Annotated in this window: 54 protein-coding genes, 4 tRNA genes and 1 other annotated feature; of the genes, 17 read left to right on the top strand and 41 right to left on the bottom strand. The window is 41.5% G+C overall.

Annotation, left to right across the window (positions count from 1 at the left end; all coding sequences use genetic code 11):
• Nucleotides 1-109: 109 nt before the first annotated feature.
• The 8 genes from ACFSY7_RS05395 to ACFSY7_RS05360 form a co-directional block, all read right to left on the bottom strand.
• Entirely contained in the window at nucleotides 110-1150 is a 1041-nt protein-coding gene (locus ACFSY7_RS05395) for a phosphotransferase family protein (protein ID WP_380147127.1), read from the bottom strand.
• Complete coding sequence (locus ACFSY7_RS05390; RefSeq protein WP_380147126.1) at nucleotides 1147-1713, bottom strand: TetR/AcrR family transcriptional regulator; 567 nt, start codon at nucleotides 1711-1713, stop codon at nucleotides 1147-1149. The genes ACFSY7_RS05395 and ACFSY7_RS05390 overlap by 4 nt, the downstream gene beginning before the upstream one ends.
• 12 nt (nucleotides 1714-1725) lie before the next feature.
• Nucleotides 1726-2493, bottom strand: coding sequence for a glucose 1-dehydrogenase (locus tag ACFSY7_RS05385; RefSeq protein WP_020189817.1), 768 nt, complete (start codon nucleotides 2491-2493; stop codon nucleotides 1726-1728).
• The gene (locus ACFSY7_RS05380) at nucleotides 2494-3723 is read right to left on the bottom strand and encodes an acyl-CoA dehydrogenase family protein (protein ID WP_380147125.1); all 1230 of its coding nucleotides are present in this window, start codon (nucleotides 3721-3723) and stop codon (nucleotides 2494-2496) included.
• A gap of 289 nt (nucleotides 3724-4012) precedes the next feature.
• A complete protein-coding gene (locus ACFSY7_RS05375) occupies nucleotides 4013-4372 on the bottom strand; it encodes an ion channel (protein WP_380147124.1) in 360 nt (119 codons plus the stop codon).
• Nucleotides 4373-4477: 105 nt separating this feature from the next.
• Nucleotides 4478-4678, bottom strand: a complete 201-nt coding sequence (locus ACFSY7_RS05370; RefSeq protein WP_020189813.1) for a cold-shock protein — start codon at nucleotides 4676-4678, stop codon at nucleotides 4478-4480.
• Between the two features lie 142 nt (nucleotides 4679-4820).
• Nucleotides 4821-5021 (bottom strand): cold-shock protein, encoded by a 201-nt coding sequence (locus tag ACFSY7_RS05365; RefSeq protein WP_126990528.1) that lies wholly within the window; start codon nucleotides 5019-5021, stop codon nucleotides 4821-4823.
• Between the two features lie 228 nt (nucleotides 5022-5249).
• Nucleotides 5250-5525, bottom strand: coding sequence for a DUF1033 family protein (locus ACFSY7_RS05360; protein ID WP_020189812.1), 276 nt, complete (start codon nucleotides 5523-5525; stop codon nucleotides 5250-5252).
• Nucleotides 5526-5627: 102 nt separating this feature from the next.
• Here ACFSY7_RS05360 and ACFSY7_RS05355 point away from each other — a divergent pair, with 102 nt between their 5' ends.
• From ACFSY7_RS05355 to ACFSY7_RS05345, 3 genes are all read left to right on the top strand, one after another.
• Complete coding sequence (locus ACFSY7_RS05355; protein ID WP_380147123.1) at nucleotides 5628-7358, top strand: methyl-accepting chemotaxis protein; 1731 nt, start codon at nucleotides 5628-5630, stop codon at nucleotides 7356-7358.
• 98 nt (nucleotides 7359-7456) lie between these two features.
• Nucleotides 7457-8308: a 5-bromo-4-chloroindolyl phosphate hydrolysis family protein gene (locus tag ACFSY7_RS05350; protein WP_020189809.1), complete on the top strand. Its 852-nt coding sequence runs from the start codon at nucleotides 7457-7459 to the stop codon at nucleotides 8306-8308.
• 14 nt (nucleotides 8309-8322) lie between these two features.
• The gene (locus tag ACFSY7_RS05345; protein WP_380147122.1) at nucleotides 8323-9498 is read left to right on the top strand and encodes a toxic anion resistance protein; all 1176 of its coding nucleotides are present in this window, start codon (nucleotides 8323-8325) and stop codon (nucleotides 9496-9498) included.
• Between the two features lie 711 nt (nucleotides 9499-10209).
• Here ACFSY7_RS05345 and ACFSY7_RS05340 read toward each other — a convergent pair.
• The 4 genes from ACFSY7_RS05340 to ACFSY7_RS05325 all read right to left on the bottom strand — a co-directional run bounded on the left by ACFSY7_RS05340 (nucleotide 10210) and on the right by ACFSY7_RS05325 (nucleotide 14952).
• On the bottom strand, nucleotides 10210-11679 hold the full coding sequence (locus tag ACFSY7_RS05340) for a TcaA NTF2-like domain-containing protein (protein WP_380147121.1): 1470 nt from the start codon (nucleotides 11677-11679) through the stop codon (nucleotides 10210-10212).
• Nucleotides 11680-11913: 234 nt separating this feature from the next.
• Complete coding sequence (locus ACFSY7_RS05335; RefSeq protein ID WP_380147120.1) at nucleotides 11914-13806, bottom strand: vWA domain-containing protein; 1893 nt, start codon at nucleotides 13804-13806, stop codon at nucleotides 11914-11916.
• 10 nt (nucleotides 13807-13816) lie between these two features.
• Nucleotides 13817-14677: an AAA family ATPase gene (locus ACFSY7_RS05330; RefSeq protein ID WP_020189805.1), complete on the bottom strand. Its 861-nt coding sequence runs from the start codon at nucleotides 14675-14677 to the stop codon at nucleotides 13817-13819.
• Nucleotides 14678-14751: 74 nt separating this feature from the next.
• Nucleotides 14752-14952, bottom strand: a complete 201-nt coding sequence (locus tag ACFSY7_RS05325; RefSeq protein WP_020189804.1) for a DUF6501 family protein — start codon at nucleotides 14950-14952, stop codon at nucleotides 14752-14754.
• A 273-nt stretch (nucleotides 14953-15225) separates the two neighbouring features.
• Here ACFSY7_RS05325 and ACFSY7_RS05320 point away from each other — a divergent pair, with 273 nt between their 5' ends.
• The 3 genes from ACFSY7_RS05320 (at nucleotide 15226) to ACFSY7_RS05310 (ending at nucleotide 17884) form a co-directional block, all read left to right on the top strand.
• A complete protein-coding gene (locus ACFSY7_RS05320) occupies nucleotides 15226-15711 on the top strand; it encodes a nucleoside 2-deoxyribosyltransferase (RefSeq protein WP_126990533.1) in 486 nt (161 codons plus the stop codon).
• Nucleotides 15712-15769: 58 nt separating this feature from the next.
• Nucleotides 15770-16672, top strand: coding sequence for an EamA family transporter (locus ACFSY7_RS05315; protein WP_380147119.1), 903 nt, complete (start codon nucleotides 15770-15772; stop codon nucleotides 16670-16672).
• 177 nt (nucleotides 16673-16849) lie between these two features.
• Nucleotides 16850-17884: a PTS transporter subunit IIC gene (locus tag ACFSY7_RS05310; RefSeq protein WP_380147118.1), complete on the top strand. Its 1035-nt coding sequence runs from the start codon at nucleotides 16850-16852 to the stop codon at nucleotides 17882-17884.
• Nucleotides 17885-18011: 127 nt separating this feature from the next.
• On the opposite strand, the gene ACFSY7_RS05305 is transcribed toward ACFSY7_RS05310, so the two are convergent.
• Nucleotides 18012-18788: an SMI1/KNR4 family protein gene (locus tag ACFSY7_RS05305; RefSeq protein ID WP_380147117.1), complete on the bottom strand. Its 777-nt coding sequence runs from the start codon at nucleotides 18786-18788 to the stop codon at nucleotides 18012-18014.
• 93 nt (nucleotides 18789-18881) lie between these two features.
• Between ACFSY7_RS05305 and ACFSY7_RS05300 the strand changes: the two genes are divergently transcribed.
• The 3 genes from ACFSY7_RS05300 to ACFSY7_RS05290 all read left to right on the top strand — a co-directional run bounded on the left by ACFSY7_RS05300 (nucleotide 18882) and on the right by ACFSY7_RS05290 (nucleotide 20772).
• Nucleotides 18882-19757 (top strand): ComEC/Rec2 family competence protein, encoded by an 876-nt coding sequence (locus ACFSY7_RS05300; protein ID WP_380147116.1) that lies wholly within the window; start codon nucleotides 18882-18884, stop codon nucleotides 19755-19757.
• On the top strand, nucleotides 19757-19975 hold the full coding sequence (locus ACFSY7_RS05295; RefSeq protein ID WP_020189797.1) for a DUF3006 domain-containing protein: 219 nt from the start codon (nucleotides 19757-19759) through the stop codon (nucleotides 19973-19975). Before ACFSY7_RS05300 ends, ACFSY7_RS05295 begins: the two co-directional genes overlap by 1 nt.
• Before the next feature lie 443 nt (nucleotides 19976-20418).
• Nucleotides 20419-20772, top strand: coding sequence for a hypothetical protein (locus ACFSY7_RS05290; protein WP_020189796.1), 354 nt, complete (start codon nucleotides 20419-20421; stop codon nucleotides 20770-20772).
• A 77-nt stretch (nucleotides 20773-20849) separates the two neighbouring features.
• Here ACFSY7_RS05290 and ACFSY7_RS05285 read toward each other — a convergent pair.
• From ACFSY7_RS05285 to ACFSY7_RS05255, 7 genes are all read right to left on the bottom strand, one after another.
• Nucleotides 20850-20922 (bottom strand) — tRNA-Phe (locus ACFSY7_RS05285).
• Between the two features lie 10 nt (nucleotides 20923-20932).
• Nucleotides 20933-21025, bottom strand: a tRNA-Ser gene (locus tag ACFSY7_RS05280).
• Nucleotides 21026-21047: 22 nt separating this feature from the next.
• Nucleotides 21048-21123, bottom strand: a tRNA-Ala gene (locus tag ACFSY7_RS05275).
• Between the two features lie 5 nt (nucleotides 21124-21128).
• Nucleotides 21129-21203: transfer RNA gene (locus ACFSY7_RS05270), tRNA-Gly, on the bottom strand.
• Nucleotides 21204-21420: 217 nt separating this feature from the next.
• A complete protein-coding gene (locus tag ACFSY7_RS05265; protein ID WP_126990538.1) occupies nucleotides 21421-22575 on the bottom strand; it encodes a M20 metallopeptidase family protein in 1155 nt (384 codons plus the stop codon).
• A gap of 15 nt (nucleotides 22576-22590) precedes the next feature.
• Nucleotides 22591-23973 (bottom strand): YfcC family protein, encoded by a 1383-nt coding sequence (locus ACFSY7_RS05260; RefSeq protein WP_020189794.1) that lies wholly within the window; start codon nucleotides 23971-23973, stop codon nucleotides 22591-22593.
• 107 nt (nucleotides 23974-24080) lie between these two features.
• Complete coding sequence (locus ACFSY7_RS05255; RefSeq protein ID WP_020189793.1) at nucleotides 24081-24590, bottom strand: ferritin; 510 nt, start codon at nucleotides 24588-24590, stop codon at nucleotides 24081-24083.
• Nucleotides 24591-24729: 139 nt separating this feature from the next.
• Between ACFSY7_RS05255 and ACFSY7_RS05250 the strand changes: the two genes are divergently transcribed.
• Nucleotides 24730-25506: an exonuclease domain-containing protein gene (locus ACFSY7_RS05250; RefSeq protein ID WP_380147115.1), complete on the top strand. Its 777-nt coding sequence runs from the start codon at nucleotides 24730-24732 to the stop codon at nucleotides 25504-25506.
• A 154-nt stretch (nucleotides 25507-25660) separates the two neighbouring features.
• On the opposite strand, the gene ACFSY7_RS05245 is transcribed toward ACFSY7_RS05250, so the two are convergent.
• Both ACFSY7_RS05245 and ACFSY7_RS05240 read right to left on the bottom strand, forming a co-directional pair.
• Nucleotides 25661-26182: a hypothetical protein gene (locus ACFSY7_RS05245; protein ID WP_380147114.1), complete on the bottom strand. Its 522-nt coding sequence runs from the start codon at nucleotides 26180-26182 to the stop codon at nucleotides 25661-25663.
• Nucleotides 26183-26298: 116 nt separating this feature from the next.
• Nucleotides 26299-27060, bottom strand: a complete 762-nt coding sequence (locus ACFSY7_RS05240) for an SDR family oxidoreductase (protein ID WP_380147113.1) — start codon at nucleotides 27058-27060, stop codon at nucleotides 26299-26301.
• A gap of 135 nt (nucleotides 27061-27195) precedes the next feature.
• On the opposite strand from ACFSY7_RS05240, the gene ACFSY7_RS05235 reads away from it, so the two are divergent.
• On the top strand, nucleotides 27196-27756 hold the full coding sequence (locus tag ACFSY7_RS05235) for a TetR/AcrR family transcriptional regulator (protein WP_380147112.1): 561 nt from the start codon (nucleotides 27196-27198) through the stop codon (nucleotides 27754-27756).
• Nucleotides 27757-27802: 46 nt separating this feature from the next.
• Here ACFSY7_RS05235 and ACFSY7_RS05230 read toward each other — a convergent pair whose 3' ends face one another.
• The 5 genes from ACFSY7_RS05230 to ACFSY7_RS05210 all read right to left on the bottom strand — a co-directional run bounded on the left by ACFSY7_RS05230 (nucleotide 27803) and on the right by ACFSY7_RS05210 (nucleotide 31748).
• Complete coding sequence (locus ACFSY7_RS05230; RefSeq protein ID WP_380147111.1) at nucleotides 27803-28384, bottom strand: TetR/AcrR family transcriptional regulator; 582 nt, start codon at nucleotides 28382-28384, stop codon at nucleotides 27803-27805.
• Nucleotides 28385-28708: 324 nt separating this feature from the next.
• On the bottom strand, nucleotides 28709-29152 hold the full coding sequence (locus tag ACFSY7_RS05225) for a MarR family winged helix-turn-helix transcriptional regulator (protein ID WP_380147110.1): 444 nt from the start codon (nucleotides 29150-29152) through the stop codon (nucleotides 28709-28711).
• A gap of 128 nt (nucleotides 29153-29280) precedes the next feature.
• A complete protein-coding gene (gene cysC, locus ACFSY7_RS05220; protein ID WP_126990544.1) occupies nucleotides 29281-29865 on the bottom strand; it encodes an adenylyl-sulfate kinase in 585 nt (194 codons plus the stop codon).
• Nucleotides 29865-31007 (bottom strand): sulfate adenylyltransferase, encoded by a 1143-nt coding sequence (sat, locus tag ACFSY7_RS05215; RefSeq protein WP_380147109.1) that lies wholly within the window; start codon nucleotides 31005-31007, stop codon nucleotides 29865-29867. The genes cysC and sat overlap by 1 nt, the downstream gene beginning before the upstream one ends.
• Before the next feature lie 36 nt (nucleotides 31008-31043).
• Nucleotides 31044-31748: a phosphoadenylyl-sulfate reductase gene (locus tag ACFSY7_RS05210; protein ID WP_020189784.1), complete on the bottom strand. Its 705-nt coding sequence runs from the start codon at nucleotides 31746-31748 to the stop codon at nucleotides 31044-31046.
• Nucleotides 31749-32095: 347 nt separating this feature from the next.
• On the opposite strand from ACFSY7_RS05210, the gene ACFSY7_RS05205 reads away from it, so the two are divergent.
• From ACFSY7_RS05205 to ACFSY7_RS05190, 4 genes are read left to right on the top strand one after another with little or no spacing between them, the layout of a single operon-like run.
• Nucleotides 32096-33118, top strand: coding sequence for a sulfate ABC transporter substrate-binding protein (locus ACFSY7_RS05205; protein ID WP_380147108.1), 1023 nt, complete (start codon nucleotides 32096-32098; stop codon nucleotides 33116-33118).
• Nucleotides 33119-33131: 13 nt separating this feature from the next.
• Entirely contained in the window at nucleotides 33132-33980 is an 849-nt protein-coding gene (cysT, locus tag ACFSY7_RS05200) for a sulfate ABC transporter permease subunit CysT (RefSeq protein ID WP_380147107.1), read from the top strand.
• A 15-nt stretch (nucleotides 33981-33995) separates the two neighbouring features.
• Entirely contained in the window at nucleotides 33996-34856 is an 861-nt protein-coding gene (cysW, locus tag ACFSY7_RS05195; RefSeq protein WP_380147106.1) for a sulfate ABC transporter permease subunit CysW, read from the top strand.
• Between the two features lie 12 nt (nucleotides 34857-34868).
• A complete protein-coding gene (locus ACFSY7_RS05190; protein WP_020189780.1) occupies nucleotides 34869-35942 on the top strand; it encodes a sulfate/molybdate ABC transporter ATP-binding protein in 1074 nt (357 codons plus the stop codon).
• A gap of 106 nt (nucleotides 35943-36048) precedes the next feature.
• Here the strand turns inward: ACFSY7_RS05190 and ACFSY7_RS05185 are convergent, their stop codons facing one another.
• The 14 genes from ACFSY7_RS05185 to ACFSY7_RS05120 form a co-directional block, all read right to left on the bottom strand.
• The gene (locus ACFSY7_RS05185; RefSeq protein ID WP_380147105.1) at nucleotides 36049-36702 is read right to left on the bottom strand and encodes an isochorismatase family protein; all 654 of its coding nucleotides are present in this window, start codon (nucleotides 36700-36702) and stop codon (nucleotides 36049-36051) included.
• Nucleotides 36703-36704: 2 nt separating this feature from the next.
• Nucleotides 36705-37865, bottom strand: coding sequence for an isochorismate synthase (locus ACFSY7_RS05180; RefSeq protein ID WP_380147104.1), 1161 nt, complete (start codon nucleotides 37863-37865; stop codon nucleotides 36705-36707).
• Nucleotides 37866-37876: 11 nt separating this feature from the next.
• A complete protein-coding gene (locus ACFSY7_RS05175; protein WP_126990548.1) occupies nucleotides 37877-38623 on the bottom strand; it encodes a 2,3-dihydro-2,3-dihydroxybenzoate dehydrogenase in 747 nt (248 codons plus the stop codon).
• On the bottom strand, nucleotides 38623-39924 hold the full coding sequence (locus ACFSY7_RS05170) for an MFS transporter (RefSeq protein WP_380147103.1): 1302 nt from the start codon (nucleotides 39922-39924) through the stop codon (nucleotides 38623-38625). Before ACFSY7_RS05170 ends, ACFSY7_RS05175 begins: the two co-directional genes overlap by 1 nt.
• On the bottom strand, nucleotides 39905-40531 hold the full coding sequence (locus ACFSY7_RS05165; protein ID WP_380147102.1) for a 4'-phosphopantetheinyl transferase family protein: 627 nt from the start codon (nucleotides 40529-40531) through the stop codon (nucleotides 39905-39907). Before ACFSY7_RS05165 ends, ACFSY7_RS05170 begins: the two co-directional genes overlap by 20 nt.
• Before the next feature lie 11 nt (nucleotides 40532-40542).
• Entirely contained in the window at nucleotides 40543-40731 is a 189-nt protein-coding gene (locus ACFSY7_RS05160) for an MbtH family protein (protein ID WP_380147101.1), read from the bottom strand.
• Nucleotides 40724-47551, bottom strand: a complete 6828-nt coding sequence (locus ACFSY7_RS05155) for an amino acid adenylation domain-containing protein (RefSeq protein ID WP_380147100.1) — start codon at nucleotides 47549-47551, stop codon at nucleotides 40724-40726. The genes ACFSY7_RS05160 and ACFSY7_RS05155 overlap by 8 nt, the downstream gene beginning before the upstream one ends.
• A 12-nt stretch (nucleotides 47552-47563) precedes the next feature.
• Nucleotides 47564-47779, bottom strand: coding sequence for a phosphopantetheine-binding protein (locus tag ACFSY7_RS05150; RefSeq protein WP_126990553.1), 216 nt, complete (start codon nucleotides 47777-47779; stop codon nucleotides 47564-47566).
• A 3-nt stretch (nucleotides 47780-47782) separates the two neighbouring features.
• Nucleotides 47783-49390, bottom strand: coding sequence for a (2,3-dihydroxybenzoyl)adenylate synthase (locus ACFSY7_RS05145; RefSeq protein ID WP_380147099.1), 1608 nt, complete (start codon nucleotides 49388-49390; stop codon nucleotides 47783-47785).
• A 505-nt stretch (nucleotides 49391-49895) separates the two neighbouring features.
• A complete protein-coding gene (locus ACFSY7_RS05140) occupies nucleotides 49896-50696 on the bottom strand; it encodes an HNH endonuclease (protein ID WP_380147098.1) in 801 nt (266 codons plus the stop codon).
• 125 nt (nucleotides 50697-50821) lie between these two features.
• Nucleotides 50822-52387, bottom strand: coding sequence for a 2-isopropylmalate synthase (locus ACFSY7_RS05135; RefSeq protein WP_380147097.1), 1566 nt, complete (start codon nucleotides 52385-52387; stop codon nucleotides 50822-50824).
• Between the two features lie 50 nt (nucleotides 52388-52437).
• Nucleotides 52438-52669: a binding site (T-box leader), on the bottom strand.
• Between the two features lie 71 nt (nucleotides 52670-52740).
• Nucleotides 52741-53517 (bottom strand): ABC transporter ATP-binding protein, encoded by a 777-nt coding sequence (locus tag ACFSY7_RS05130; RefSeq protein WP_380147128.1) that lies wholly within the window; start codon nucleotides 53515-53517, stop codon nucleotides 52741-52743.
• Nucleotides 53518-53633: 116 nt separating this feature from the next.
• Nucleotides 53634-53813 carry a hypothetical protein gene (locus ACFSY7_RS05125; protein WP_020189766.1) on the bottom strand — a complete coding sequence of 60 codons (180 nt, stop codon included), beginning with the start codon at nucleotides 53811-53813 and terminating at the stop codon, nucleotides 53634-53636.
• A gap of 463 nt (nucleotides 53814-54276) precedes the next feature.
• Nucleotides 54277-54714 (bottom strand): Dps family protein, encoded by a 438-nt coding sequence (locus tag ACFSY7_RS05120; RefSeq protein ID WP_126990557.1) that lies wholly within the window; start codon nucleotides 54712-54714, stop codon nucleotides 54277-54279.
• A 764-nt stretch (nucleotides 54715-55478) separates the two neighbouring features.
• Between ACFSY7_RS05120 and ACFSY7_RS05115 the strand changes: the two genes are divergently transcribed.
• Both ACFSY7_RS05115 and ACFSY7_RS05110 read left to right on the top strand, forming a co-directional pair.
• Nucleotides 55479-56345, top strand: a complete 867-nt coding sequence (locus ACFSY7_RS05115; RefSeq protein WP_380147096.1) for an ADP-ribosyltransferase — start codon at nucleotides 55479-55481, stop codon at nucleotides 56343-56345.
• A gap of 233 nt (nucleotides 56346-56578) precedes the next feature.
• A complete protein-coding gene (locus ACFSY7_RS05110; protein WP_020189763.1) occupies nucleotides 56579-56779 on the top strand; it encodes a cold-shock protein in 201 nt (66 codons plus the stop codon).
• Nucleotides 56780-56931 lie beyond the last annotated feature (152 nt).

The following is a 56931-nucleotide window of genomic DNA, read 5'->3' as shown; positions in this document are numbered from 1 at the left end:
TTTATTCTATACAAAAACAAAAAAATTACAGATAAAAAGGACTTCGGCATCTTCATTTGCCGAAGTCCTTTCTTTAGCTAGGGTTTTGTCCCAGCCTCTTCTTTTCTTGTTATTTCGTCTGTGCTAAGGCATGCTGCATAAGATTTTTCACGAGTTGTCCAAACTGTTCAAAGCGTGCATCTTGCGTCTGCCCATGACAATAGCGCGCGTAAATTTGTTGCCCAATGACCGCCAATTTAAAATAGGCAAAGGTTATATAGTAAGGCATCGCCGATACATCGCGCCCACTTTTTTCAGCATAGCGCGCAATCATTTCTTCGCGCGTATAAAATCCTGGGAGTACGGTAACGGGTGGTTTGCCGAGCATATATTTTAGCGTATCCTCATCCTGCTCGGTAACCCAGTAGCTCATCATAACACCTAAGTCCGCAAGCGGGTCCCCAACTGTCGTCATTTCCCAATCAAACAACCCAATAATGTCTGAGAAATCGTCATTGAACATGACATTATTCAATTTAAAGTCATAATGAATAATCGTCGCATCCGATGAATCGGGTATATGATTTTTAAGCCAAAGCGTTAATTCATCCACTACTTTAATATCATCGGTTTTTGCCTTATCATAGCGCGCAATCCAGCCATGCACTTGGCGCTCTAAAAACCCTTCTGCCTTCGTCATATCATAAAGCGCTGTTTCCTTATAATCAATGGCATGCAGTGATACGAGCAAATCAAGCATTAATTCTGAAATGCGCTGACCAAGTAGTTCGTCATACGTGCCATCCATTTTTGTATCGAGCACGATGCCACGCTTTCTTTCCATTAAAAAGAATGGTGCACCGAGGACAGCTGTATCTTCACAATAAAGAAGCGGTGTCGGCACTTGTTTCAAATGTGGCTGTAGCATCGATAAAATCGTATATTCACGCGCCATATCATGTGCTTTGGGTGCAACAGGGCCAAGTGGTGGACGACGTAGTACATACTCTCCCCCTTCAAATGTGAGCGCATACGTTAAATTCGATGCACCGGCGCCGAATTGTTCATATGTTCGTAGCCGCCCAAGCGCTGGCTTATGCTGTTGAATAAATGCTTCTAATTTTACTATGTCGAGCTCTTCTCCTGTGCGTACATCAATCGTATCTTTCATGGCCTTTCCTCCATTCCATCTAACAATAATGTGACATAATAATCAGCTAAATCTTGCGGTGCCATCTCGCCATCTGGCTGATACCATTGATAGCTATAATTGGTCATACCTAAAATCGCAAACGCTGTCATATCCGGGCGCAATGTGTGACGAAATGTGCGATTCTCTACACCATTGGCAATGACTTGCTCGAGTACGATGCGAAACTGACGTCGCTTATCACGAATACGTGCCCCGTTCGTCTCATCAAGATGCCGAATTTCGCGAAAAAAGACGCGCCCTTGTTGCCCATGTGTTTGAATATCTTCTATTAATAGCTGCACAATATGGCGTAATTGTGTACGCACATCTTTTGTCTGCGCTAAAACCCGCTGCTGCCTATCGAGTAGCGAATCAATATAGCTTTCATGAATTGTCATTAAAAGCGCTTCTTTTGTCGGAAAGTAATAATAGAAGGTTCCCTTTGTCACACCGAGTGCTTCGACGATGTCTTGCAAGGATGTATTCGTAAAACCACGTTGTTCAAATAAGCGCACACTTTCTGCCACAAGTTGTTCCTTCATCTAAAGCCCTCCCTAATACGTGCTCATACCGCCATCAACTGGCAATATTGCGCCGGTAATATAGCTCGCTGCAGGTGATGCTAAGAAAATAGCCGCACCTTTTAAATCTTCCGCACCGCCTAAACGGCCAAGTGGTGTATGCCCTTCAATATACGATTGCCCGTGCTCAATAAGCGCCGTCGACATTTTTGTAGGAAAAAAACCTGGTGCAAGTGCATTGACGCGAATATTGTAGCGCCCAAGCTTCACTGCTAAATCCTTTGTCATCGCAATAATGCCCGCCTTGCTCGCATTGTAGCCGACTGTTTCCATAAAAGGTGGTGTGCCGCCAAAACCTGCAATCGATGCAATATTTAAAATGACACCTTGCGCTTGCTTTTGCATAACCGTTGCTGCTGCCTGGCTCATTAAAAAGCTTCCCGTCATATTCGTGTCAACAACCTTATTCCAGGCTTCAAGTGGCATCTCCAAAAAAGAGGCTCCCCATGAGACACCGCTATTATTCACTAAAATATCGAGCTGACCAAACGCTTCAATTGTTTGCTCGACTGCCTCGCGCACGCTCGTAGCATCCGTCACGTCGCAGGCAAGTGCTAACACATTGACATCATATGTGCTACGCAACTGTGCCGCCGTTTCCTCGCATGCCTCCTGCTTACGTGAGCATAAGACAAGATTTTGAATGCCCGCTTCCGCATAGCCCTGTGCAATTTGTGCGCCAAGTCCGCGGCCGCCACCTGTAATCATCGCTGTTTGCCCATCTAAACGAAACATCTCCATTTAGTTCACACTCGCTTTCTGTGTCGCATATTTTCGTAGCTCTAATTTTGCAATTTGCGCCTTATGTACCTCATCCGGACCATCTGCAAAGCGCAGTGTACGTGCCTGCACCCATAAAAAGGCAAGCGGTGTATCGTCACTAACGCCTTTCGCACCAAATGCTTGAATTGCTCGGTCAATAACATTCAATGCCATTTGTGGCGCTACTGCCTTAATCATCGCTATTTCTTGTTTAGCCGCTTTATTGCCGACCGTATCCATCATATACGCCGCTTTTAATGTTAAAAGACGTGCCTGCTCAATCTCCATACGTGATTCCGCAATCCACGTTTGCACAATTCCCTGTGCTGCTAGCGGCTTGCCAAACGCCACACGCGCCTCGACACGCTTACACATTTCCTCAAGCGCTCGTTCTGCTGCCCCAATAAGACGCATACAATGATGAATTCGCCCAGGTCCAAGTCGTCCCTGCGCAATCGCAAAGCCCTTGCCTTCTTCCCAAATGACATTGCTAACGGGCACACGTACATTTGTATACGTGATTTCCGCATGCCCATGTGGTGCATCATCATAGCCAAATACTGATAGCATACGCTCTATTTTCAATCCTGGTGTATCCATCGGCACTAAAATCATCGACTGCTGCTCATGACGCGGTGCATCCGGGTTGGTTTTTCCCATAACAATCGAAATCGTACAGCGCGGGTCCCCAGCACCAGAGCTCCACCATTTGCGCCCATTTATAACGTATTCATCGCCATCTCGTACGATGGACGCCTCGACGTTTGTCGCATCACTTGACGCAACATCTGGCTCTGTCATTGAAAAACAAGAGCGAATTGTGCCTTCTAATAACGGCTCAAGCCACTGCTTTTTTTGTTGCTCGGTGCCATAACGCTCAAGCAGCTCCATATTACCGGTATCTGGCGCATTGCAGTTAAACACTTCAGGCGCTAAAGCAGAACGTCCCATAATTTCACAAAGTGGTGCATATTCTAAATTTGTTAACCCGGCTCCGTATGTACTATCCGGCAAAAATAAATTCCATAATCCAGCTTCTTTTGCACGTTGCATCAATTCTAATTTAATTGGTGGAATTGCACCAAAACGGTCTTTTTGTGCGGTAAGCTGTTCCTCATACAGTGTTTCATTCGGATAAATAAACTCCTCCATAAACTGTGTTACACGTGCCTGTAATGCTTGTACTTTCTCTGAATACATAAACTCCATTAAAAGCCCTCCTCTTACATACTAACCGGTAGGTATGTTTACAATGAGTATACTTCCATTAATTAGAAAATTCAATCATTTTCTATTTCAGACACGTTTTTTCGCAATTAAAAAAGGAATTGCTTTCGCAACCCCTTACGTTAAATCAATATCCATCTTATCGGATAGCCACGCAATGCCGATTAATACAACACCTGTTACAACAATTGCTTGTAGGCGTGGATCTGATTTTAATGTTTCAAGCATAGTTATCACCTCTTACTCAAACTGTTCCCGTTTTACGGAGCGCTCAATCACTTTTTTTAGACTCCTGCTTCATTTCTTTTTTTTCAAATGTTAATACAGCAGAGCCTATTAATAAAAGCATCGATAACATCGCTCCTGTTCCGACTACCAAATAAATCATCGTAAACACTTTGGAAAAACCTGTAGATGGCGAGAGTCCAGTATTAAGACCTGTTGGCATTAATGTCGTAAAAGCAAAGTAAAATGAATCGAGAAAATGCCAGTTCTCTACTTGATGATAAAATAATGTACCCGATAGCAAAATAAACCCTAAGGTCGTCAGTACAGACCAAAATAACTTGCGGCGCATCATATGTAAAATCGCTTTAAATAAGCGAAGCGAGGTCAATAGAAATGATACCATAGCACACTGGGCCTCCTTTCCTTTCAATCATTAGTTTACCTTAATTCTCTATTTTTCTCGACAAAAAAAGAGATGAAGCCATTGCTTCATCTCTTATACATAAAATTAGAATTTTACAACGTTTTCAGCTTGTGGGCCACGAGCGCCGTCAGTTACTTCAAATTCTACTTTTTGACCTTCGTCTAAAGATTTGAATCCTTCGCCTTGGATTGCTGAGAAGTGTACGAATACGTCGTTTTCGCCTTCTACTTCGATGAAGCCAAAACCTTTTTCTGCGTTAAACCATTTAACTGTACCTTGTTTCATGTGAAAAAACCTCCAAAAATATAAAAAAAATTAATACGCAAATCTTGATTTACATATTATAAAAGGTAGCATACATGCTGCCCTTTATAATAAATAAATAAGGGAGTAAAGCGGAAACTTCCTCCCTTAAAATAGTTAAGAATTAAAGTTTTACAACGTTTTCAGCTTGTGGGCCACGAGCGCCATCAGTTACTTCAAATTCTACTTTTTGACCTTCGTCTAAAGATTTGAATCCTTCGCCTTGGATTGCTGAGAAGTGTACGAATACGTCGTTTTCGCCTTCTACTTCGATGAAGCCAAAACCTTTTTCTGCGTTAAACCATTTAACTGTACCTTGTTTCATGTGAAAAAACCTCCAAAAATAAAATGAACAAACAAAAAATGAAATTTACGCAAAACAAAAATTCACATATTACATAAAGTACCGTTGAAGACAAGCCGATCACTTTTTGTAATATGTGAATGGAAGTTCGCGGTCAATCAGAATTTCATTTGTTGAAATAAGTATATCACGCTGATAGACGTTGTCAAATAAAATTCAAAATTTTCCTAAAAATATCAAAAATTATTGTTACGATTTTTGCCAAATAATGCCATGATACGTTTGGATGTCATCATCACATGATTCACAAAAGGCAATTTCTTCTTCTGTCCAAAATGCCCAAAAACGTTCCTTACGATGCTCTTGATGCGGGTATTGTTCACTCATCGTTGCAAGTGCCTGCTTTAAAAAGCGCTCCGCCTCAAATTTATTAGCAAATTCTCGCTCGCGGACAATATGCTCTTCCCAGCCATCAAATTGCCACCATGGCTCGTAATCTGCTTTCATATAAATCACTTTATACATATTTCTCGTTCCTTTCATTCTTCAAAAAACAATACTATAGTACCAATAAAAGAGACGTTTTATGGTAAAATAAATCTATAAATTATTTATTGGAGGGATTTTATGTTTTCTGCACTGCGACCAAAACTTGAATTACACCAGCTACTTGAACGTGGCACCGATATTCAAACACTTGAACGTTTTCAACAAACACTCGCCTTCAACCATTTTTCACACCATGATGAGGAAAACTTACAGGTTTTATACGCTCAATTACGTGACACAAAGCCATCCATGGACGAAATCTTCCGTTTATATTTAACAGAAATCGCACCAAATGACAAGGATATCATTTCGGATGAGGCCATTCATCACTATTTAACAAATTTTTTCTTACAACCACGCGATGAATTATATGTAGAAAATGTCTTACAGTTCTTTTATCAATTCCGTCACTATAAATACGAGCCTGGGCGAACAATTGTGGTCTTTAATCAATTTACTTTTTATATTACTACACATATATTGTATAACTTTGGCTTTAAACCTGCCAAAGCATTCGACTTGATGCGCTCGTTTCAGGCTGCCATGAACATCGACCAGGAAATGCTATTTGAGTCGATTACAGAGCGTATGCTCGAACATTCCATCACCGAAGTTGGGCATTTAATGGATACCGCCTCACAAATTGTTTATATGAAAGATTTAGCGCTTCATTTAGACCGACAGGCAGCGGAAATACAGTCCTCAACTGCTAGCACAGAGCAGGTCAGTGCATCGATTACAGAAGTTGCCTTCACGACTTCAACGATTGCCGAGAAAACCGAAAGCTCACGCCAAAAAGCACAGCATTCAAAAGATACTATTGGCGATGCCTTAACGAAAATTTTCGATACCGAAAAAACCTTTACCGCCATCGTGCAGTCATTCGAACAGTTGCAACAGCGTGTTGATAAAATCGAAAATGTCGTAACGCTTGTACATGATATTGCCGACCAGACCAACTTACTCGCACTCAATGCCTCAATTGAAGCGGCAAGAGCCGGAGAACACGGCAAAGGTTTTGCCGTCGTCGCACAAGAAGTTCGTAAGCTCGCGGAAAATACAGTCAATGCCTTAACTGGTGTTTCGGATAATGTCGATCATCTTAAACGTTATGCGACCTCTGTTGCCGATTCCATTGCTGAAACGACCTGCATTATTACAAACGCTACTGCAGAGGCAAAAGGTTCCCTGCCACTACTCACCGATATTGTTAATACGATTGAAACAATCAATGAGGATGTGCGTACGACAGCCGCTATTTGTGCAGAGCAGTCGATGGCTGTCGATGACATGTCACAGCGTATGATGGAAATCAATCAATTGCAACAAGACATTCGCCATCTTGGTCAACTGACGTCAAAAGGGGTTTACAAACTGAATCAAGACATCAATGCATTCCGTCTACATATTGTTTCCGACAACAACATTCCATTATCAAGCTATGCCCTTTTACAATTATCAAAAGCAGACCATATTTTATGGAAATGGCGTGTATACAATCTGTTTATCGGGCTTGAAACTATTCATCCAGATGAGGTATCTTCGCATGCGGATTGTCGACTTGGCAAATGGTACCGAGACCCTAAAACCATCGCGCGCTTCGGCGATGAAGCAAGCTATATCGCACTTGATGCCTATCATGCACAAGTTCATGAATCCGCTCGCCAGGCGGTTATCGAATTTAATAATCATCATATTTCGCGTGCTGAGCAACATTTACAAGCATTAGAACAGGCGTCTAGCCACGTACTGACGCATATTAATACGTTAATTGCGGGTATTGAAGCCAAGCGATTTACGATGGAATAAAAGGTGCGCCAATCATTTTTTTTTGAAAAAATGAAACTTTCTTATATCCTATTCGTATATGTTATTACAATGTATTTCAACGAAAGAGGAGGATTCACATGCTCAATATAGGCCACCACTTTTTGCGTTACGCACTCGCCTTCGTAATCGGGCCAATTGTTACGGGCATTACATGGATGGGCTTCGGTCTACCATTTTTCATTAGTGTTTTTGCTGGGATTGTCGGCTTTGGCGTTACAGCCCTAGCAACAAAATTCTTTCAAAAACGTGCTATTCGCAAACAATTCAATTTAACAAAATCAGAATATAAATTAATCGATGAACAACTACAAGAAGCAACCGATACAACAGCTATGCTCGCTAGCTTATTTACAAAAGTCCGTTCGATTAAAGGCTTCCGCCAATTGTATGATATGAACAAAACCGCTAAGCGTATTGTCAATATCGTCAAAAAAAATCCGCTGAAATTTTATCAAGCGGAAACATTTTTCTACGCACACTTACCTTCTGTTGGAGAGCTTGCTGAAAAATACGTCACGTTATCACGTGAAAAAATCAAAGACCATGATGTGCAAATCGCGCTACGTCAAACGCAGCATGCACTAGATGAATATAATCGCATGTTAGACGAGGATTTACGCGAAGTATTAGCAGACGATATTCAGTCGCTGAAAATGGAGCTTGATTTTGCGAGTATTACTGCAAAACGCTTCCACGAACGTGCCGATTCAGAGCCTGTTATGCCAACAAAAAAGCCGCAACAACTCGATGAAATGGACGAATTCGAAGCAGCACTACAAAAGCCTGCCAAAGAACCTGTTTCACTTGAGAAAAAAGAGGAATTAGATAAGCAACAAGATATCCCGTTCCGCGAGCCAGAGCTTGTACCGTTAAAGCGTGTACAGGAGCAGCCGCGAACACGTATGGAACGTCGCCACTTTAATAATTAGGGAGAGATGATTTTATGACACAAAATGATAAATCGCTGGATGACTTATTAAAAGACCCCTTTACGATGGATCAATTACCACAGCAGCAACCGGTCGAAGCTGTACAGCCCGCAAAGCCCGTACGCGAAATGGACCGCTTAACACCTGAAGAACAGCAAAAAGCACACGAACTAGCGAAGCAAATTCCTATCGGACAAACGGAGGCCATTTTATCATATGGAGCAAATGCACAAGCTGCTCTATCATCTTTCTCTAATAAAATGCTCGACCATGTCCAAGCAAAAGACGTTGGTGAAGTCGGTTCGATTTTAACGGATTTAATGAATAAATTAAATCAATTAGACCCTGAAGATTTACGCGAAGAAAAACCAAAGGGCCTGAAAAAATTATTCCATAAAGTACAAAAATCAGTAAATGAAATGATGACAAAATATCAAAAACTAAGCACACAAATTGATCGCATTGGCGTACAGCTAGAACATTCAAAACGTGGCTTAGTAGATGACGTGCGCATGCTTGACCAATTGTATGACCAAAATAAAACCTATTTTGAGGCTTTAAATGTCTATATTGCAGCGGCAGAAATTAAGCGTGATGAAATCGTCAACGAGATTATCCCGGCAGCACATGCTGAAGCAGCAGCATCGAATGACCAAATGAAGGTGCAAGAAGTAAATGATTTAAACCAGTTTGTGGACCGGTTAGAAAAACGAATTTACGACTTGCAGTTATCACGTCAAATCACCTTGCAATCGGCTCCTCAAATTCGTATGATCCAATCAACGAACCAAGCGCTTGCTGAGAAAATCCAATCATCGATTATGACATCGATTCCATTATGGCGTAATCAAATTGCAATTGCCCTTACGTTAAATAATCAACGTAAAGCGGTAGAGGCACAAAAACAAGTGACGCAAACGACAAATGATTTATTATTACGCAACTCTGAAATGCTGCGTATGAATACGATTGAAACCGCACGCGAAAACGAACGCGGCATTGTCGAAATCGAAACATTAAAGAAAACACAGGACAATCTTGTGCAAACGATTGAAGAAACATTACAAATCCAAGCAGAGGGTCATGAAAAACGTCGCGCCGCTGAAATTGAGCTTAGTCAAATGGAACAGGATTTAAAACAACGTTTGCTACAACTACAGTACACAAAAAACGAACAGCAATATCGTTAATTCGTTAAGAAGCGAGTGAATTACTCGCTTCTTTTTTTATTGCTAATTTGCGCATCATCTACACAAAATAGTTGTTCAGAAATTACTCATTAGCTCAGAAAGCGTCTTTTGGATACGACTTATTTTGAAATAAGTGTCAAAATAAAACCATCGTCCTATACATTTTTTTCATTTTTGTAAGCAGCATGCAAAAGCTGTCAATAAAAACCATTATTTCGCGCCATATCGCAAAAATGTACAATAGCATAAGCAGCTACTCTGCCCGTTTTTTAAAGAAATCAGGCATTTTTCTTCCTCTAGCGGTACAATAAAAGGAATTTTGGCGTTAGATAACGCTCATCATCTTAAAATAAATGACAATGTATACTAAAAAAGGCTTGGCATAGGTCGGCTTGAAAAAACTTCCCATTCTCGATCAAAAATGCCCCGTAAAGTGCGCAAAGCGGTCAAAAAACATCCCGTAGAGCACCATAAATAGCCACTTTTTTAAAGAAATCAGGATAAAACTTATTACATATCGCCAGTATTTTTTGTATGTATTTATCTTTTTATAATAAAAAGGCATATCGTTACTACAGTTGCAGGTCTATTCACTTAGAGTTGTCACATATTCAAAAATATGTCGTATCTAAAAGACGCTTTCTGAGGTAATTCGCGATTTCATTTCACGATATTAAAAAAGCCGCTCCCATATTAGGAACGGCTTCTCAATTAACGAATCGTTAATTTTGTCATGTAATAACGACCATTGATATTTTTCACCGTATACTCAGATACTTGGTGAATATTTTTTGCGGCTTCTCCGGCTTTTTGTACGACATAATCTTCATTTACCGTCGCAATAAATTCCGTGCTGCTTAACTTATTAATTGATGCAATTTGATAATTTCGTAAATCAACTTGCGTCCCTTTTTCTTGTAGCCCTCTAACGTAATTCGTTTGACTGCTTAAAAATTCTGTTCCTGGTGCGATAACTTCACTTAAGCTATTGGCATCACCATTTACATAATAGACAAAGTAAGCATCTAGTAACGTGTTCATTTCGGCTTTAACATCTGCTGTATTGTTGTCTGCTGTAGTATCTTCTTCAGCTTGCTGAGGCGTAACAGCTTGCTCTTTTTTACCATAGTCTTCAAAAATAAGCTCTGTTGATGTCGTCGAATTAACCTTAATCGTTTTCGACGTATATTCTTTTCCGTCCTCTTCAAATTTCGCTTGTAAATCAAAGGCGCTATTACGGGGCACTACTAGTTGATTATCTTCGATTAATACATCTGCTTTGTCGCCGTTTACATAAAACGTTAAATCCTTGTCCTCATAGGTGCTCGGAATAGAGACAGGTGAGAATAACTCCATTTCGGTCGGCCATTCATTCGTATAGTCATTATACACTGCACCTGTAAACACTTTTTCAACTTGACCGTACGGCGAATCCCAAATAATTGTATAATCATATTCACCTGGTAATAATTTTTGCTCCCATGTATCCGCACTTCTACCGAGCTCATCTTCCTTCCCATCAAATTTGATTTTTAGGTTTTCTTGCTCTGTCGGTACTGTGACAGTTGCAGAAGTTGGCTCGATCGCATAATTTGTAAAAAATCCCCATTTTTTTGTTTTAAGTAACGTTAGTTTATTTTGCCCTGAATTAAAGGCCAAATCACTTGTTGTGGCATTGTCTTGCTCCATTTTCTCAAAAGCATTGATAGTCTCAGTTGCTAGCTGTGCGCTATTTTCCTCTTCAATCATCTTACCAAATGCTTTCTTTTCAATAGCTAAATAATCATCCATTGATACTACCGATAAAAAGTCGCTTGCTTTACCTGTTTCTGATGCCTTATCAAGCTGTTTGAGTACGCTTGATTTATTCCCGACTGTAAAGAATAAAATAGCAAAAGCGATAACACATAATGCGATAATGCTACCCACAATAAACAGGGGCTTTTTCGATGATTTCTTCTTGGTTGGTGTCACCGTTTTTTTCTCTAAACGTGACGTTGTTTTAGGTGCTTCTGCTGACGTCTTTGTTAGCTTGATTGATGATGCTGCGCCCTCTACATGTGTTGGATTTTTAGGAATTTCTTCTTTAGGCAACGGTTTGCCACAGGTTGAACAAAAATTATTTGTTACTTTGTTTTCCGCACGACAATCCGGATTACCACAAATTTTTACTTGTTTCATTGTATCCACCTTTTACGTTTATTTTAAATAATTGACGTTTGTCTTCCTATGTATAACATGCTCGGTTGTTTACTACCTAAACGAGCATGTTATTACGTTTTAAAACCATTTCTTTTTTATTATAGATGAAAAGGTTTTATAAATATACAACATTTCCCATTAATTATACGTCATTTTTGTATATTTTCGACTTTTCTAGTGGATTCCAATCAAATTTGAGCCAATTCTAGTCATTTACGTACTTTGAATCACATAACGAATGAGCTTGCGAAGTAGGCGCAGTGTAATATCGCTAAACTGCGCAACATCCTCTGCAGTGACGGATTTATTGCCGTAAATGGTTGCGAACAGATGGCGCTGCTCGTCCGTTGGTTGTTCCGTATTTAAAAATAAATGCACGACTGAAATACCGTTTTTCTCCGCTTCCATTACAGCTTCAGCTGTATCGAGCACCCCATTAGTAGCATAGCGGAATGCAGAGGGCTCCCCGTCTGAGAAAATGAGCAAGAAGCGATGTTTTTCGTCGCGCTGCAATAGGCGCTTCGCCATCCAGCGAATCGCAAAGCCATCGCGATTATCCTCATGTGCCTCTAATGCCATAATGCGTGCGCCGTCATCTTGCACCCCGTCCTCAAGACGGTGTAGCCACTCAAACGTATTCGGTTGCTCGGTTGATGTTGCCTCGTAGGCATCTTCGTAAAAGCACACCATATCATGCGCGATTGCAAGCTTACGCAGCACATCATGGAATAACAATACGGCCTGCTTCGTCTCGTCTAATTTATCAAGCATCGATGCAGAGCCATCAATCAATAAGCCAAATACCGCATCTAATGGCTTGGCGGGTGCATCCTTTTTATAAAAAGGCTTAGGACGCTCATCCGTCACAAACTGTAGCAACTCACGGCTATTTAAGCGACCATACGATAAATGTGTACGCTTGGCGACTTGCTTTTGCGCCATTTGCTTTTGAAACTCGAGCATCATTGCCTTCACTAACGGTTCTTGCTCAGTACGGAAGCGTAGCAACTCACTTAGTTGCTGTGCATCCTCCGTTTTTTCAAGGCGCGTCTCCTCATACGTAACATGGCGGTTATCATCGCCAAATGCTTCACCCGCATGCTTTTTCGTACCACGCTGTAATTTCTTCGTTTCCGGGATGTCGTCCTTTTTAGGCTCCGCTTCGTGATCTGTATCGCCGCCCGTTCCGACTTCACTAACGTCATTTTGCGCATCGCCTTCTTCGGCATCGGTTGATAGGCTACGGCCCTCATTACCACGCCCAAGCTCTAGGCGTAAATGCGCCCCCTCTTGTTCCTTCGTTTCACGATGCCAGGCGCGAAATACTTCCTCAATCGTTTCCTTCGCAGTGTCCTTATCACCCGTAGCTAAGCAGGTTGCACCTTTTGATTCGATAAAGGTCACTGCATCAGACACAGTATCAAATAATGCATAAAAGTTTTGTTTCAAATCCTTCTGTACACGCGGCTCAATTAAATTCATTAAGCGCCATGCGAGCGCGATGCTATCCTTTGTAGACTTAACGTCATAAATGCCCTGCATTTGCCAGTGAATTTCCTCAAAACCGTCTGTTGGTAGTGTTAATGTGCCCTCATTCGCTGCTACATATAAATAATTGATGGCGTATTCTGCATACAGCTGCTTTTGACGGTGTACATTCATTTGCTGACGATGGGTCGCGCTATACGTACGACGGCGCACATCAAAGGCCTCCGCTGTGCCAGGACGCTGTTTGGATACATATTCGACTAAACGAAATTCTTCTATTAATAATACGAGCTGCCGGCGTAGACGCGGTAAGCGCTCATTCTTTGTGTCATCGACATAATCTAGATAAGCACGCACATCAAATGAACGCCAAAAACCCGCTGCCATTAAATAAATATCTGATAGGCGCCCTAAATGCATAATGGCTTCCTCGCGGTGGCGCCAAAAGACGGAAAGTGATAATTTCTGCTGCTGTGGGTTCATTTCAATAAGCTGGCGTTCATTAATCGCGAGTTCCTTATTACCTGCTAATGCGCGTGCGAGCATTTCATATTGCAACATTTGACGTGCATTTAGCTGTTCATTATTAAATTGAATAAACCGGCCCATTTCTGCCATCGTTATCGCCTCACTTTATCCACGTTTTTGCAAGTTCAATGACAAGCTCACGTTCACTTTGGTCGGCTAATTTTTCAGCAATCGCATAGCGTACAGCACGCAGCGGCGCGATAAATTGTGCAAGCTCCGTCGCATCTAGTAAGCTTCGAATCGATGCCGCCTCCTCGCTCAAAATGCCTTGCTGTACTTGATTTTTTAAATCCTCTGCAAGCGAGAGCATCATCGTTTTGATCGCTGGCAGAAGCTCAGGGAATCGCTCATCCCATAATTCGCTTAATTGCTCCCCTGAAATATACGGCACACTGTACGATACGAAGCGGTTTTTCAGCGCCTCATTCATCGGTGTCGTACCAATATAGCCTTCATTGATGGCCGCAATAACGTTAAAATCCTCATGTGCATAAATGACTTCTCCGGTAAATGGATTTGTCAGCATTCGTCGGTGATCGAGCACACTATGTAAAATCGGCAATGTCTCGGCCTTCGCCATATTAATTTCATCAATGTATAAAATATGCCCCGCTTTCATCGCCTTAACAACAGGTCCTTCCACAAAATCAATCATCGTTTGTCCCTGCTGCTGTACAACGGTTTTAAAACCTAGCATACTCTCCGCATCAAGGTCTACTGAGCAGTTAATGCTATGCATCGGCTGATTAAAGTATGCAGAAATTGTTTCCGCCATCTTCGTTTTTCCCGAGCCAGATGGACCCTTTAGTAGCACCGGCTTTTTCAACGCAATGCTCACGAGCACATCCTCTAGTAAATGCGCATCCGGTGAACGGTAGCCCCCTGTAGCAATGAGCTTCGTGTCCGCTGGCTCATATTGGCGTTTTAAACGTGCTGCGTGTACGTGTTCGATTAATTCCATGAAAAATTCCCTCCTAAAATAAAAAAGCGACTGTTTGCTTAATGGTAGCAAACAGTCGCCTAGTCGTCTAATGATTACGCGAAATAAGATTTGTAGAAACCGCCAACGTGGCCAGAATTGTCTACGATGAAGATAAATTCTTCTGTTTCGTTTTTCACTTCGTACTCTTTACCAACAGTTAAAACATTAGATACTAAGAATTTTTTAGCATCAGTATTTGTGCATGTTACTTTCTTGATTGTTGGTGCGTTTTTCCAGTTTAAATGGATTGTCATTTCAGTCACAACCTCTTTCTATTAAATTCCTTCTTATTTTACCCGATTTTGCGCATATTGTGTAGTTCCCCGATGAAAAAGGCTGTGCTATGATTAATGGATTAGGAGGGATTCGATGATTTTAAGTTTTATGTCAGGTGTGCCAACGTGGTTTTTTGTCTGCGCATTCCTATTTGTCATTGCTTTTATCGCTTATTCAGAGTGGAATTCTCGCCGCTAAGTGCTGTGGGGTGAAGCATCCTTATATTTAAGCAGAATGGAGGTCTTTTATTGATGAAAACAGGTTATTTAGCCAATGGATTATTTAGCCTTGGCGACCGCCTTGTGAACGAAATTATCGCAAAAGAAGTACGTCAGGCGCTTCCTGGCGTTGATTTATATGTGCCACAGGAAAATGGCGCGATTAACGATAAATCTGCCTATGCAGATAGCGCACAAATCGCCTCGGCAGATATGGATGCCTTAATGGCGAGCGACTTTTTAATCGCCGTTATTGATGGCGTTGAAATTGATAGTGGTGTGGCGGCAGAAATCGGCGCATTCGCTACATTAAAACGCCCTATTTTTGCATTACTAACCGATTCACGTCAACAAGGACGCGATAATGTGAAAAAAATCGATGCATTAAAACAAGATGCAACGGAAAACCAATTTATTTACCGCAATCTATTCGTTGTGGGCTTAATTAAGCAACATGGCATGATTGCTTCTTCTGTTGAAGAGCTCGTGGCGGCATTAAGTAAAAAAGATTCGCCTTAGGTTGATTCCTTTTTCCATAAAAAATGAATCAACCAATTAAAAGGAGAATAATTTTATTATGTGGTTTTTATTTGCAATATTAACATGGATTTTATGGGGTGCGGCTAACCTCTTTTATAAAAAGGCGTCTGTAGAAACAGATCGTCACAGTCATGCTAAAATCGCCATTATGGTCGGCTTAGTAATGGGGCTTCACGCAACAATTTATTGGATTACAGCAGATGTTCATGTACAGGCACAGGACTTCATTACGTATTTACCGGTATCTGCGCTGTATATCGCGTCGATGATTTTTGGCTATGTAGGCTTACGTTATTTAGAGCTATCAATTGTTGCACCACTCCAAAACTCATCAGGTGCCATTACTGTATTACTACTCTTATTTTTCTTCCCGAAAGATATTACATGGGTTCATATTACCGGCTTCGTCTTTATTTTAGCAGGTATTTTATGGTTAGCCTTTATCGAGAAGAAATACGATGATATCGAATTACGTCGTAAAGGCATTCAAGTCGATACGAAATATCGTTACGGTTTTATCGCGCTAATCTTCCCGTTACTATACGCATTACTTGATGGGGTCGGTTCATTCGCAGATGGTGTTGTGTTAGATGAACTCGCACTAATTAAAGAAGGACCAGCCATTATTGCGTATGAGTATACATGGTTTGCGGTAGCCGTTGTGTACTATATTTACTTAAAAGCAAAAGGCGTCGATTTCAAAATCCGCGAGCAAAAAAATGGTGGGATCGCCGCTGTACTCGAAACAGCAGGTCAATTCTTCTACACGTATGCGATGGCGTCAGCAGCTGTGTTAGCAGCGCCAATCATTTCATCGTTCTTCGTGTTCTCAATGATTTTAGGACGTATTTTCTTAAAGGAAAAACTATCCAAAGCCCAGTACGGTGTCATTTTCCTTATCTTTATTGGGATTATGATTTTAGGCTACTTGGACGTGTAATTTAAAAAGCAGGCACTTTGTGTCTGTTTTTATTTTGCCTAATTTGCTCGAAAAAGCATTAAATTGTCGTTTATTTTCAGAAATATTGAATTGTTCAGAATTAATCGTTTACTTTTACACTTCAACGCGATAAACTAAGTCTACTTTATTTAACGGCTTACAAGGAGGATTTATTTTATGAAAGATTTCTTCAATAAACTATTAACCGGGATGAGTATCGGGATTGTCGTTGCATTGATTCCAAATGCCCTTATCGGTGAGATTTTGAAATTATTAATTCCAACATTCCCGGCACTATCCCATGTACTAAATGCCACGGTGCTCGTGATGAGTATGCTCCCAGTATTAATCGGGATTACAATCGGGATGAGTTTCAAATTAACACCGATTCAAACAGCAAGTATCGGCTTAGCGGCGGTGCTTGGTAGTGGTGTCATTACATTCACAGAAGGTGGCATGGTTATTTCAGGCATTGGTGTTGTATTAAACACCGGGATTACCGCAGCACTGGCGGTACTATTCGTCCAAACAATCGGCACAAAATTAAAAGGCTACACGATTTTATTAATGCCGACATTAACGGTTTTAATTCCAGGGATGGTCGGCTATATGTTACTTCCTTATGTCAAATCAGGTACCGGCTATATCGGTGACGGGATTGCATATGTAACGGGCCTACAACCCGTTCTTATGGGTGCCCTACTCGCAGTCATTTTCTGCCTCCTTATTTTATCACCACTTTCAACAGTTGGTGTGGCAACGGTCGTATCGCTAACAGGCATTGCCTCTGGTGCTGCGAACTTAGGGATTGTAGCAGCAGGTACAGGTTTATTCCTTGCAAGCCTAAAAGCAAATTCCGTCGGTACAGCGCTCGCACATGTGCTCGGCTCACCTAAAATTCAGATGCGTAACTTCTTTATGAAGCCCAAAATGGTGACGCCGATGCTCATTACTGCAGCCGTTCTTGGTGCGATGGCAGGTGTGTTAAACATTCAAGGAACACCGATGTCGGCAGGCTTTGGCCTATCTGGACTGGTTGGCCCCCTAAATCATATGAATCTTGTCGATGGCGGTTGGTCGATGAAAAACACGCTTGTGATGCTTGTGACATTCTTCGTCGTACCATTCGCATTAAACTTCGTATTAATCAAAGTATTTATGCTCAAAGTGAAGCTAATTCAGCCAGCAGATTATAAAATTGATATTGAATAATGAAAAGACGAGGCTTTGACAAAACATATCATGTTCCTTTTTGAACGTTCGTAACAAAAAACCGGAACCGCACAACAGTGCGATTCCGGTTTTTCTTATGCTCACATATATGCTCTAGCCTCTATTGTTATGCGTCATAAATTTGTTGCATATTTTCACTCCAGCGTCCCTCTTGTTGCAAGCGTTCGATGCATTTTTTAGCTTGCGCAGCAGTAATAATTGTTTGACGCTCCCATAATTTTAAATAATGTGGCACAAATTGATGTGCCTCTTCACTTGGGTAGCGTGCTACATCCAATAATTCACCGACGAAATACACATCTGCCTCTTCATCTGGATTTTCCTGCATATAATGCGTTGCCGCTTCTAATGCTTCACGTAACTCATCTGGTGATTCCGCGTTATTTAGCTGTTCCTTAATATCGTAAATCGCCATCTCTGAGTCCGCTTCATCATCGCCCTCATCATCTTCCATAAATTGCTCCCCGTCATAGCCAAGGCCTGTAATAAAGGCATCAAATGACGGCGCAAGTTCAATAACATCTTCATCCGCAGTAAAAACTAGTACAGCCGGCTCTGTAGCGCTCTGACGATAATCAAAGGCAAACCATTCCTGACCATCTCCAGCAAAAATGACGATATTTTCTTCTAAATTGTATTCCTTGATTAACTCTGGTGTGTCTTTTAACGACGGTGAGCCCGTTGTGCCATACATATATTCAATTAATAACGGCTCTGCTAATTGTTCATTATTATAGCTCGTATAGCGTAGCGTCCCTCCGTTATGTACTTTTAATTGTGTTACATAACTTTTCGGTAGCTTCACGCCTAATCCGCGCTCTACAGCGACAATTTCTGTATATGTCGCGCCTGGTGTTTGTTCTTGTTCATGCCAAATTGTCATCTATTCCACCCCTTCATTCTTTACTCTTCTTATTCCCTTTCATCAGCAAATAATCCTTTATTATGGTACATTATTTACAAAAGGAGGGTTCGTATGAAAAAAATAGGGATTATTGTTCTCGCTATTATTATTTGTATCATTGCCGCCGTTGTAATCGAGCAAGCAGATGAGGCCCCTTCACCGAATAAAAAGGTGCAAACAGATGGTGATATTCGCGTACATATTATCGATGTCGGACAGGGCGATGCCATTTGGATCGATACGGGGAAAGAAAACATCGTCATCGATTCTGGCAATAAGGGTCAAGGAAAAACGGTGATTAATTATTTAGAACAGCATGATGTCAAAGCGCTTGATGCTGTCATCTCTACTCACCCCGATGCTGACCATGTAGGCGGCTTAGCCGATGTCATCAATCATTTCCCGGTGAAGACCGTCTATGCACCGCGTGTGACGCATACAACACAGGCCTACAAGGAATTTTTACAGGCGGTGAAAAAGCAAAAGCTATCGATTAAAGTAGCCAAGCAAGGCGTCGATATTCCGTCGGTGGCTGAAGGTGTAACGATGACCTTTATTGGGCCAACAAAGGATTACTCAAAAGCCGATTTAAACGACTGGAGTGCCGTCCTTGAACTTACGCATGGACAAAAGAAATTTTTATTAACAGGTGACGCTGAAACGCCTGCTGAAAAAGATATGCTAGCAGCAGGCGTATTAGAGCCGATTGATGTATTAAAAGTGAGTCACCACGGTGCAAGTGAAGCATCGAATACCGACTACTTAGCTGCGTTACAGCCTGAATATGCAGTCATTAGTGTCGGTGAAGGGAATCGCTACAATCACCCAACAGCCGATGCACTGAAGCGTTTAAAAGCGACTGGCGCTAACATTTTACGTACAGATCAGTATGGTTCTATCGTCTTTACATCCGATGGACAGACCATTTCAGTTGAGGAGGAGCGCTAATGAAGGCCATTGTTGACCGTTTTGAACTTTGTCTCGTTGTCATTGAATTAGAAGATGGTACTACACAGGACATTCCGCGTTCACAATGTCCCGATGAAATCGAAGTCGGCCAAGCAATCGATATTGCGGAAGATGGAACGATTACGATAGATGAGGCGCGCACCCAAACACTGCAAGAAGAAATCGATGAACTTGCAGATGATTTATTTGAAGAGTAACAACACAGAGAATGGGAAATTCCCATTCTCTTTTTATTTTTCTCTAAAACGGGACATTTCATCACGATAGATAAGTAAAAGGATTTAAATATAGAATAAAAGTGTGTTATTTTCTATTTACTTTATAATAAAAAACATAAATAAATTGGTTTATTCCTTTATTTTCTAAATACGGATTTTGAAACAATTTATGAATAAAAAAAATCAAGTTGTTTCAAATAACGATTTTTTTATTTATATAGACCTAGTCAAACAGATTTTTTTGTACCATTTTACATTTCAGGAAGTCACACTTCATTTTTTATGCGACTATACTTTCTATCGCATCTACCTAAATAATCCAATGGAATAAAAAGGATTTCTTCACTATTTACGCTACCGTAAAAAAATTGTAAATTATTTCTTGAAACGAATTATACCTGGAAGCGAGGGGTTCCTTATCATTGAACCAATTTTCTGTTTATGTCTCACATAACTACCCACTACTTAAATTATTCCAAGATTATTTAAGGATCGTCGACACAGCCTTTTTCACAGAAGTTTATAAACAAGATCGTGAAGAAATTCAAACTATTTATCGCACTTACCTTTATTATTCTGATATCGATTATGATATTGTAGCTAGTGCTATTTGCTCGACAATTCGAACACTTGAGGATTTCATGCAAGGCCATGCACACAAACACATCAATCGGCTTCATTCATTTATAGAAGCAGTGATGGAAACGGCTTTAGTTGATGTTATTGACTATACCTCACTGCTATTTGATAAACCAAAACATTTATTCAATCTTTGATCCCATCTAAAATATAGATGGGCTTTTATTTTGAACGCATAAAAAAACGCCTACGTTCATGACGTAGACGTTTAATATGGGTTTGGACGGAATCGAACCGCCGACACTTAGAGCTTCAATCTAATGCTCTACCAACTGAGCTACAAACCCGTTATGAAAATGGAGGAGGTAGAGGGATTCGAACCCCCGCGCGGTTTAACCCGCCTGTTGGTTTTCAAGACCAATCCCTTCAGCCGGACTTGGGTATACCTCCAGAAATTATATAAAAATAAAAATGGTGGAGCCTAGCGGGATCGAACCGCTGACCTCCTGCGTGCAAGGCAGGCGCTCTCCCAGCTGAGCTAAGGCCCCATAATTGGAGCGGAAGACGAGGTTCGAACTCGCGACCCCCACCTTGGCAAGGTGATGTTCTACCACTGAACTACTTCCGCATACCGTATGTTGTTTACGACTATTATATTATCACAGCATATTATTAGCGTCAATATTTTTTCGTTATTTTTTTCAAAAAAGAGACGGGGACATGCGTGTAAAAATAACCGCTCCTATGAGCATAAGAAAAACCGGAATCGCACTAGGCACGTTTCCGGTTTTTCGTTACGAACCCTAAAAAAGCAACAGGACGTGTTTTGTTCCATTCTCCTATCGTTAGGTCGGGCATAAATCCTCTGCTAGCTGTATAAAATAACGACTGCCATTAATTAATGCGCGCTCGTCTAGTCGAAACTTCGCATGGTGGAGTGGATACGGGTCACCAAGTGCCTTATTATACACGCCTAATAATTGCATGGCGCCAGGGACAACCTCTGTATAAGCTGAAAAATCCTCGGCAATAAATAACGGCTCTGGTATTGGCACAGTACGCATTTCACCGACGACCGCAATGGCCGCCTGCTCAGCGTACGCCGTTGCTTCCTCATCATTAATGACAGCCGAACAGCCTAAGTCCCAGTCAACACTTGCGGTTGCACCGTGCATCAGGCACACATTATGGACGATTTTCTCTAATTGCTCGCGCGACGCCACACGTACGCGTTCATTATGCGAGCGAATGGTACCGCCGATTTTCGCTTGGTCATCAATAATATTCGGTGCACTACCACAGTGAAACATTGTCACAGACAATACCGGTGTATCGAATGTGGGCATTTTACGCGATACAATTGTCTGTAAGGCCGCTACAATTTCTGTACCGATAATAAGCGGATCAATGGCTTTATATGGCTCGGATGCATGACCACCTTTCCCACGTACCGTAATTTGAAAATCATCCCCTGCCGCATTCATTTTACCTGAGCGAAGTGCAATTTGCCCCGTTTCATAATCTGGATGGACATGGAGCGCGAAAATATAATCGACATCATTCATAATGCCTTTTGCGACTAAATCAACCGCGCCACCTGGTGCAACCTCCTCGCCGTGCTGAAATATAAAACGAATTTCACCCGCAAAATCCGTTCCACGGGCACTAAGTTCACGTGCGGCGCCGAGTAGCATCGCCGTATGCGCATCATGGCCACAGGAATGCATGACACCAGCATGTTTTGATTGAAACGGTAAATCCGTTTCTTCTTGAATCGGTAGCGCATCCATATCTGCACGAAGCGCAATTGTTTTTCCTGGCTTAGTGCCTTTTAGTACGGCTAGTACACTCGTTTCTGTAAGTTTTGAAAGGTGTAAATTCGGCATTGTTTGTAACTGTTTCTCTACATAGGCAGCCGTTTCAACTTCATGATACGACAGCTCCGGGTATTGATGTAAATGACGTCGCCAAATAATGAGTTGTTTTTGTAAATCCTTCATGCTGTAAACGCTCCTTTAAAACGGACCATAATTTGTCCATTGTGCAATTAATAATAAAATAATCGACGCAATCGTCATCATGATGCAGTACGGCCAAATCCATTTCAGCCATTTTGTATACGGAATACCCGCAATCGCAAGTCCCGCCATCAGTACACCACTCGTCGGGAAAATCATATTCGAAATACCATCCCCTAACTGGAAGGCCAGCACCGACGTTTGTCTCGTCACACCAATCATATCTGCTAGTGGTGCCATAATGGGCATCGTTAACGCTGCTTGTCCACTACCTGATGGTACGAGGAAATTCATGACCATTTGAATAAAGAGCATCCCTACTGCATTAATCGACGCAGGTAAATTACCGATTAGGCCAACGATAAAATGAAGAATCGGATCAATAATACGTGCATCTTCTGAAATAACGAGAATGGCCTGCGCGAAACCGATAATAAGCGCCCCACTGACCATATCTTTCGCCCCGTCTACAAAGCTATCCCCCATATCTGACACTTTCACCGAACAAATCGCGCACATCATAATCGCTGTCACTAAAAATAGCCCGCCAATGACGCTAATATACCATTGATACTTCATCACGCCGTATATTAATAACATAAAATTCGCTAATAAAATGAGTAACGCAATCAAGTGGCGCGGATTCATTTTATAAGCCAAATCCACTTCAAAATGTTCCTCACGCCCGAACTTACCGTACTCCCCGAGCTCCGGATTTTTTTTCACTTTTCGCGCATGCCACACAATATAGCCTACTGTAATGACATAGAAAACAATAAACGTAATAATGCGTAGCCACATCCCTGAATACATTGGTAGTTCAGCAATCGTTTGCGCAATTGCGGTATTAAATGGATTTGTAATACCCGATGCAAAACCTGTCGCCATGACACCAAGCATGACGGTCGCAAAGCCCGTCAACGCATCCATCCGAAGCGTAATCATCAGTGGAACGACAATGGCAATATACACAAGAGCATCCTCTGCCGCGCCAATTAATGACCCTAAAATCGCAAAGACGAGAACAAGCAGTGGCACTAAAATCATTTCGCGCTTTCCAAACTTTGATGCTACCTTATGGATAAAAGCATCAATCGCGCCTGATTTTTTCATCATGCCAAGTGCTCCACCAAATAAAAATACAAATAAAATAATTTCTGCGCCTTTTACAAGCCCTAAATGAAAGCTCGAAATAAGGCCCAGTGCATCGGTTGGATGCTTATCAACCGTTTGGTAACTCTCCGGGTTGACGAGCGTACGACCATTTTCTTCGATGCGCTCATATTCCCCTGCAGGCATTATGTACGTTAAAGCAGCCATAATAAAAATAATCGCCACCATTAACACAAATGGGTTCAACGTGCTTTTTTGTTTTTTCATCGCCTCATCCTCTCTTTAATTGTACATATACCCTATATTTTACCAATTAAATCGATAAAAAAAGAAGAGGCTAGACGGTGTCCTCGTCTAGCCTCTCCGATTCATTCTTATGCTTCTGCAGATGCGTCAAATGAGCGTTTTGCAAGCTCATCATCTAGCATGATAACCGCATTTGAATCTTTGCGGATACGTTCTAATTTCGCGATCAAGTTGTCGAATGTTGCTTCTTCTTCTACTTGTTCGTCGATAAACCATTTTAAGAATGCCATTGTCGCATGCTCGCGCTCGTCTAAGGCAATATCTGATAGTTCATAAATACGTTTTGTTACTTCTTTTTCATGTTTTAATGCTGTTTTAAATGTATCAAGTAATGATGTAAAATCATTTTTCACTTCTGGGAATGGTTGGATTGTTACGCGGTAGCCCATATCGCTTAAGAAGTTATAAAACTTCATTGCGTGGAAGCGTTCTTCTTCTGCTTGGATTAAGTAGAAGTTTGCAAAACCGTCGTAGTTTTCATCTGTGCAATATGCGGCCATTGCAAGGTACGCATGTGCTGAATAAAATTCAAAATTTAATTGGTCATTTAATGCTTGATGTAATTTTTCTGATAACATTGAAATGCCTCCTCTTCTATGTCTCTGTTCCCATTATACCCCATTTATTTGAAATCATGCAGGTTTTCAAATAAATAGATTTTTCATGTTCTAGCTTCTGCTATACTAAAAATACATGGTGAAATTAAAGGAGATTTTTATGATTACGTTAGCAATACACACCGCCAATCATTGGCCAGATAGTGTGTGCCATATTAGCTTAGCAAAAATCCAGCAAGGTCAAATAATCGATACACTCGACACGTATATTTACGCCGAAGAATTCGATCCTTTTTTCACGAGCCTACATGGTATTCGCGCGGAGGATGTCAAACAAGCGCCGACATTTAAAGCATTTGAGCCCATTTTAACACAGTGGCTGACAAATGAAACAGTAGTCGCCTACTATGCACCTTACGAGGAGCAAGTGCTACGTGACGTGTATGCCGCACAGGGCAAGCTCGTACCAAATGTGAACTTTTTAAGCTTATTGCAACGTGCGAAAACCGAGTGGCCACATATTACCCCTTCACTGCCGCATATCGCGCTCCAAGTAGCACCAACACTCGCGCCAACAGAGGGAGAAATGCTTGCAGCGATTCTTTGTGCGATGCAGTGGACTGAGACAGATCTAGTGCTGACTGCACCGAGCGCAGTAAGCTCAGTACAGTCGCTTGTAGGAGAAACGATTGTTTTCACAGGCGGCTTAGAAGGTATGACGCGTTCAACTGCCGCACGCTTGATTCGACAACAAGGGGCAATGTTTAGCAATACGATAACAAAGCATACGACGCTACTCGTTATTAGCGCGAGCAGCCTTGAACGACATGAGCGCAACGGTCAAGAAAGCACAAAATGGCGACGTGCTAAGCAATTAATCGCACAGGGACAAACACTTCGCATTATCACAGAACAACAATTTAAAGATTTTCTATAAAATAAAGAGGCTGGGACAAAACACGTCATGTTCCTTTTTTAGCGTTCGCAACGAAAAACCGGAACCGCACTACAGCGCGATTCCGGTTTTTCTTATGCTCATAGGAACGGTTGTTTTTATACATATGTCCCAGCCTCTTTATGATGCGCATCGGTTACTTATATAAATCTTTCGGCAAATCATAGGTTTCGATTAACTCATTTGTAGCGGCATCATAAATATTCATGACCGCATCAAAATCCTCCTGCGAATGCCCATCATATACTTGGTAATACATAAGCGATGAGGCCACAGCTAATAATGCGGTCTCTAACCCCTCATCATATTGTGAAAAATCAACCTTCACATCGACAATCGTATGCGAGCGATTCACTAAAATCTCGGTAAAGGCGGGATATTGCAGTTGAATCGATGTTAAGCTTTGCTGTACTTGCGCTTCGATGGCGGCCATTGCCTCTCTGTAATTTGCGTATGACAGTTTATATGTAACATGGGTATCCGTTGTCTCGATGCCTGTTGCTAGTGCCTCATCTACCGTCCCCATATAATCAGGCTCCATTAAAATTGTGACACCTGTTAAGCCTTTATGCACTTCGACGGGCTCAGAGACCTTATTTGTCGTACAGCCTGATAACATCACTGCCAGCGCAGTCGTTGCTACTATCCATTTTTTCATGCAAACACTCCTTATATCTCTTTAAGTATAAGAGAAAGTTGTGAGTAATTGCATCTAAAAACAATGTACAAAAAAAGTGGATGGCACGATATGCGCTACCACTCTTACACTAAAGCCTAGTAAGCTCCCCAGCCTGCATCCGCTTCGATTACTTGACCTGTCACAAAACTTGCTTCATCAGAAGCTAAAAATAATGCAAGTTGTGCAATTTCTTCTGGTTCCCCAACACGTGGCATTGTACCTTGTCCTGTTTGTTGACGAGCCATACCTGCTTGCGAAATATTGCGCATTGAGGCCCCAATATTTGTTTTAACGCCACCTGGTGCGATGCCATTACAACGAATATTTTTATCCGCATACATATACGCTGTGTTTTTCGTTAAGCCAACGACCGCATGTTTTGATGCTGTATAGGCGGCACCAGCACGCGCACCATGAAGACCACCGGCTGAAATATTATTGACAATAACACCGTGACCTTGTGCTAAAAATAGTTTTGATGCAATACGCATTGATTTCATAACAGCTGTTGTATTAATGGCCATAATTAAATCCCAGCGCTCATCCTCCACTTCATCCACTGGCTCCATGCCATCCATAATACCGGCGTTATTTACAACGATATCTACTTGACCATACGTTTCAACTGTTTGGTCATACATTTGTTGTAATGCTTCGCCGTCCGCTACATTTGTTTGAATCGCAAACGCTTGGCCACCCTCTGCTTCGATTGCAGCAGCTACCGCCTTAGCACCATCCAAATTCAAATCGGAGACAACAACTTTTGCGCCCTCTTTGGCATATAATTCGGCGATTGCTTTCCCCATGCCTGATGCGGCACCTGTAACGATTGCGACTTTATTTTCTAAACGACTCATGTAAACCTCTCCTTTACGAATCAACATTTGTTCATTTATTATAATAATGGCGCGAAACCGTTTGCAAAAATCTCGCATTTTCCAAATGAACAAAACAAGGCTCTTTTGTTCATTATCTTAAAAGGAGGTCATCATGTGTCTAGTTCCCGCACAGAAAAAACAACGCATGCATTCCATACAGCGATGTTGTCACTGCTTGAAAAGCATACGCTCGACCAGTTGTCTATCACACAAATCTGTCATACAGCAGGTCTGAATCGTGGCACATTTTATTTACATTACAATAAAAAAGAGGCGCTCTACGAAGAGGTCATGGAAGCCATTATCGATGATTTACTCGATGCATATTTTGAGCCGTATGAAAAAAATCCGCAGCTTAGCACACAGACACTCGATGCCTCAACGATTTCGTTTTTTGACCATATTTCAAAATACCGCTCCTTCTATGCAAGCATTTATAAATATGATGCGAACGCACATCTTCAAAAGCGCATTTATGATAAACTGCATGAACTATTTTACACCGATTTATTCTATCGGAAAGATACCGATCAAGCGATTGACCTTGCGTTATTAGCTGGCTATCAAGCCGGTGCGATTTTAGGCATGGCTCGTACATGGATTTTTAATGATTTTAAAGACGATGTAGCGCATCTCAATACACAGCTCAAAAAAATCATGCTCTTAAATACGTAAAAACCGACCTCTTTACATTGCACATTTTGTAAAGTAGCCGGTTTTTTTAATTTCGATTCGCAGTCGCTATTTCTACATAGAAGGAAGCTATTTTATCAGGTGTTTCACGCGTTTCGCATGCTAGCCATTCAACTAAACAGGAGACAAGTGAAGTCGCAGCCATTGTCGCCAAATAATTATTTGGAATATTTTCACGTAAAGAAATCCACGGATGTGGACATTCTCCATAAATAAACCATTGTTTAATTAAATGACTCAACTTATTACTAAATGAAATACTACTTGGATTCAACAACAACGTTTGAAATACCGTCATGTGCTGTTCAATATATGTAAAAAGGTTACCCGTATATTGCAAGAGCTTATACCGTTTTGGTGATTCGAGTGAAAATTCAATTTTTGTACGTAATACATATTGTTCTAAGTCCATTAAAATAGCGGATTGCACAGCCTCAAATAACTCATCTTTATCCTTATAATGCAAATAAAAAGTGCCACGATTAATATTAGCTTTTTTTGCAATTTCTGCCACAGAAATTTTTGCAAAATCTTTCTCTTTTAACAGCTCTAATAAAGCGTGCTGAATCACTTCTTTTGTCGAAGTGTGTAGGACTGCACTATTTTTCATCCTGCCCCTCCTTCTAAAATAATAAGTTCATATCGTTACTATCGGATTTAAATATTTATTTTTTACTATTTCTATTTAAATAAGCCTAGTTTTTTTTAAATTTATAAATTTCCTTAACTAATGTTACCTATTTCACACATTAAGAAAATTTTCTTATCTTTTTATTTTATCTAATAATTATTTAAAAGTAATTTTATTTTTTTATATCTATGTTAATAGATAAATAAAAAATAGTAAAAAATTACATTAAACTCCATATAAAAAAGCAGAAATTGCATATTACTGCGAATTTCTGCTTTTTATTTGGGCGATAATCAACTGCTTTTAAGCTTTTACGTGTAAGCTAGTTTTCGCATGAAGCCCAACTAATTTTGCCATTTCAATGAATTGTTGTTGTTGTGTATCATCTAATACAGAGAAAATCTCAGCTACTTTTTTCTCGTGTTGCGGGAAAATATCATCCATAAATGTTTGACCTTTTTCCGTAATCGAGGCAAATGTTACACGACGATCGCTCGGACAGGCGAGGCGCTGTGCAAACCCTTTTTTCTCTAATTTATCCACTACATATGTGATACTACCACTCGTAATCAAAATCTTCTCACCAATTTTTTGAATCGGTTGATCGCCCTTATGATATAAAAGCTCAAGTACCGCAAATTCCGTCATATTTAAGCCGTATTTTTGCATATCCTTACGAAGCACTTCTTCAATTGATTGTGATGAACGTAGTAAGACTGTTAATGACTTTAATGCTACTTCTGACATTGTAAGTCCCCCTGTATCTTTGAAATATATATCTTAATTTAAAGATATTTTATCAAATTCACTACCAAAAGTCAATGTCCTTGCCTCACAAATAAAAAAAGCCCGCTTTCGCAAGGCTTCTTTCAGGATTAAGCAATGTTTAATTTTGCTAATAATTGTTCAACGCATTCTTCAATTGAATAACGTTCTGTATCTAAGATAATTTCCGCATTTTCTGGCTCTTCATAGGGTGCTGAGACACCTGTGAAGTTCGGAATTTCACCACGTTTTGCTTTTTCATATAAGCCTTTTGGATCCCGCTCTGAGCACGCTTCGACAGAGGCTTTTACATACGCTTCAATAAATTCGCCCTCTTCTACTAATTCACGGACGATTTGACGATCTGCACGGTAAGGTGAAATAAACGCTGTTAAAACAATTTGACCGCTATCAACGAATAATTTTGCGACCTCTCCGATACGACGAATGTTTTCCTTACGGCTATCCTCATCAAAGCCAAGATCGTTATTTAGGCCATGGCGAATATTATCTCCATCTAGCACGTAGGCTTGTTTATTACGTTCAAATAATGCGCGGTTGAAAGCATTGGCCAAAGTTGATTTACCAGATGCTGAAAGACCTGTAAACCAAACGATAACGCTTTTTTGACCAGATTGTTGTTCACGTTCTTGCTTTGTTACAGAGGCTTGATGCCAGACAATATTTTCTACCATTATGCATTCACCTCTACTTGTTTCATACCTTTGATTAAAATTTCAACAACCTCTTTACGGCTGAATTCTTTTGGCGGTACTTGACCTGCGCGTAACATTTCACGCACTTTTGTACCTGAAAGGATAATATGGTCCTCCTTACCATGTGGGCATGTTTTTGTTGTCGCCATACCGCTACAAGCGTTGCAGTAGAAGCTATGCTCAAATTTAAGTGGTTGAATTCCTAATTCTTCCGGTGAGAATTCATTGAAGATTTCTTGTGCATCGTATGTGCCGTAGTAATCACCAACACCTGCATGATCTCGTCCAACGATGAAATGTGTACAGCCATAGTTTTTACGTACTAATGCATGGAAAATTGCTTCACGTGGTCCTGCATAGCGCATGGCTGCCGGGAAAATTCCTAAGTGCACGCGATTTTCAGGGTAGTAATTTTTCAATAATACTTCATAGCTTTCCATACGCACATCCGCTGGAATATCATCTGATTTTGTTTTCCCTACTAATGGGTTTAAGAATAATCCATCAATTGTTTCAAGTGCCGCCTTTTGAATGTATTCATGCGCACGGTGAACAGGGTTACGTGTTTGGAAGCCTACAACTGTTGACCAGCCTTTTGCTGCAAATGCCGCACGTGTTTCTTCCGGTGTAAATGTATAGGCCTCAAATTCTGGTTCTTGGTGTTTAATTAATACAATCTCACCACCAACATATGTATCCGGACGATTTAGCATTTGTTTAACACCTGGGTGTGCTTCATCGTCTGTACGGTAAACATTCACTGCTTCTTTTTGTTTATCTGGTGTATAAATAGATGAAATCGTAATCGTACCGTATACATCACCGTCACGTACTAATTTTGCTTCATCACCAATTGTTAAGTCTTTTAATTCCGCTTCTGCTACAGGTAATGCGATTGGAATCGACCAAACCGTACCATCTGCTAAACGCATCTTTTCAACAACACTTGTATAATCTTCTTCATTAAAGAAGCCAGTAATTGGGCTATAGCCACCAATACCGATTAACTCTAAATCACTTTGTGCGATTTCATCGATTGTAATGACCTTTGTTAAAGCCGATGTATCATATTGTGGGTTGAAGCGGTTCACTAATGTGCCGCCATGTGCTGAAATTGTCATGTTTTTTTCTCTCCCTATTTCTGAATTATCAAATAATTAACCGTGCAAGCCACACTCTGTTTTTCCTTGTCCTTGCCATCTACCGGCACGTAAATCCTCTGCAGTCCAAGCTGGTTTTGTACATTTCTCACAGCCAATACTTGGGTATCCTTGATCATGTAGGACATTGTACGGAAGATCATATTTTGACACATAGCGCCAAACATCCTTCCACGTCCAGTGAATTAGTGGGCAAACTTTAATCGATTCGAATTTTTTATCTTCATTAATGAAGTTTGTTTTCGCACGCGCACCGCCTTGCTCACGTCGCAGGCCTGAAATCCATGCTGTAGAAGCCGATAATACTTCATGCAATGAATCGAGCTTACGCAGCTGGCAGCACTGATTCGGGTCCGTCTCCCATAAGTTTTCACCATACTCTTCCGCTTGTTGTTCAAGCGTTAGCTTCGGTTGCTTCATGTCAATTTGCAGTGCTGGATATTTCTCTTTTACTTTATTAATTGTGTCATACGTTTCTTTAAAATGAACATTCGTATCTAAAAAGACGATTTTTGCATCGGGTTTGACCTTCGAAATTAAATCGATCAGTACAATCCCCTCGATACCGAAACTGCAGCCATAGACGATATCATCACCATATTCGTCGTATGCCCATTTCAACGTATTTAATGCGCCCTTGTACACCTCATCGACTTCAAAATCAGGCAGTGTCGCATCTTGAATTGTATTAAACGTTAACATATCGTTCACCTCTATTTAATAAAAAAAGACACCGCATCGCCGCATAAATGTATTATGGACGTTGGCAGTGCCTCCAGTTGTCTGGTCAGCGTATCTATTCGGTTCATCATGATGAATTGTTTCAAAGTATAAACCATTCATTTCCGAGTTGTCAACTTGTATTTAAGAAAAAAGTTTTTAATTCATAGTTGACTTATCGGAAATAAACTCTTAAAGTATAGTAAAGCATTTGTACATGAGCTGATCAGACGACTGAAGGCTACAAAGGCGCAACCGACGTATTTCTACGTCCTACTGCGTCTTTGTAGCCTTTTGTCATTTATACATATTTAGAGGATGTGAATGAGATGAAAAAACGTGCCGTTACCGTAGCAGCGCTTTCGTTATCACTATTACTCAGTGGATGTTCATCGAGCGATAGTAAAGGAAACGCTGAAACGGTCAACCTATTAAATGTTTCCTATGACCCGACACGTGAGCTTTACGAAGATATTAATGCGGCGTTTGCAAAAGAATGGAAACAAGACACAGGACAAAATGTGAAAATCCAACAATCCCATGGTGGTTCTGGCAAACAAGGACGAGCCGTTATCGATGGCTTACCTGCGGATGTTGTCACACTCGCACTCGCCTATGATATTGATGAAGTTGCCAAAAATCGTCATTTAATCGATAAGGGCTGGGCCGATGAATACGCCGATCATTCTTCGCCTTATACATCAACAATCGTTTTTCTCGTACGCAAAGGCAACCCGAAAAACATTCAAGACTGGGATGATTTAGTGAAATCGGATGTCTCTGTTATTACACCAAATCCAAAAACTTCAGGAGGCGCGCGCTGGAATTACTTAGCAGCATGGGGATATGCAGCGAAGAAATACGATAATGATAAACTGAAAATTGAGAATTTTATGAAACAATTATATGGCAATGTACAGGTGCTTGATTCAGGTGCACGTGCCTCGACGACAACCTTTACGGAACGCGGTATTGGTGATGTATTAATTTCATGGGAAAACGAAGCGTACCTATCATTAGATGAGCTTGGTCATGATAACTATGAAATCGTTACACCGTCAATGAGTATTTTAGCGGAACCTCCTGTTGCGGTTGTCGACAAAAACGCCAAACATAAAGGGACTGAAAAAGTTGCAGAGGCGTATTTAGACTTCCTTTATACAAAAGAAGGTCAAAAAATCGCAGCGGAAAACTATTATCGTCCGCGCGATAAAGAAATTTTAAAAGACTATCAGAAGCAATTTCCTAAAATCGATATGCTAACAATTCGTGACTTCGGTGACTGGAACAAGGCGCAGGCCGAGCATTTTAGCGACGGTGGCACATTCGATAAGATTTATACGACGAATTAAGAGGTGACTTTACATGACGTTATCACAGCATACTACGACGCCGACAAAGCGTAAGAAAATAACGGTATTACCCGGCTTCAAATTAACACTTGGTTATACCGTACTGTACATTAGTATTTTAGTTTTACTACCATTATCAACACTCGTTTGGAATACGATGCAGTTATCATGGGCCGATTTCTGGGCCGTCATTACAGACCCCCGCGTCGTTGCCTCGTATAAAGTAACATTTGGCACCGCCCTCATTGCCGCCATCATCAATGTTATTTTCGGCACGATGATTGCGTGGGTGCTTGTGCGCTATGACTTCTTCGGTAAGAAATTGATTGATGGCCTTGTCGATTTACCATTCGCTCTGCCAACAGCCGTTGCCGGTATCGCCTTAACCGCTTTATATGCACCAAATGGCTGGATTGGTCAATTTCTACCGTTTCAGGTCGCCTTTACACCACTGGGCATTATCGTAGCACTAACATTCATTGGACTTCCATTTGTTGTGCGTACTGTACAACCAGTGCTTGAAAATGTAGGGGCTGAATCGGAAGAAGCAAGCGCGTCACTTGGCGCCAATCGCCTACAAACCTTTACAAAGGTCATTTTTCCGGAGCTTATTCCAGCGATCTTAACAGGCTTTACACTCGCCTTCTCGCGCGCACTTGGTGAATACGGCTCGGTCGTTTTCATTGCCGGTAATATGCCAATGAAAACCGAGATTACCCCGCTGATGATTATGACGAAGCTTGAACAATATGATTATGCAGGCGCCACAGCAATCGCCGTTGTCATGCTTGTCGCATCATTCGTTATTTTACTAGTCATGAATACGATTCAATGGCTCGTTAGCCGTAAATATACTGTGTAAGGAGTTGAAGCACCAATGGTTATTTCACTGGATTCATCCAAACAATCGGTTAAAGCCGACCCGACATCACTTAAAGAACCGCGTATCGTTCGCATTGCGCTTACGACGCTTTCACTATTGTTTTTATTTATTTTTCTCGTTATGCCGCTAGCAGTTATTTTTATTTCGGCATTACGCAAAGGGCTCGATGTTTACGTCGCCTCGATTACAGAATCGGATGCACTTAGCGCCATCCAATTAACGTTATTAGTAGCGGTTATTGCGGTACCACTGAATACGCTTTTTGGTATTATCGCCGCTTGGTGTATTACGAAGTTTAACTTCAAGGGACGGAACCTGCTTATTACAATTATCGATTTACCATTTGCCGTATCGCCGGTTATCGCCGGTCTTGTTTTTATTTTAGTATTCGGTGCACAGGGCCTCTTTGGCGAATGGTTTTTAAATCACGACTTCCCGATTGTCTTTGCGCTACCAGGGATTTTACTAGCCTCCCTCTTTGTGACGGTACCATTTGTAGCTCGCGAGCTTATTCCACTTATGCAAGCACAAGGCACGCAAGAAGAAGAAGCAAGTATATCACTTGGCGCAAACGGCTTCCAAACCTTTTGGCATGTCACACTGCCCAATATTAAATGGGGACTTTTATACGGTGTTATTTTATGTAATGCCCGCGTCATGGGCGAATTCGGTGCGGTATCAGTCGTATCCGGTCATGTACGTGGCTTAACAAATACGATGCCACTACATATTGAAGTACTTTACAATGAATATCAATTTACTGCAGCCTTTGCGGTTGCATCGTTAATGTCGCTACTGGCGATTTTAACGATCATTATTAAAAACATCATCGAATGGAAAACGGCACATCGCTAAGGAGGAACTTACATGAGTATTACGATTCAAAATGTCAAAAAACAATTCGGCGATTTCACAGCCGTTGACAATGTCTCAATCGATATTGAATCCGGAGAATTAATCGCGCTACTTGGCCCGTCCGGCTCAGGAAAAACATCATTACTACGCATTATTGCAGGTCTTGAGCAATTAGACGAAGGCGCTATTTTATTCGATGGTGAAAACATTACAAATATCCATGCGAAAGAACGAAATATTGGCTTTGTATTCCAGCATTATGCGCTATTCCGTCATATGACGGTGTTTGATAATGTGGCCTATGGCTTAAAAGTACGCCCGCGTAAAACACGTCCATCTAAAAAGGAAATTCGCGATAAAGTCATGACATTACTATCACTCGTCAAGCTTGAAAATTTCGCTGATCGTTACCCAAATCAATTATCTGGTGGGCAGCGTCAGCGTGTAGCACTCGCTCGCGCATTAGCCGTCGAGCCAAAAGTATTATTACTTGATGAACCATTCGGCGCGCTTGACGCTAAAGTACGTAAGGATTTACGCCGCTGGTTACGCAAGATGCATAATGAATTCCATGTAACGAGTATTTTTGTGACGCATGACCAAGAAGAGGCGCTTGATGTAGCAGACAGAATTGTTGTTATGAATAAAGGCCATATCGAACAAGTCGGTCCACCTGAGGAAGTATATGACCATCCAAATAGCCCATTTGTCTACGATTTCTTAGGCAATGTCAATTTATTTAAAGGACGTATGCAAAATGGCCAACTTGTAAATGGCAACTTCTCAGTGGATGTCCCCGAGGCAGAGACGACATCCGAAGCTGAGGCAATTGGCTATGTTCGCCCACATGATATTCATATTGAGCGCACGAAAACATTTGACGATGCCGTACAGGCGAATATTATTTATATTCATGCTATCGGGCCAATCGTGCAAATTGAATTACATCGTGATGATATCGATGAATATTTAGAAGCGGAGCTACCGAAAGAACAATTCCGTGCACTTGAATTAAAACGCGGCGAACAGGTCTACATTCGCCCTCGTCAGTTAAAAGTATTTATTCCAGAAGATTTTTCAATTTAAGTATCAAAAAAAACGGTCAGCGCATTACGCGTTGACCGTTTTTTGGTACGGGGGAGCAGCAATCCCCCCTCTTCGTTTGAAGAAGGATGGTTACTACTTTTACTAATTATACATGCGCTAATTGTGCTTCAAGTTGTGCAATAAGCTGACAAGTTTGAAGTGTTGCGGCACATTTTTCACGTGCATAACGAATGCCCATCAGATGATCTTCTTCTGAGAAATCCGCTACAGCATCGGTAATATAAAATGGCTGAATATCGTACATAAAGGCCTCCGCAGCCGTTAAAAGACAGCCGATATGCGCGTAAATACCACAAATCATTAATTGATCGCGCTCCCACACATCCTTCATGAGCTCTTCTAAATTACTTTTCTTAAATGCACTATAGCGCCATTTCGTCATAACCGTATCTTTTTGTGTTGGCGCAAGCGCAGGTGTAATCGCGGTAATCGTATCGTCCTCACGTAGACCGTCACCCCAGAAATCGGTTAGTAAAGCACGGTCCTCTGCATGCTGGTCCCCTGGCTGTGCTGTATAAACAACTGGAATTTCTAATGTAGCGCATAGCTCTTTAATGCGCTGAATATTGGCAATCAGCTCAGGGATTGGCACCTGTGTTTGATCATAATAGCTTAAAAAGTAATTTTGCATATCATGCACAAGAAGTACGCTACGTTTTGCATCTACTTTCCAGTTGATTTTTTCATTTACTTCCTCCACCTTTGGCATTGGATACGATTGAATTTTTGGAATTGACATGATTAAAACTCTCCCTTCGTTGTTACCTCTTCAGGCATTGCATTGAGCATTGTTTGGAATTTTGCACCGGTTTCACACGCTTCTTCAGCCGGCACAGATGTTTCAACAATGCCCGCCCCTGCATAAAGTGTTAGCCCTGTTGCATGGATTTTCCCGCAGCGAATCGTCACGACCCATTCACCGTTCCCTGCTGCATCCATATAGCCGACGATGCCGGCAAAATAACCACGGTCAAATGGCTCGATTTTTTGAATGGCGCTAAATGCCGCTTCGCGAGGTTGACCACAAACAGCGGGTGTTGGGTGTAATAAATTAGCAAGTTCAAGAGATGACAGCGCCTCTTCGCCAACCTCTGCTGTTACGACCGTTGATAAATGAATCATTGAATCGGTATATAAAATACTTGGTGAGGCTGGTACATGTAAATTTTTCACATGCGGCCCTAGTGCCTGTTTTACCATTTCAACGACGATTCGGTGCTCATGTAAATCCTTCGCAGATTGCATTAATTCAGCTGCACTCGCCGCGTCTACCGCTTCCACATATGTACGCTTTCTAGAGCCAGCGATTGGATTAGCAGTAATGCGGTTGCCCTCTCGTTTAATAAGCAGCTCAGGACTTGCGCCAAGTAATGTTTCATTATTTGCTAATGGAATCGAATACGTATAACCTTTGTCATTATGCGTTGCTAAATAATGCAGTAGCTCACGATGTGGCACGCTTGGCGCCTCGATTTCAAGCGTACGCGCTAGCACAACCTTTGTCATACTACCTTGTTTAATTTGCTTCACCGATGCATCTACCATCGCTTCAAATTTTGTGCGATTTGGATACGATGTCACACGTGTAGCGTCAAACATTGCCTTCGCTGCACGTTCATCTTCATACGCTTCATTGGCTTCAATTTGTGGATGAGAAGCAAGCTGTAGTGCCGGCTGTTTCGTAATATCAAACGGAATGGCACCGACAATAACCGCCTGATCATCGTCCGTCGCATGGAGTGCCTTCATCATTTGTTCATTCACAGAAGCAAGTGAATGACATGTAGGTATATTGACCGCGCTGCAAGCTGTGCCTACAATTGTTTTTGTCGGTGTTTTAAAAAATACATGCTTTGTTGAAAGCTTTTGTAATTGTTGCTGTAGCGAATACGTTGTAATCATCGAATTTCCTCCTAGACTCCTAATGTAGCGCCGCCGTCGACTACGACATTGCCCATCGTAATATGATTTGCCTTTGATGATAGTAAGAATAAAATGACGTTTGCGATATCTTCTGGCTCTGCAATTTTTTGTAGCGGAATACCAACTTTATAGCGCGCTAAATTCCCTTGAATCACATTGGCAGCACCTGATTCATCTTGCCACATTGACGTTTGCATATTCGTAAATGTTGACCCTGGTGACACAACATTACAGCGAATACCATAAGGAGCTAATTCTAGTCCTAGTGCCTGGCAATAACGAATTGTTGCTGCCTTTGATGCACCATATGCGCCAATATCTAAGCGCGGTAGAGAGGCTGAGTTCGACCCAACGACTACGATATTCCCTTGCTGACGCTGTTTCATATAAGCTGCGACATGCTTCGTCACATGAAATACCCCTTTGACGTTTACATCAAATAGCTTATCCCACTGCTCTTCTGTACAATCACATAGATCGCCAACAACGAGTACCCCTGCCACATGCACAAGTGCGGTAATTTGTCCGATTGTCGCTTCGATTGTATCAATGGCAGCCTTCACTGCTTGGCCGTCACGAATGTCGACCACGAATTTCTCGACATCCGGTATTTGCTGTAATTTTTCTTCATCATAATCAATGACTGCGATTTGTTGATATTGTGCGCGTAATTGGTCGACAACTGCACGACCAATCCCATTTGCGCCACCTACTACTACTGCTACTTGCTGTTCCACTACTCATCATCCTTCGTCTGTTTTGGTAATACGAGATACATCACTGCTGCGATACATGCTGGAATCGCAAACAATAAATAATTCCAATAATTTGCGACATTCGCTGCTAATAAATAGCCGCCGATCAAGGGACCAACAATCGCACCGAGGCGTCCTACCGATAGCGCAGCACCTAATGCGGCACCACGACAGCTCGCATCATAATAGCTTGCGTTACAAGCATTATTAAGATTTTGTGCACCAATCGACGCCGCGCCGCTAATGGCGACTAATACGTATAGCACCGGCATCGAAAAATGACACATAAGTAGTACTAAGCAAACTGCACCTAAGCTATACAGTGTCGTTTGCACAATGCGACTGCCGAAGCGGTCCGCCACTAAGCCCCCGATAACTGAGCCGATAATTGCCCCCATATTTAAGGCGCATAGGAAGCTAATACTTGATGTAATGCCATAGCCCTGTGCACGCATGAGCTGTGGTAACCATGTGCTTAAGCCGTATACGAGTAGTAATCCCATAAAGCAAATCACCCAAAACGATAAGGTGATTTGTGCACGACCCGCCATAAATAATGCGCGTAGCGGCTGCTTCTTTTGCGGCTGCTTAGTGCGCCACTGGACATCTTCTTCAAGGGCGAAATCCGGATTCATTTTTTGAACGATGGCACGCATTTTCTCAGGCTCACTTTGCGCTAGAAATGGTAAGGATTCCGGTAAGGATTTAATCATCCACGGTAGCACAATAAGCGGCAATGCACCGACAATAAATAATGACTGCCAGCCAAAATGTGGCATCATATACATGCCAAGCAGCGCGACTAAAATACCGCCTAGCGAATAGCCGCTAAACATCATGCCGACAAAGCGATTTCGCATTTTTCGTGGTGCGTACTCTGCCGTTAATGCGACAACAAGAGGCGGAATACCACCAAGTCCAATACCGGCGATAAAGCGGCAAATCGCGAAAAAGGGAATCGATGTGGCCAATGCATTGCAAAGCGTAAAGACGCTAAATAGCACAACACAGTACACTAAAACCTTTTTGCGTCCTAATTTATCAGCCAGCACCCCGGCTAAAAATGCCCCAATTAAGCTTCCAACAAGAGTAAGGCTTGCGACCATACCCAGCGTCGCAACAGAAATGCCCCACTCTTCATGTAATACTGGAATAACGACGCCTAATACTGATAGATCATAGCCGTCAAATAAAAATAAAAACATCGTCCATGCTAAAATGGTTAGATGTACGCGTGAGACGCGACTTTTCTCGATGACTTCTTCAACAGAAACCATTTGCATATAAAACACTTCCTTTAAAATCTACAAGTTGTGGACGCTCTTTTCGGTATGTGCAAACTGCAATCGTAAAAGTGTCGTAAACGGTCCGGTAAACATGTGGACGCTGTCGTTCGTTATGAAAATAGAGGCGATTTCGTTCAATATGCATCGCCGCTAAATCATAATTCAAACCAACACCTAGCATTTTGCCGTACGCTTCCTTCGCAGTCCAGACAGCACTAAACGAGCATTTACCGGATAAAATACGCTGCTGCTCCTTCTCATGAAAAAGTGGCATAATCGACTCAATGACCGCGGTATCACGCCATTCACAATCAACACCGATTTCTTCCTCCGACAGCGCAACGACAACAAAGCCATTACTATGCGCCACATTAAAATGTACCGTGCCATGCTTCGCAAACGGCTTACCGTATGCTGTGTACGCAATTTCTGAAAAGCCAATTAAATGCTCCATCATATAGCTGGCTAAAATGCACGTCCGCTCATCCTCTTGTCGGTAAAAGCTCGCTGCCTTTTCGACACGCGCTGTTGGTAGCTCCTTTTTCATCCATTCAAAGTCCAAATCAGTCCACTGTGAAATGGAGCTCGTATAAACGATTGTCATGGCACACACTCCTAAATTACTGGGCTTAAATCCTGCCAGTGTTGTTCAATATACGCCTCACAACGTTCTTTTTGTGCTGGGCCAAATTGCTGTGCCCATCCTGCTGGAATATCGATATAAGCTGGCCATAATGAATACTGCTTCACATGATTTTGCAATACGATAAACGTTGCCTCTGGTTGTTCAAATGGATTAAACATGATGAATCATTCCTTTTTTAGTAAAATAATCGGCCATTTTCGCGCCAATTTCACGAATCGGTTCTGGCTGACACATATCTTTATGACGACACGCAATTTTATAAATATCGATATTGTCAATGTAGTCCTGCCAAATACGCGGATCAACCGCTTCAAACCATTCTGGTAAAATGGTCGATTGGTAAAAGAGCATCGATGCCTGACTACGACGCGGCTCATGGGCACGCAGTAACGTAATCGAGTTCATATACGTTTTTAGTAAACGCTGTAGAGTATCAATTGATAAGCTTGCAAGTGCACTACCTTCTTTTTTCAATAATGCGAGTACATTTTCAAGCGTCGGCTCACCTTCGATCAGTTCAACGTCCAAGCCACCTAATGCTAGTAACGCTTCAACTGCTTCTTCTTCAAGTGTCTGGTCCCCCATTTTATGATGCACCGGATAGGCATCTAATACGATTAGATGCGCCTGCTCACCTTTCGCCTCTAGCTGTACGGCCATCTCCTGCACGACATTGCCACCAAGTGACCAGCCTAATAATTCATACGGGCCTTCTGGTTGCACGCGTTTCATTTCCGTAATATAGCCTGCCGCCATCTCGATTAATGTTTTAGGTAAGGCAACTGCTTCCGCAATGCCGACTGCTTGTAAGCCATACAGTGCTTGCTGCTGTGGTAAATGCTGCATAAGCCCTGCGTAGCACCAGCTTAAGCCGCCTGCTGGATGGACACAAAATAGATTGTCGTTGCCCTCATTTTTACGCAGTGGTAATAAAGATTGTAACGAGCTTTTCTCATCAAGGTCTTCCATATGAAGGCATAGCTTCGCAACAGTTGGTGCCTCAAATAAATGCCCAATCGTTAAATCCATATCAAATGTTTGCTTCACACTAGTCATTAATTGCACCGCCAGTAATGAATGCCCGCCAACTTCAAAGAATGAATCATGAATACCAATTTGCTGATTCCCTAACACATCTCTAAACAGCTGGAGCATCACTTCTTCTGTTGGGTTGGTTGGAACATCATTTGTCGAAGCATACTGCGGCTCTGGCAATGCCTTCGTATCAAGCTTTCCATTAGGTGTCAGCGGCATTTCTGTTATTTCAATAAAGGCATTTGGCATCATATAGCTTGGTAATACACTTGAAATTTGCTTCGTTGCGGTTGCTTGCTGCCAATCATCTGCAATGACATAAGCGAAAATTCGTACGTCATCCTCGCTGTATTTTTTCACGACAGCCACTGCCTCACGTACACCCGCTACGGCTAATAATGCACGCTCAATTTCTTCCAATTCGATACGGAAGCCTCGAATTTTCACCTGATGATCAATGCGGCCAATATATGCCAAGTTGCCATCAGCAGTCCATTTCGCTAAGTCTCCTGTGCGATACATTCTACTGCCATCTGTTTTAAATGGATTGGCAATAAAGCGCTCTGCTGTCAGTGCTGGGCGGCCTAGATACCCATGTGCAAGACCATCACCCGCGACATACATCTCACCAACAACGCCTGCTGGCACTGGCTGTAGCATGGCATCTAGCACATAAATTTCTAAGTCCGGAATCGCCTCACCAATTAGACTTGCTTGGCGCTCCGTTACGAGTTCTTCACTCAATACTTGATACGATACATGGACCGTCGTTTCGGTAATACCATACATATTAATAAGTGTTGTCGCCTCTTTATATTTGGCATACCATTTACGCAAACGATTAAAGCTAAGTGCTTCACCACCAAAAATAACGGTTCGTAGCTGTAATTTTTCGTCTGTCGCTTGATCTGCTTCAATCAATTGATAAAAAGCAGATGGCGTTTGATTTAATACCGTCACACGCTCATCAATTAATAGACGATGGAATTCCGATGGAGTACGGCTGACATCAAATGGTACGACAACAAGCTTCGCACCCGTTAGCAGTGCACCCCAAATTTCCCAAATCGAGAAGTCAAAGGCGTACGAATGGAAGAATGTCCAACTATCCGCCGCACTAAAGTGATACCAATCGTCTGTCGCATCGAGCAAACGAATCACATTATTATGTGGAATGACAACACCCTTTGGCTTTCCTGTAGAGCCTGACGTATAAATGACATAGGCTGGGTGCTGTGGTGTAATAGCCACTTCGATATTATCCGTTTCATACGCTTCAAATGGCAACGTCGCCATTACCATTTCTGCCCCGTAGCCACGCGGTTCGTCAACGACAATGAAGCGTGGGTTCGCGCTCTCTAAAATATAGTGAATGCGCTCTGTAGGATAGTGCGGATCAATCGGCACATACGCCGCACCTGTTTTTAATACCGCCACAAGTCCAACAAGCATATCAAGACCGCGCTCCATAATAAGCGCCACATAATCACGTGGCTTAACACCCTGTGCCTGCAAATGACGTGCGAGCTGATTCGCTCGTTCATTTAACTGACGATACGTTAGTGTCTGTCCTTCATACGTGACAGCGACTTGTTCTGCATAGATGATGGCCATTTGTTCAAAACGCGCGACAATCGTTGCCGGTGCATAATGCTTCGCCTCTGTGACCGCCTGTGTCAGTAATGTCGTTTGTTCATGCGGCAGTAATAATGATAATGCGGTAAGCGTCAGCTGTGCATCACTACTTACCGCATCGAGTACTTGCTCAAAGCGCATCAGTAAATCCTCGATAATTGGTGCTGTAAATTTCGTCGCATCATATTCTGCGATAACAGCTAATGCTTCTTCACGCCAATCAAATTCAAGCGCCAGCTCAACCTTCGCTGTGTCTGTTTGAATCAGGCGTACATGCGCTTGCTGTCCTTCTAATGTCAGTGTCAGCGCTGGATTATTTTGCATCGTTAGCATGACTTGGAATAACGGATTTTTCGTCCCTGTACGACGTGGATTGACACGTTCTACTACTTGGTCAAATGGTACAAAGTCATATTTATATGCCTGCTGGTTCATGCGATGGGTCGCCTGTAAAGCTTCCGCAAAGCTCGGATTATCACGCCACTCATAACGATACACAACGGTATTCATCATGAGACCAAGCATTTGCTGCAATGCTTCGACAGGGCGACCATTCGTTGGCGAGCCAATCGTTACATCATCCCCTGCGCCCATTTTCGTTAGCAGCATACTAAAGCCTGTTTGGAGCACCGTATACAAGCTCACACCTTGCGTTTGCGCAAGCTGCTGTAGCTTTTGCATTAAGGTTGCTGATAACTCATGGTAGGCATGCGCCCCTGCCACATCACTCGTTGTTTCTTCATAAGGTAGGGTAATTTCATCTGGCACATGCGCAAGCTGTTGCCCCCAGTAATCAAGTCCCTGCTGTGTAACATCACGCGTAAGCAAGTGCTTCTGCCACGCCACATAAGCCCCGTAAGACATCGGCGCTGTACGCGGTGCCAACTGTTCATAAGCATAGGCGAAATCATCTAAGAAAATCGACAGCCCGTAGCCATCAATCGCAATATGATGGAAGAGGAATAATAATGCATCTTCATATGCAAAGACCTTTGCACTCACCTGCTGTGCTAAATCAAAAATCGGATGGATGTCTTCCCTTTGTTTCATCGTTGTCGATAACGTTACTGGAATCGTTTGTGTTACTAGTTGTTGTACTGGCCTACCATCAATAACTGTATACGTTGTGCGTAAAATCGGATGCTGCTGCTGTACGATTGCTAATGCTTGTTTCACACGCGCTAAATCATACGATACACCCTCGACAAGCAGTGGAATATTATATGTCGCGGATGGATTCGTTTGCTGCATAAACCACATCCCGCGCTGCGTTGCACTTAGCGCTATCGTTTGCTGTGCTGGGACCTCGGTCATTTCCGGCCAAATCGTTTCGCCATCTGCCTGGTCAATAATAGCTGCAAGCGCACAAACCGTCGGATGCTCAAAAATCGTCGCAATCGTTAAATCGACTTGCCATTTCTCCCGAATTCGCATCATGAGCGTTGTCGCTAAAATAGAATGCCCACCTAAACGGAAGAAATGACTATCACGTGATACCGTCGCCACCTGTAGCACTTCTTTATAAAGGGCTGCCACTTGCGCTTCAAGTGGTGTATACAGTACTTCTTCCACTACCGCTTCAACGGTCGGCATTGGTAGCGCATTGCGGTCAATCTTACCATTCGCTGTTAGTGGCCACGCTGTAACCGCGCACCAATATTCCGGCACCATATAGTCTGGTAGCATTGCCGCCAATTTTTGCTGTAGCATCTTTTCATCTACCACACCGATCACATAGGCGATTAAACGCGTATCATCGGCAAATTGCTTCGCCATGACAAGCGCCTCTTCTACGCCAGCTAGCTTCACAAGTGCCGCTTCAATTTCAGAAAGCTCAATACGGAAGCCACGAACCTTCACCTGAAAATCTGTACGTCCGATATAATACAGCTTGCCATTTATACGTTTTACTAAATCCCCTGTTTGATACATGCGACCATACTGCTCTGTAAACGGATTGGCAATAAAGCGTTCTGCGGTCAATGCCGGACGTTTGTAATAACCTCGCCCAACACCCTCACCAGCAATGTATAAATGCCCCTCACTGCCATCAAGTACCGGCTGTAAATCCTCATCTAAAATATAAAGTGCCGTTTGAGCAATGGGCTGTCCTAATGTAATATCCGTAGCATCGGTAATCTGTGCCATCGTCGACCAAATCGTTGTTTCAGTCGGTCCATACATGTTGTATACCGCTTTTGTCGTCTCAAGCATACGCGCTGCCAGTGCCTCGGATAGTGCCTCGCCACCAACAAGTGCCGTCACATTTGCTAAACCCTGTGGCACAAAGCGTACAAGTGTTTTCCATAGGCTTGGTGTAGCTTGTAAAAATGTAATATCATGTGCTTGAATCAACTGTGCTAGACGCTGTGGGTCATGAATATCTGCTGCATCACTTAGCACAACAGCAGCACCAACTGTTAATGGTAAAAAGCATTCAAGCATTGAAATATCAAAAGCATTCGTGGTCACTGCAAGTAAGCGGTCCTGTGCGGTCATCGGCAAACGTTCTTGCATACCGACCATAAAGTTCGCAAGATTATGACGTTCAATGACAACCCCTTTCGGCTTCCCTGTTGAGCCCGACGTATAAATCATATAGGCTGCATCATGCGGCCTTTGCTCTGTCGCATTCCACTGTGTTGGGAACGCTTCCCACGGGCGCATTGCAATCGATAGTTGTGGTACATCCAAATCAATCGGTTGATCGCAAAGCATAACGCGCGCGTTCGCATCATGCACCATATACGCAATTCGGTCCATCGGATAAATCGGGTCCATCGGAATATAAGTTGCGCGAATTTTCAGAATTGCAATCATAAAGCTAATGAGCTCAGGTACACGTTTTACATACAACGCCACAAAATCATTTGGCTGAATTCCTTCACTTACTAGCCAATTTGCCATTTGATTACTTTGTTGCCAAAGCTGCTCATACGTTAGCTTTTCGCTACCACTAATCGCAAGTGCTTGTGGTGCCTTATTGACGCTTTGCTCAATCATCGACACAATATCTACTTGATGTACAGCTTCTTCGACCGGTGCTACTGATTGCTGTAATGCCTTGTAAATACGATGGTCCGCTTCCGTCAAAATACGTTCAAAATACGCGAGCCATGTTTCAAGAACCGCTTCATCGTATAAATCAGCGTTCGCAAGTAATTCACAGCGCAGGCCGCCATCTGCTGTCGCAAATAAATTAAACGATAGGTCATCAATTACACCAATGGATAATTTATGCGTGGTCGCCTCTGCACCGACAAAAGGCAAGGTCTCATAAAATGGCATAAAGTTTAATTGTCCACTACATAGACGTTCTCCAAACGGTAAGGCAATTTCTCTACGAATTTGCTCATATGGGAAGCGACCATGCTGTTTTATCACGGCTTCTTGCTGTTGAATTTGCTGTGCGAGCTCATAAATCGTCGCTACTGGCGTCACATCAATATGAAGCGGTACCATATTCATATGTAAACAAGGAACATTTGCCGCCTTTGAACCAACGCGTTGCATGAGTGGCGTATTTAACACAATCTGTTTTTTATGCACGACTTTATACGCCAAAATGGCAAAACCCGCCATAAAGTAATGCTGTGGCATAATGCGCTTAGCGAAGCCCGCTATTTTCCACTGCTGGACCACTTCTTTAGAAAACGTCGTTGCGGCTTGAATAACGTCTCCCGTTAATGTCGGTTGCTTCACTGAAAACGTCGCTAATGTGTCATCGACAGGTGCATAATGCTGCCAAAATGCGCGGTCATCTTCATAATCCGCACTTGCCGTATAATGCTGCTCCTCTTCAACGACTGCCGTAAACGCATCAAAAACATCCATTAACGGTGCTTCTGACGCCATCAGCGCATTGTATTGTTTCACTGTCGCCTGATAAATCAATTGATACGCATAGGCATCAATGGCGATATGATGCACTTTGAAAAACCATACAACTTGCCCTGTTTGTGCGTTTTGAAGCAACGCTGTTTCAAAGCTCTGTCCTTTTTCAAGTGCCAACGGACGTCGCAAATGCGCTTGCATCCATTGCTGTTGCTGCGCCTCATTTGCTAGTTCAACGACCGGTACGTCAACATCTTTTATGCATAATGTTTGGTACACTTGGTTCCCCTCTACGCGATACACTTGATGTAGCGCTTCTGCCTGCGTTAATGTTAGCATAATCGCCTCACGTAATTTTTGAAGCGATACCTCACCATGAAATGCAACATATTCAGCTGTTATAAAATTGGTTTGCGTCGGATTTAGTTGATATGCAAACCACATTGCCTGTTGTCCAGCAGTTAATTGTTCCATTGTCATCCCTCCCTACTTCACAATACGTTCCATCCATGCAGCTAACGTTGGATTTCTCACAAGCTCTACAAAGGTAACATCACTACCGCTTGCACGGAATGCTTCGACCGCCATCATCATACGCATTGAATCCACACCTACATACTGTAATGATTCATCAAGCGCTACCTCACCAATTGCACCATCTACGAAATCATCCATTACTGCTAAAAATTGTTCTTTTGTCATTATTTACACGCCTACCTTTTCTTCGATTAGTAATCGTAATTCTTTTTTGCTCACTTTTCCGAGCGCTGTTTCAGGGAATGCATCCAGCCATTCAATACGGTCCGGAATTTTATACGTTGCGAGTCCGCGTGCTTCTAAAAACTGCAGCAATTCTTTTTTGTCTACTTCTTTATTTTTAATGATGAAAGCACAAATTTTTTCGCCTAAGAAGCGGTCTGGCATCGCCACGACTGCGACATCAAACACTGCCTCATGTGCTAGTAAATGATTTTCTACTTCCTCTGCTGCAATTTTCTCACCGCCACGATTAACCTGATCCTTATCACGACCCGTTACTGTAATGTAGCCAGCCTCATCGACCCGTACTAAATCACCTGTACGGTAAAAGCCATCTGATGTAAAGGATTTTTGATTGTGCTCAGGTGCTTTGTAGTAGCCCTGGATTGTATACGGCCCTCTCGTTAATAAAAAGCCCTCTGTATTTACCGGCACTTCCTGATCATCCTCATCGACAACCTTCACTTCATCAAGCGTTGATAGCGGTTTTCCTTGTGTATAAATAATGCGTTCCTCTGAATCATCAAGACGTGTGTAATTCACAAGCCCTTCTGCCATGCCAAATACTTGCTGTAATGTACAGCCAAATGTCGGCATCACTTCTTTCGCAACTTCAACACTTAATTTCGCTCCGCCAACGAGCATGACCTCAAGCGAAGATAAATTTTCCTGTCGATATTTCGCCGCATACAGCCATTGAATGACAACTGGTGGCACAAGCGCAACCATCGTAATTTTTTGCTGTTCAATTAAGGGAAAGGCCTCATCTGCACTCGGTGTATCACACATGACAACCGTTCCGCCGGCATAAAAGACCCCTAAAATCCCCGGAGAACTCATCGGATAATTATGCGCTACAGGTAATACTACTAAAAAGCGTGTATCCGCTGTGACATCACAAATTTCCACGCTGCGTTTTAACGTATAAATATATTCATCATGCGTACGTGGAATAAGTTTCGATAAGCCTGTCGTCCCACCTGACAATTGTAAAAATGCCACATCTGAACCCGTTACTTCAACAGCTTGCATGGCTTCCTCACGATATAATGTGTTTAGCGACGTAAATTCGTCTGTATCTCCTGCTAACATAATATGTTCTACAGTCGGTGCCACTTGCTGAACTTGCTTTGCAAGTTGTTCATAATCAAAACCTTGATAGATAGTTGGTGCAATATACGCTTTTGCTTCTGCAAATTGACAGAAGTACGAAATTTCATTGTAGCGATGCGATGGTAGGGCAAATACTGGCAATGCACCTAGTAAAAATAACGCAAATACTGTTTCGACATAGACCATCGTATTAGGTAGCTGCACTACAACACGATCCTCTTTTTCGATTCCAAGCTGTTGGAATCCTGCAGCTAGTTTTTCACTACGCGCTAGCAGTTGTTCATATGTATAAGATTGGCCATACGCTGTTACCGCAATCGTATGGGGGCGTTTTACCGCTTGTCTGCGTAGCATCTCCCCCAAGCTATAACCTTCCCAGCAACCTTGTTGACGGTAAAATGCCGCACGTTCTTCTGGCCATAGTGTAAACCCTTCTAACATTTTCTCACTCCTCTTCGTGATAATGAGAATCATTTTCACTTATGATTTGGACTCAGTATAGTCCTGTTTCTCATAGATGGTCAACAAGCGCAATGAAAATTCATACATTTTACTTATTTTTTTACTTTTTATACTTTCATGTCTTTCAATCGTTAATCAAAAAGAAAATAAACTACATAAAAGCTGATATATCAACAATTAAAAGTAAATAGTATCACCATTCGAGAAAGAACAAAAAAACAATTACCTTGAATTCTAAGGGATATTCTGTACAGATTCCGGCCCTGCATTTGTATAATTTTTCATTAAACCGTATGTATTCGGTTGGGATTCATTATTATAAAAATCCATATTTGCTCCTTGAGATACCCTTCATACTTTTCTCATAGAAATGCTAGCACATTAAATGATTCATTCAGCGTATTTATCAGCTCAAAAAATAAAAAAGCACAACCTCCAGTGACTTTTCCACTGTAAGATTGTGCTTTTATCGCTATTTATTAAATTAGCCCCACATTACTTTCGCACTCATATGTGGTACTTGATTATGCTCTTCCTCATCGACTAGCTGCATGACACCTGGAATTTCATAATGATGCCATACAAAATTTTCAGGCGTCATACCATGTTCCAAGTTAATGCGATCCAGTTCATTAAGCGCTAACTTATCACTAATCGCTTCACCTTCTTGAATAGCTTTTGACAATGCATGATTACAATAATTTATTTGTTTTTTATTAGAGGCTTTAATAAGTTCTTCTGGTAACTTTACTTCATAAATTGGCGTGAATTGCGGGAATGAAGCATCCTCCTGACGTGCAACAAAAGCAGGTTTTCTCGCTTGCACCACCACATTTTCGTCCTTCTCAAAATTCGTACCAGCAGAGCCGGCTACAACTGTTTTCCCTAGTGTTTTAATGCCTTCCGTGGCACGGCGACGGTCACTATACGCTACACCCTTTAGTACCTCAACACCATTTTCAGTCACATTTTTTAATGTGCCTGTCACATCACGAACGACATAACCGCCTGCCTTTTTTAAATCCTCGACACCCTTGTCGATATTAGCTTCATCTTTTCGTACAAGACCAACGCCTGCTGTTACCGTGCCATCAACAACTGTACCAGCTAGCTTAACCGTATTCCCTGTTGCCTGACCAACTAGCGGTGCCACTTCCTCGACCCATTTCCCCGCCTCTTTTAATGGCGTGCGCTGAATTCCTTTTCCTGCTAATGATACTCCTGTTTTCACAGTACGATCGACAACATTTCCTAACCCTTTTCCCAGTCGTTTACCTAAATCCATCGTATTTTCCTCCTAGCATGAAGTTATTATCCTCATTTTACAATAGCACCGTTTTAAAGTACTAATGATAAGCAGCTCACAAAAAAGGAACCGCGCTATCGCACGATTCCCGCTTCCTTCTATTCTTACACTTCTGTTGGCACAAACTGTTCGACAATAATACTGTTTGCGGCATTAATATACGCTTCCGCACTTGCACGAATAACATCGGTATGTGTCGCTTTCGCGATATATGTTTTATCATGGCTTTGCACTTGAATTTTCACTTTACCGAGTGCCTCTTTTCCGCGTGTCACACTCGAAATTTTATATTCCATAATATTCATATCCACATCAATGACTTCTTTTAATGCGGTATAAAGTGCATCGATTGGGCCTGTACCAACTGTGCTTGCTCGGAATGATTCCTTCCCTTTAGACACTTTAATTGTCGCTGACGGGAAAATCGGATTACTAATTACTTGAATATCTTCTAACACATAAAAAGCATCCGCGTGTTTTTCAAAATTCGCCATTTTATCATGACGGCGTAGATAATCCTCTACTAAGATGAATAAATCATGATCATACACTTCTTTTTTCGCATCGGCTAACTCTAAAAAATCTGCGAAAACATCTTCAAATTGCTCCTCATTAATGTCAATTGATAAATTACAAATCGCATTGCGGACTGCATGACGACCTGAGCGTGCCGTTAATACAAGCTCCATATCATCTAGCCCCACCTCTGTCGGATGAATAATTTCATACGCATCGCGTGATTTTAATAAGCCATCTTGGTGAATACCTGAAGAATGTGCAAATGCATTATCTCCTGTAATTGCCTTATTCACCTGTACATCTAAGCCCATTAAGCTCGACACAATTTTAGATGTATTAATAATTTCCTTCTTATTAATAGAAGTAAAAGCATCAAAGTAATCGCCACGAGTTGATAATGCCATCACTACTTCTTCAAGCGCTGCATTGCCCGCGCGCTCGCCAATCCCATTGATTGTACACTCTACTTTATCAGCACCATTTTTCACAGCCTGTAGCGTATTCGCCGTCGCCATCCCTAAATCGTTATGGCAATGAACACTTAATAACACATCTGGATTTACATTTTTAATACGGTCATTTAATTTATAAATCATGTCACCAAATTGCTCCGGTACCGCCCAACCAACTGTATCCGGCACATTAATCATCGTTGCCCCCGCATCAATTACTGCTTCAATTGTCTTCCATAAGTATTCAAAATCTGAACGCGATGCATCCTCCGTTGAATATTGTACTTGTGGCATAAGTGATTTTGCGTATTTTACCGCATCCACACCAATTTGTAAGATTTGATCCTTCGATTTACTAAATTTCTTTTCTACATGAATATCTGACGTACCTAGCACCATATGAATCATTGGATTTTCTGCATATTTCACGGCATTGTATACCGAATCAATATCTGTTTTCACTGCGCGTGCTAGTGCCGTAATCATCATATTGCTTGAGCTACCTACTTGCTGCGCAATTTGCTTAACTGCTTGGAAGTCGCCCTCTGAAGATGCCGGGAAGCCCGCTTCGATAATATCAACTTGTAATTTCTTTAATTGTTGTGCCACCTCTAATTTTTCATAGATGTTTAATTTTGCACCTGGCACTTGCTCTCCATCACGTAACGTTGTATCAAATACCCAAATTTTTCTCGACATACTTCAACACTCCTCTTCCAAATTAGATAATAAAACACCTCGCCTCTATTGCTAGAGACGAGGTGTTAACTCGCGGTACCACTCTGCTTGAGCGCCCGTAATATATCGCTCCACTTAATGAACAAAAATGTCCCATGTATAACGTCATGACCCGATTTACCCTACTATAAGTTCAGATAATTTGCTCCCGGACGAGTTCAAAGTGTTTCTTGCTAATTTCCACCAACCATTAGCTCTCTAAAAAGAAACGATACTTTTACTACTTCCGTTCTCTGCATGTAATATATTAGCTTGATAACATCATAGTGAAAAGTTTTTAGAATGTCAACAATTTTCAGAAAAATAAAAATAAATTATTTACGCGTCATATTTGGTCGCTCATTTTGCCATGTAATTTCAACCGGCATTCCAACAAAATCGCTCATCGTTTCGGACGTTAATAAATCAGTTGTTTTTCCAGCCGCAAAAACACGTCCCTCTTTTAATAATAAGATATTTGTAAATACCGGTAAGATTTCATTTACGTGATGCGTCACATAAACAAGCGATGGACCGTGGTCTTTTTCTGCAATTGTTTGAATCGTATCGAGTAGCTGTTCGCGCGCAATAAAGTCAAATCCCGTCGCAGGTTCATCTAAAATTAATAATTCCGGCTCTCCCATTAACGCACGCCCCAATAATGCGCGTTGCTTCTCCCCCTGTGACAATACTTCATATGGCTGATTTGCAAAATGATAGGCGTTTAAATCATGCAAAATACCGACCGCACGATCTCGCATAGCGTCTGTTACTTTTTCATATAAGCCAAGCGATGCGAAGGCACCACTCAAAATAATTTCAAATGTATTATCATCCTGGCGTAGCATTTGCTGAACCCCAGCAGACACAATGCCAACTTTACGTCGCAGCTCATCGCCTAACACCGATTTTCCAAATACATGACCACAAACTTCGACATCTCCTGTAGAAGGTAAATAATAGGCACATAACATATTTAGTAAAGCCGTTTTCCCAGCACCATTCATACCATATACAGCCCAGTGCTCCCCAGGTTCTACATCCCAGCTTACATTTTTTAAAATTTGTGTTTCTTCTCTCCTTAATGAAATATCTTTTAAATGAATCACCATCATACTCCTCTCCCTTCCACGTAATCGTACTGCGATTATTTTAAGAAAGCAATGAACACTTCCGTACAATTAAAAAAAGGACAACCACGCCGTCGCGTGATTGCCCTCCTGTTTCATTATCCAATTAAGTTATGTTTTACAACTTCGTATGCTTGGCAAATATCCATCATGTCTACTTCTGACTCTTCGATCATATGTGATGCAATGTCATAAAGATTTGCTTCATCATTTGTTGTTAAGTCGTTTAATAATTGGCCCTCGATTTGGTCTACATATTGTTGGATTGAGTTATTCATCTGTTGTACTCTCCTTTTAGTTTCTGTATTATTTTTTATCATCTCTCGGATGTAACGTTCCTACTTGTTACTTACATCATACAAGAGCTTTTATATAAAATCTACTATTTTCACCTATAAAAATTTGACTTTGTGACACATATATGTATAACGCTATTTTTAGCCCTTTGTGAACGTTTTCTTGTCGTTTATTACATGATTTCTTTTTGTTTTTTGAAAATTCTTTCCATATTTCAGAGTAATCATTTACTGTGTGTCGATGTTATAAATCAATTCGTAATTCATTAATTGTCTGAATTAAAAAATATTATTTCATTCTTTGATATATAACAGAAATCTAAAAAACATTAACTGTACTACTTTTTGTATTATTTTTTTATAGACTAACGAGTTCTAAAAATAAAAAAATCACAAAAAAAGAGAAACCACCCAATCAGATGATTTCTCCTCGTAACATGTCTTATTATCCTAAAAATGCTTTTAACATCCAGACATGTTTTTCAAGCTCGGTATGAATGCCTAGTAATAAATCTGACGTCATTTCATCGCCTGCTTCTTGTGCAATCATCATCCCTTTCGTTAAATCTTCTAGCATTTTTTCAAAATCATCGACAATCGCTGCAACCATTGCACGCGAATCTTCTTCATACGTGCCTTCTGCAATTGTTGATAGCTCCAGATACTCTTTCATCGTTGCAACCGGATGACCTTTAATCGCTAAAATACGCTCTGCTAGCTCATCAAAATGTGCTGCTGCCTCTGTATACAATTCTTCAAATTTTGTATGCAATGTAAAGAAGTCACTACCTTTTACGTACCAGTGGAAGTTATGCAACTTCACGTATAAAATGCCCCAGTCTGCAACCTGTTTGTTTAATACATCAATCACTTGTTGATTCATTTGAAAAACTCCTTTATCGTTATTCTACTATTATTCTTCCACTTTTTTAGCGCTTTAAACATAGGTATCCCCTTTAGAACTAGACTTATTTTATGAATCTTAATTCGTTTCATTCATTCTCATAAAAATAGGGGTATACATACTAATAGAAAGCAGGTGATGGCAGAAAAAAAGATTGACGATTTTCTTTTCAGTTATTATTGTATTTGCTTTGTTCACAATAGTACCATTCCACTCCTCTGCAGCAATTTATGAGCCAGTCACTGTCAAAAAAACACTTGTTGTATATTGATGCCTCTAAAACTTCTATAAAGTACTAAGAAAAATCAAAGAAAATACCGCATTAAACGTCTATGATGGCGTCTCGATTGCGCGAGATCAAATAAATTGGCCAACCTATAAGTAAGCACTATGGCTGGTCATGTATTACGTATTATCAAAATCCGATTATATAAAAACGCATCAGCTTCGTTTTAAATACCCGTAACAATGGACAACTGGTATAAAAGCAAAAATCGTAAAAAGCTTACGTGAAAATGACGTTATCGGTAAAAAATATAGCACCGTTTGTAATGGTGATCCCTATTATAGCGTTTAAATTGCGTGTAAAAGCACTTGGAAATACGTGGCAACTGCCAATTGCAAAACTGGCTACTATCATGGATAATAAAATTAACACATTGACGGATAATATGAAAAAGCCGTATGACATACGTTTTTTTCATATTCAACATCTATACTCTAATGAATTGGTAGGTAAAATAATGAAAAAACAACTCATCGCATTCGCTACAATCTGCTCACTATGTATCCCACAGACGACCGCCTATGCTACAATAACGCTAGAACAACAAAATACAGCGTACAATAAACTATCTGTTACAAATAAAAGTATTTCTGTAGACGTCGTCGATAAAAAATCACTAGACGTATTACGTTCTTTTACGCTTAAAGCAAATCGTGTCGTTGAAATCAAAAAAGACATTCCAAAGCTCAGCGGTAAACAAATTATTATCAAGAAGAAAACACAGCCTACAGGCACCATCTTTGTCACACAAGAGAAAAAATATACATATTCAAATAAAACAAAGTCAATGCCAGCTGCACAACGCAATCGCTTTGATCGTTTTGAAAAAAAATGGAATAAAACCTTAACAACAAATCAACGAAAATCTTTAAAAGATTATACACGCAGTGGCTATGTCGATATTAACAGAACCCTACGCGGTCTACAGCCAACCTCGCCTAAAATCGATAATCGCATTAAAGCGATTGACCATGCGCTCCTAAAGTTTAAAAGCCCGTATGATTTTACCGTTTGGCGTGGAACAGAGTTTAAAAACTTTAAATATGGCTTAAAAAATGGCAAACTCGCTATTGGTGCTAGCTATTCTGATAAGGGCTATCTTTCGACTTCACTGGTTAGAGCTGGTACAATCGGCTTTGGTTATGATGCACTGATTCGTATCCAAACACCTGCTGGAAATTACGGAGCACCCGTATACAAGCTCTCTCCTTATGAAAATGAAGAAGAGTATTTATTAAAACGTGGGACAAAATTTGTCGTGACAGGTATTAAAAAAGAAAAACATCGCACCGTTATTACAATCAATACAATCCTAACACCTTAATAGTTTAGTAGAAGAATTATTCTTCTACTAAACTATTTTTTTACAATAACCAATATTTTACTAGACAAACAACGTTCATTCCTCTATAATTAAGTCAATAAGATATTTTCAAACGCTAATTTACCTATTATAAAGGGCATGTAACGTTTAGTTGGTACTCTTTATAATATGTGAATTTTTTTCTTTCGAAAAATTGTGATCTTATTAATATTAAAACAATGGAGGTCATTTAAATGACACAAGGTACAGTAAAATGGTTTAACGCAGACAAAGGTTTCGGCTTCATCGAAGTTGAAGGCGGTTCTGACGTATTCGCTCACTTCTCAGCTATCCAAGGCGAAGGTTTCAAAACTTTAGAAGAAGGCCAAAAAGTAGAATTCGACGTAGAAGAAGGCCAACGCGGTCCTCAAGCTGCTAACATCGTAAAACTTTAATTTTTACGTAGAAGAGATACCCTATCTAGGGTATCTCTTTTTTTATGCGACGAATTGTAATATTAAGTGCACCACTCAAAATAAATAAAAAAAGACCCATTCAATATGAGCCTGTATAATTAAAGTTCCTACACCAAAATCAACAGGGGGCC

The organism is Kurthia populi, from assembly GCF_042686175.1.
Taxonomy (GTDB): domain Bacteria; phylum Bacillota; class Bacilli; order Bacillales_A; family Planococcaceae; genus Kurthia; species Kurthia populi.
This window is presented reverse-complemented; position numbering and strand designations above follow the sequence as displayed.

Coding starts and splice junctions, on each gene's coding strand:
- ACFSY7_RS05345 (WP_380147122.1), top strand. CDS start 8,323: ATGACACAAAATGATAAATCGCTGGATGACTTATTAAAAGACCCCTTT.
- ACFSY7_RS05260 (WP_020189794.1), bottom strand. CDS start 23,973: ATGAAAAAACAAAAAAGCACGTTGAACCCATTTGTGTTAATGGTGGCG.
- ACFSY7_RS05155 (WP_380147100.1), bottom strand. CDS start 47,551: ATGGAACAATTAACTGCTGGACAACAGGCAATGTGGTTTGCATATCAA.
- ACFSY7_RS05115 (WP_380147096.1), top strand. CDS start 55,479: ATGAAAAAACAACTCATCGCATTCGCTACAATCTGCTCACTATGTATC.
- ACFSY7_RS05330 (WP_020189805.1), bottom strand. CDS start 14,677: ATGGAATTAATCGAACACGTACACGCAGCACGTTTAAAACGCCAATAT.
- ACFSY7_RS05310 (WP_380147118.1), top strand. CDS start 16,850: ATGAAAGATTTCTTCAATAAACTATTAACCGGGATGAGTATCGGGATT.
- ACFSY7_RS05335 (WP_380147120.1), bottom strand. CDS start 13,806: ATGGCAGAAATGGGCCGGTTTATTCAATTTAATAATGAACAGCTAAAT.
- ACFSY7_RS05225 (WP_380147110.1), bottom strand. CDS start 29,152: ATGTCAGAAGTAGCATTAAAGTCATTAACAGTCTTACTACGTTCATCA.
- ACFSY7_RS05170 (WP_380147103.1), bottom strand. CDS start 39,924: ATGCAAATGGTTTCTGTTGAAGAAGTCATCGAGAAAAGTCGCGTCTCA.
- ACFSY7_RS05130 (WP_380147128.1), bottom strand. CDS start 53,517: ATGGTGATTCATTTAAAAGATATTTCATTAAGGAGAGAAGAAACACAA.
- ACFSY7_RS05240 (WP_380147113.1), bottom strand. CDS start 27,060: ATGAGTCGTTTAGAAAATAAAGTCGCAATCGTTACAGGTGCCGCATCA.
- ACFSY7_RS05325 (WP_020189804.1), bottom strand. CDS start 14,952: ATGACAATCCATTTAAACTGGAAAAACGCACCAACAATCAAGAAAGTA.
- ACFSY7_RS05160 (WP_380147101.1), bottom strand. CDS start 40,731: ATGTTTAATCCATTTGAACAACCAGAGGCAACGTTTATCGTATTGCAA.
- ACFSY7_RS05110 (WP_020189763.1), top strand. CDS start 56,579: ATGACACAAGGTACAGTAAAATGGTTTAACGCAGACAAAGGTTTCGGC.
- ACFSY7_RS05255 (WP_020189793.1), bottom strand. CDS start 24,590: ATGTTATCAGAAAAATTACATCAAGCATTAAATGACCAATTAAATTTT.
- ACFSY7_RS05355 (WP_380147123.1), top strand. CDS start 5,628: ATGTTTTCTGCACTGCGACCAAAACTTGAATTACACCAGCTACTTGAA.
- ACFSY7_RS05320 (WP_126990533.1), top strand. CDS start 15,226: ATGAAAACAGGTTATTTAGCCAATGGATTATTTAGCCTTGGCGACCGC.
- ACFSY7_RS05380 (WP_380147125.1), bottom strand. CDS start 3,723: ATGGAGTTTATGTATTCAGAGAAAGTACAAGCATTACAGGCACGTGTA.
- ACFSY7_RS05390 (WP_380147126.1), bottom strand. CDS start 1,713: ATGAAGGAACAACTTGTGGCAGAAAGTGTGCGCTTATTTGAACAACGT.
- cysT (WP_380147107.1), top strand. CDS start 33,132: ATGACGTTATCACAGCATACTACGACGCCGACAAAGCGTAAGAAAATA.
- ACFSY7_RS05350 (WP_020189809.1), top strand. CDS start 7,457: ATGCTCAATATAGGCCACCACTTTTTGCGTTACGCACTCGCCTTCGTA.
- ACFSY7_RS05375 (WP_380147124.1), bottom strand. CDS start 4,372: ATGGTATCATTTCTATTGACCTCGCTTCGCTTATTTAAAGCGATTTTA.
- ACFSY7_RS05140 (WP_380147098.1), bottom strand. CDS start 50,696: ATGGATTTAGGTAAACGACTGGGAAAAGGGTTAGGAAATGTTGTCGAT.
- ACFSY7_RS05365 (WP_126990528.1), bottom strand. CDS start 5,021: ATGAAACAAGGTACAGTTAAATGGTTTAACGCAGAAAAAGGTTTTGGC.
- ACFSY7_RS05265 (WP_126990538.1), bottom strand. CDS start 22,575: ATGAAGGATTTACAAAAACAACTCATTATTTGGCGACGTCATTTACAT.
- sat (WP_380147109.1), bottom strand. CDS start 31,007: ATGACAATTTCAGCACATGGCGGCACATTAGTGAACCGCTTCAACCCA.
- ACFSY7_RS05245 (WP_380147114.1), bottom strand. CDS start 26,182: ATGAAAAAATGGATAGTAGCAACGACTGCGCTGGCAGTGATGTTATCA.
- ACFSY7_RS05185 (WP_380147105.1), bottom strand. CDS start 36,702: ATGTCAATTCCAAAAATTCAATCGTATCCAATGCCAAAGGTGGAGGAA.
- ACFSY7_RS05370 (WP_020189813.1), bottom strand. CDS start 4,678: ATGAAACAAGGTACAGTTAAATGGTTTAACGCAGAAAAAGGTTTTGGC.
- ACFSY7_RS05145 (WP_380147099.1), bottom strand. CDS start 49,390: ATGTTAGAAGGGTTTACACTATGGCCAGAAGAACGTGCGGCATTTTAC.
- ACFSY7_RS05395 (WP_380147127.1), bottom strand. CDS start 1,150: ATGAAAGATACGATTGATGTACGCACAGGAGAAGAGCTCGACATAGTA.
- ACFSY7_RS05205 (WP_380147108.1), top strand. CDS start 32,096: ATGAAAAAACGTGCCGTTACCGTAGCAGCGCTTTCGTTATCACTATTA.
- ACFSY7_RS05230 (WP_380147111.1), bottom strand. CDS start 28,384: ATGAAAAATAGTGCAGTCCTACACACTTCGACAAAAGAAGTGATTCAG.
- ACFSY7_RS05125 (WP_020189766.1), bottom strand. CDS start 53,813: ATGAATAACTCAATCCAACAATATGTAGACCAAATCGAGGGCCAATTA.
- ACFSY7_RS05295 (WP_020189797.1), top strand. CDS start 19,757: ATGAAGGCCATTGTTGACCGTTTTGAACTTTGTCTCGTTGTCATTGAA.
- cysW (WP_380147106.1), top strand. CDS start 33,996: ATGGTTATTTCACTGGATTCATCCAAACAATCGGTTAAAGCCGACCCG.
- ACFSY7_RS05315 (WP_380147119.1), top strand. CDS start 15,770: ATGTGGTTTTTATTTGCAATATTAACATGGATTTTATGGGGTGCGGCT.
- ACFSY7_RS05305 (WP_380147117.1), bottom strand. CDS start 18,788: ATGACAATTTGGCATGAACAAGAACAAACACCAGGCGCGACATATACA.
- ACFSY7_RS05135 (WP_380147097.1), bottom strand. CDS start 52,387: ATGTCGAGAAAAATTTGGGTATTTGATACAACGTTACGTGATGGAGAG.
- ACFSY7_RS05190 (WP_020189780.1), top strand. CDS start 34,869: ATGAGTATTACGATTCAAAATGTCAAAAAACAATTCGGCGATTTCACA.
- ACFSY7_RS05250 (WP_380147115.1), top strand. CDS start 24,730: ATGATTACGTTAGCAATACACACCGCCAATCATTGGCCAGATAGTGTG.
- ACFSY7_RS05150 (WP_126990553.1), bottom strand. CDS start 47,779: ATGACAAAAGAACAATTTTTAGCAGTAATGGATGATTTCGTAGATGGT.
- ACFSY7_RS05360 (WP_020189812.1), bottom strand. CDS start 5,525: ATGTATAAAGTGATTTATATGAAAGCAGATTACGAGCCATGGTGGCAA.
- ACFSY7_RS05300 (WP_380147116.1), top strand. CDS start 18,882: ATGAAAAAAATAGGGATTATTGTTCTCGCTATTATTATTTGTATCATT.
- ACFSY7_RS05165 (WP_380147102.1), bottom strand. CDS start 40,531: ATGACAATCGTTTATACGAGCTCCATTTCACAGTGGACTGATTTGGAC.
- cysC (WP_126990544.1), bottom strand. CDS start 29,865: ATGGTAGAAAATATTGTCTGGCATCAAGCCTCTGTAACAAAGCAAGAA.
- ACFSY7_RS05340 (WP_380147121.1), bottom strand. CDS start 11,679: ATGAAACAAGTAAAAATTTGTGGTAATCCGGATTGTCGTGCGGAAAAC.
- ACFSY7_RS05180 (WP_380147104.1), bottom strand. CDS start 37,865: ATGATTACAACGTATTCGCTACAGCAACAATTACAAAAGCTTTCAACA.
- ACFSY7_RS05120 (WP_126990557.1), bottom strand. CDS start 54,714: ATGAATCAACAAGTGATTGATGTATTAAACAAACAGGTTGCAGACTGG.
- ACFSY7_RS05385 (WP_020189817.1), bottom strand. CDS start 2,493: ATGGAGATGTTTCGTTTAGATGGGCAAACAGCGATGATTACAGGTGGC.
- ACFSY7_RS05210 (WP_020189784.1), bottom strand. CDS start 31,748: ATGTTAACGTTTAATACAATTCAAGATGCGACACTGCCTGATTTTGAA.